Source organism: Pseudoalteromonas sp. S1727 (assembly GCF_005886375.1).
GTDB classification, from domain to species: Bacteria; Pseudomonadota; Gammaproteobacteria; order Enterobacterales; family Alteromonadaceae; genus Pseudoalteromonas; species Pseudoalteromonas haloplanktis.
In genome coordinates this window covers 1-45,913 of sequence record NZ_PNDT01000035.1, presented here as the reverse complement: position 1 = coordinate 45,913, position 45,913 = coordinate 1, and the positions used below count along the sequence as shown (strand labels likewise).

Sequence of the window (45,913 nt, the reverse complement as noted above, 5' to 3'; positions counted from 1 at the left end):
TTTATAACGCAGTTAGCGCTTTATTTAACCCGCTAGAAAGGGTAGATAGTTAAGTTAATCGGTAAACGTACTCGAAATACAAAGCACTCATAGTTGCGGCTAAAGTGGCTGTGATTATCTAGGCCGTAGACTCGCATTTTTACCTGACTTTGTTATATACTACTGCGCGTAGATAAAAAGGTTTATCTATGGTTACTTACATCATTGCCAATTGTAGTACTTAATTGATTTCCAAATGAATACAATTATGTACTGTAATTGGTACTTTGATGATGACTTATAAAATACATTTAAGGATTATTTTAAGTGCAAGCAATTATTAAAGAATTTCAACTAGGTCAACACACCGTTACCCTAGAAACAGGTGCAATTGCTCGTCAAGCAGACGGCGCAGTACTAGCAAGCATTGGCGACACATCAGTATTAGTAACAGTTGTTGGTAAGCGTGAAGCACAACCAGGCCAAGACTTTTTCCCATTAACAGTTAACTACCAAGAGCGTATGTACGCTGCGGGTCGCATTCCTGGTGGCTTTTTAAAGCGCGAAGGTCGTCCTAACGATGGCGAAACACTGATTGCACGTCTTATTGACCGTCCAATTCGTCCACTTTTCCCAAATGGTTTCGTAAATGAAGTACAAGTTATTGCGACTGTTGTTTCTGTAAACCCTGAAATCCAACCTGATATGGTTGCGATGATTGGTACTTCAGCAGCACTTGCTATCTCTGGTATCCCTTTCAGTGGCCCAATCGGTGCAGCGCGTGTAGGTTACATCAATGGTGAATATGTACTTAACCCAACACTAAAAGAGCTTGAAGAAAGCCAACTTGATTTAGTTGTTGCAGGTACTGATAACGCAGTACTTATGGTTGAGTCAGAAGCAGACGTACTTGCAGAAGACGTGATGCTAGGTGCGGTTGTATATGGTCATGAGCAATCTCAAGCTATTATCAACGCAATCAATGAATTCAAAGCAGAAGCAGGCAAGCCTACTTGGGATTGGACTGCTCCTGAGAAAAATGTAGCTCTTGAAGATAAAGTAGCTCAACTTGCATCAGAAAAAGTAGGCGAAGCTTACCGCATTACTGATAAAGTGGCACGTAAAGAAGCATTAACGGCAGCGAAAGACGCGGTTGTTGAAGCACTTACAGCTGAACTTGCAGAAGACGAAACGCTTGATAAGCAAGAAGTAGGTAAAGTATTCGGTTCACTTGAGAAGAAAATTGTACGTGGCCGCATTACAGCGGGCGAGAAGCGTATCGATGGTCGTGAACCAGACATGATCCGTGCATTAGATGTAATGACAGGCGTATTACCGCGTACTCACGGCTCAGCAATCTTTACACGTGGTGAAACACAAGCGCTTGTTACTGCAACACTTGGTACAGAACGTGATTCACAGTTAATCGACGATTTAACTGGCACACATAAAAATCACTTTATGCTTAACTACAATTTCCCTCCGTTCTGCGTAGGTGAAACAGGTTTTGTAGGTTCTCCTAAGCGTCGTGAAATCGGTCACGGTAACTTAGCTAAGCGTGGTATCCAAGCTGTAATGCCAACACTAACTGAGTTCCCTTACTCAATCCGTGTTGTATCTGAAATCACTGAATCAAATGGTTCATCTTCAATGGCATCTGTTTGTGGTACTTCTTTAGCACTTATGAACGCCGGTGTGCCAATTAAAGCGTCTGTTGCGGGTATCGCGATGGGTCTAGTTAAAGAAGACGAGAAGTTCGTTGTTCTTTCTGACATCTTAGGCGATGAAGATCACTTAGGTGATATGGACTTTAAAGTAGCGGGTACATCAAACGGTATCACGGCACTACAAATGGATATCAAGATTGAAGGTATCACGCAAGAAATCATGCAAATTGCACTTAAGCAAGCAAAAGCTGCCCGTTTACATATTCTAGGTGTAATGGACGAAGCAATTGCTGCGCCTTCTGAAGAGCTATCTCAGTTTGCTCCTCGCATTTATACTATGAAGATCCCACCGAAGAAAATCGCAGAAGTTATCGGTAAAGGCGGCGCAACAATTCGTCAACTTACTGAAGAAACAGGCACTACGATTGAAATCGAAGATGATGGTACAATCAAAATTGCAGCAACTGATGGTATGAGTGCACAAGATGCAATCACACGTATTGAGCAGTTAACGGCTGAGCTTGAAGTAGGCACTATCTACACAGGTAAGGTTGTACGTATCGTAGATTTTGGTGCGTTTGTTAATATCTTGCCAGGTAAAGATGGTCTAGTACATATTTCACAAATTAGCACTGAGCGTGTTAATACCGTGACAGATCATTTATCTGAAGGTCAAGAAGTGAAAGTTAAAGTACTTGAAGTAGACCGTCAGGGTCGCGTACGTTTAAGTATCAAAGAAGCAATGGAATCAGCAGCACCAGCAGCTGACGCACCAACAGACGCTTAATTGTTGATATTTAATTCAGTTAATTACTGGATAACATAAAAAGGGGCTGTATAGCCTCTTTTTTTATGCTTTAATGAAACCTCTGTGGATAGCACTTGTCTTATCTGTTTGCTACTTATCTTGGTATAAAGGATTTTAATGATACTTAAACACATAGCCTTGGCATCGTTAGTTATTTTGTCTTTAAGCGCCTGTCAATCTACTTCGCAAGCACAACCAACAGCAATTGTGAATGTGCCTTTTACTGCACCATTACCTTCTGATTTTCGTAGTGAAATTGCAATAGCGCGTTATTCTGAGTTGTTGAACCGTGCCGATTTAGCGCCAGATCAACAAGCAAAACTGTATTATGATCGTGGTGTCTTATTTGATAGCTTAGGAATGTCAACCTTGGCACGGATTGATTTTAATCGTGCAGTGCAATTGAAGCCAGATCTAGCTGAAGTGTATAATTTTTTAGGTATTCATCACACGTTGATGCAGCAATATGAAAAAGCTTATGAGTTTTTTGATTCAGCCTTAGAGCTGAATGAGCAACACGAATATGCTTATTTAAATCGGGGGATAGCACTTTACTATGGTGATAGGCCAAACCTTGCAGCGGCTGATCTTGAAGAGTTTCTAGCTCGCTCTCCGAGTGATCCATACCGAGTATTGTGGCTCTACTTAGCGCAAGCCGATGCTGATCCTGTGCAAGCGTTATCTGCTTTAAAAGCCAATGCGCAAGGCCTTGACGATAGCCAATGGGCATATGGGTTAATCTCTTTGTATATGGGTGATTTGAGTGAGGGGACTTTTTTAGCTAGCATTAGTGAAGGTGTATCAACTGAGCAAGAGTATGCACAACGCCTATGTGAAGCGTATTTTTATCTTGCAAAAATGTACCAAGCAAAAGGCCTAGATTACCAAGCGGCTGACTTTTTTCGTTTAGCGCTTGCGACTAATGTTCATGAGTTTGTGGAATATAAATATGCTCGCTTAGAGCTTGAGTTAATGGCTGGTGAAAACGCCAGTTAAATACTTTGTTAGCGTTGCTGTTATACTGACAGTTGGTTGCTTATCAAGCTCAGTAAATCAGCATCGCGATGTTGCTTTTTGGCATGCCCAACATTCCCCAAAGTCTATTTTACTCAATTATTATGGTTTTATTGCCGATTTTAATGCGCAATTAAATAACTTACCTGATCCTCATTTATACCAGCTAGCCTTAAATCAAGTGGTTGATGCTCAGTTTGCATGGGCATTACGATTGTTAAACAATGAAGAAGCTGACGCAGCAATGCCGTTTTGGCGTGCCAGTGTTGATCAGCAAGGTATTGAACAACGCCGCCAGCTCAGTGCTTCGTTATTTCGCTTTGAGCGTTGGGAAGATTTAGAATATTTAAACGAACAACAACTTTTACCTGCTGGCGATGTGGCTGAGCATTTAAAATTGCATCGCAGTGCGTCACCGCGACGAATAGAGCAAGGTTTTGCTAATGATGAAGGGTTTTTGTTGGATTTTTCACAACTTCAAGCAATGCCTCAGTGTCAGTATAATGTACTGATGATGACAGATCACCGTCTAGGGCTGCGTCAACTGAATGCACTATCACAACGGTATCGGCAACACCCGCAGCCTAGAGCCGCAAGTTTTTGTTTTAGTAAACCCATTTATTTAGGAAATACAATAGATTGCCAGCAGCAGCCTGACGCCGCTGCTCGCTGTAATTGGCACCCTTTCATTGCGGATAAAACATGGCCAGCAGGCTTTGACTTTATTGTAATGATGACCGCGACAGGCTTTGGTAATGTGCAAGGGGGAATAATGCACTTAAACTCAACGAGCCACTACGGATTATTTTTGCATGAGTTGATGCACTTTAATGGCTTTGAAGATGAATACGTGTTGCCAGCAGCAAAACAAGCATGGTTGTGTGATCAGCGAGGCTTAGTTGCACCTAATTTGTTTATTGCCAATGGTGTGGCTCCGCCCAAGGGCTGGACTTTAAGTGCTAGTTGTCAAAGGGGAAGTAAAGCTTATAAACCCAGTGCTGACTGGTCAATTATGCAATATCAAATATTGCCACTTTCTGAACAATATCAACAGTTATGGTTGCAAAAGATCAATGAGCCGCATTATCAGCCGGTGCGCTTTGCTGACTATTTTCAACAAATGGAACCTGCTATGGACTTTATCACCAAAATGACAAATAAAAATATTGCTGAGTAAAGTTGTGAATAATATGAAATCAGCGTTAAATTAGTACAAAATAGCAGCAGGTAGGAGGGCTAACTATAGACAAAATCGTCCCTGATCAGTATAACTATAACCACTATATGTGTTTTTTAAAGCTAAAATTAAACCATCTCAATGACCAGTACTAAACTAAAACTAACTAGCAGTGTATTGATACTCTTATGACTTCAAAAGGTTTCTCATTATGACTTTGCTCTGGATACCCTTGTTATCCTTAATTGGCAGTGTTATTTCTTCCTGCACCGGAAAACTGACTCGTAATCAATCTACGAGCTTAACTATGCTGGCACCGTTGTGTGCGTTAGCAATCACTATTTATCATGCGCCTACGATTTTAGCGGGTGAAACGCTCCGTTTTACTGCACAATGGATACCGGCATTAGGAATAGACATTGCTTTACGCTTAGATGGCTTAAGCTTATTGTTTATTTTTATGATCTTAGGGATCGGCTTACTGGTTATCTTTTATACTCGTTACTATTTGAGTACGAAAGACTCAATGGCAAAACTCTATAGTTATTTGATGCTATTTATGACAGCAATGCTTGGTATTGTGATGTCGAATAACGTTATTCAATTATGGTTTTTCTGGGAACTCACCAGTATTAGTTCTTTCTTACTTATTAGCTATTGGTGGCATAAATCTGAAGCCCGTAAAGGTGCTCGTATGGCACTGGCAGTTACTGGTGCTGGCGGCTTAGCGTTACTCGGTGGTTTGTTATTGATCGGAGACATTGTTGGTAGTTACAATCTTGATGTGATTTTAGCAAGTCGTGCGCTGATCCAATCACACGAACTGTTTGAAGTCGCTTTAGTGCTGATGTTATTAGGTGCCTTTACTAAGTCAGCGCAGTTCCCATTTCATTTTTGGTTACCACATGCTATGGCTGCGCCAACACCGGTTAGTGCTTATTTACATTCAGCAACTATGGTCAAAGCGGGAATATTTTTACTGGCGCGTTTCCACCCTGCGCTAGCAGGAAATGATACTTGGTTTATTTTAGTCGCCATGACAGGTTTAACCACCTTATTAGTTGGCGCATACATCGCATTATTTAAGCATGATTTAAAAGGCTTGTTAGCGTATTCAACCATTAGTCACCTCGGTTTGATCACTTTATTACTTGGTTTGGATACCGAACTTGCTACCGTCGCTGCGATTTTCCATATTATTAACCATGCCACATTCAAAGCCTCTTTATTTATGGCGACCGGTATTATTGATCATGAAACCGGCACGCGTGATATGCGAAAACTCAATGGTATGTGGCGTTTTATGCCTTACACGGCAACCCTTGCAATGGTTGCTGCGGCCGCTATGGCAGGGGTGCCATTGCTAAATGGTTTCTTATCAAAAGAAATGTTTTTTGCTGAAACCTTGCACCAACAAGTGCTTGGCTCAATGTCATGGTTGATCCCCGTATTAGCGACTCTGGCAGCGGCTTTTTCAGTGGCTTATTCAGCACGCTTTATCCATGATGTCTTCTTTAATGGTGACCCAATTGATTTACCGAAAACACCCCACGAGCCGCCGCGTTATATGCGTGTGCCAATCGAAATCTTAGTGGTGTTATGTTTGCTCGTTGGTATGTTCCCTAATTTTGTTGTCGATGGCATCTTATCTGCGGCATCGTTGGCTGTATTAGGGGATGCAACGCCTGAGTTTAAATTGTCAATTTGGCATGGCTTTAACTTACCTCTACTAATGAGCTTTTTAGCAACGTGTTGTGGTGTGTTTATTTACATTCAACGTAAGCACTTGTTTCAATTTCAAGCATCATTACCAACATTGAATGCTAAAAAGACCTTTGAAAGAGTGCTTTATATTGTTATCAAATGGAGCCAAGAGAAGATCCGCAGTACGGAAAATGGTTCATTACAGCGTTACATCGTCATTATGCTCGGTGTTGTTTTATTATGTGCAGGTTGGCCGCTATTTGAAATGGGGGCGCTGGCGGGAACAGCACCTCGCACGCCTATTGACTTCCATAATGGTATTGGCGCGGGCTTATTAATAATAGGTGCGATTAGCACTGTAATTTGGCATCGCTCTCGTATGGTATCGCTATTGATGATATCAATTGTGGGCTTAATGGTGTCGGTTGCCTTTACTCGCTTTTCTGCGCCTGACTTGGCATTAACACAATTAACTGTGGAAGTTGTGACGGTAATATTGCTAATGCTGGCATTGTTTTTCTTACCGCAACGTACACCAAAAGAGTCGAGCTCTTTACGCATTTTACGTGATTTAGGTATTGCCTCAGCAGTGGGAGTGGTCGTTGCGAGTATTTGTTATGCGCTGCTTACCCGTCCGCTTGAATCTATTTCCGACTTCTTTGTTGCTAACGCCAAAACAGGTGGGGGGGGTACCAATGTGGTTAACGTTATCTTGGTTGATTTTAGGGGCTTCGACACGCTAGGAGAGATCACCGTATTAGGTATCGCTGCATTAGGTATATATAAGTTACTTGCTAATTTACCACTGTTCATGCCTGCAAGTGATAGTGAAGGGCGTCCGTGGGCTCGTGAACGCTATCCAATACTACTTTCAAGTATCTCGCAAAGCTTATTACCATTAGCCTTACTGGTATCGGCTTATATATTCTTACGCGGACATAACTTGCCTGGAGGTGGTTTCATTGCGGGCTTAGTAACGTCAATTGCGTTTATTTTACAGTATATGGCCCGTGGCTCGGTGTGGATCACCTCTCGTTTTGATGTCAACTATCGCAAGATTATTGCCTCAGGTATCGCTATTGCCATGTTTACAGGTTTAGGCAGTTGGGCATTTGGCAGACCGTTCTTAACAACATGGTTTGATTACTTTGATATTCCATTCGTGGGTAAAACGGAGCTTGCCAGTGCCATCGTATTTGATTTGGGCGTGTACTTAACCGTAGTTGGTGCAACCTTAATGATTTTAGCAAGTCTTGGTAAGCTCACTGCTGATGCAGCTAAAGAAGAGGTCAATATTTAATGGAACTGTTATACGCATCGTGCGTTGGTGTATTAGTGACGTGTGGTATTTATTTACTTCTAAGGGCGCGTACTTTCCCTGTCGTATTGGGATTGACGATGATTTCCTATGCAGTAAATTTATTTTTATTTTCAGCAGGACGGCTCACAATTAATAAGGCTGTAGTGCTTGGTACTGGTGCTGATTATGCTGATCCTCTACCACAAGCGTTAGTATTAACGGCAATCGTGATTGGCTTTGCAATGACGGCATTCGTGGTGATTTTAGCTATTCGAGGTCGTGCGGATTTGGGTAATGATCATGTCGATGGTCACCTTGTGAAAACCAATAGCAAGGAGCACAAATGATTCAGCACTTGGCTTCATTACCCATCCTAATTCCAATGCTAGCAGGGATATTGTTGCTATTACCGCCATGCGGTAAAAGTATTCCTATTCGCCGTGTCGTGTCGACTGTGATGTCGATTATTACTGCCTGTATCAGTGCGGTGTTACTGGTTCATGTATATAGCTCAGGTCCCATGGTCTATGCTATTGGTGATTGGCAAGCCCCGTACGGTATTGTTTTAGTTGCTGATTTGTTGTCAGTATTACTGGTTGCTTTAACGTCATTTTTAGCTTTGGTTGTAGTGCTTTATAGTAGTGTTGGCGATGATGAGAAAGGCAGCTTTTTTCACCCGTTAGTGCATTTTTTAGTGCTAGGTGTAAATGGTGCATTTTTAACGGGCGATTTATTTAACCTGTTTGTATTCTTTGAAGTGCTATTAATCGCTTCATATTCGTTATTGATGCATGCAGGAGATAAACATAAAACCCGTGCCGCCTTACAATACGTAATATTAAATTTGATTGGCTCAAGTGTATTTTTGATTGCGCTGGGTATTCTATATGGCGTATTAGGCACCTTGAATATTGCTGATATGGCACTCAAAGTATCGCAGCTACAAGGTGATGACGTATACCTTGCGAAAATAGGCGGCTTATTACTTTTGGTTGTCTTTGCTCTAAAAGGCGCACTATTACCTTTGCATCTGTGGTTACCAAATACCTATGCCAGTGCTATGCCGGTGGTCGCAGCTCTGTTTGCGATTATGACAAAAGTAGGTGTGTACGCCATGCTACGAGTGTATACGGTTATATTTGGTGAGCAAGCAGGCTTATTGAATCATATGGCACAGCCTTGGCTGTGGGGCTTAGCAATAGCCACAATTATAATTGGTGCTATAGGTGTACTTGCGGCACAAGATTTACGTAAGCTAACCGCGAATCTAGTTGTGGTGTCAGTGGGTACTTTAGTTGCCTTAGTAGCGATTCAGCATGTGAGTGCAACGGCTGCCTTGTTATACTACTTAGTTCATTCAACCATTATATGTGCGGCGTTATTCTTATTAGCAGATCTCATTGCTCACCAGCGTGGCAAAGTGGCGGATCGTTTAGCTCCTGGGCGTGGGGTTGCACAACCTATCTTACTAGGTAGCTGCTTTATTGTTGCCGCTTTAGCTGTGGTTGGCATGCCGCCGCTCTCAGGGTTTGTTGGTAAAATTTGGATTTTAAAAATTACCCTTGATAGTGAGCGTGCACTGATTTTTTGGCCAGTGTATTTGATTGCCAGCTTTGCATTATTGGTTGCGCTTTCTCGGGCAGGTACTAGTTTATTTTGGGAGCGTAAGCACCAAGGTCGTGATCACCTTGAAGAAGAGCACGCTAAACCAATGCAAGTTATTGCTGTAATTGGTTTATTAGCATGTTCGCCATTAATGGTTATTTTTGCGGGGCCAATTTCCGAATATATGATAGCGGCTGCGACCCAACTACATGATATATCGGCTGGTATAAATACTGTTCTTAAGGGAGGCTTATAATGCGTTTAGAATCCCGTTTTCGTTGGTTACCTACACCATTTCGTAGTTTATTACTCTTTGTTGTGTGGTTACTTTTAAATAACAGTGTATCGCCAGGTCATATTATTTTGGCCGTACTGTTTGCCTTTTTTATCCCTGTGATCACCTTTCCATTTCGTGAGCCACAGCCGCTGATCATTAAACCGGGGTTAGCAGTTAAACAGTTTTTAATAGTGTTGTTTGATATTATTACGGCAAACTTACAAGTTGCACTGCTAATTTTAGGACCGGTTAAAAAGCTGCGTCCGGCATTTGTGAAGGTTCCACTCGATCTAACTCACGCAATGCCGATCACTATTTTGGCGAGTACAGTATCATTGACACCAGGTACAGTGAGTGCTGAAGTTTACCCTATACCAGAGTCATTACCGCCAGGTGAAGAGCCAACAGAGCGCTACTTATTAATTCATGTATTAGATTTAGATGATGAACAAGCATTGATCAATACCATCAAACAGCGCTATGAAGCCCCACTCAAGGAGATCTTTCAATGTTAGAAACGGTTTTTTTAATCGTCTTTGCTATGATTGGCCTATCACTGTTGCTTAATCTGTGGCGTTTAGTGGTTGGTCCTTCGGTGCCCGATAGAATTCTAGCGCTTGATACTATGTATATAAATACCATTGCATTGATCATTTTGTACGGTATGAGCATGGGGACAGGGCTGTATTTTGAAGCCGCGTTGTTAATTGCAATGCTTGGTTTTGTTAGCACCGTAGCGGTATGTAAATATTTGCTACGTGGCGATATCATCGAATAAGGGAGTACATATGTACAGTGAATGGCTAGTGTCTATTTTATTACTTATTGGTGGTGCTTTTATCTTAATTGGTTCGATTGGGTTAATTAAGATGCCTGATTTTTTTATGCGTTTGCATGGACCAACCAAAGCCACCACCTTAGGAATGGCTGGCGTGCTGATTGCCGCTATGGTGTTTTTTAGTAATGCACAAGATGGTATTAGTGTGAAAGAGCTATTGATCACCATCTTCTTGCTAATTACTGCCCCGATCAGCGGCTATATGCTGATAAAGTCAGCTATTCATCATAAACTAAAAGCCAAAGACGGCACTAAAGGCTTAGATAACGTTGAAGATGACTGATCAGCATTAAGTATGTTTAAGTTGATAGGCCCGTTAAGTTTACGCTAGCGGGCTTTTTATTGACCGTTATTATTTGTACACTCAAGCACATCATGAATTGCCATCACTAATAAATGCTAAAACGTAAAAAACTCATTATCGCGTACCTATTGATTATGTTGCCGCTGCTAGACAGCTTATTTATACCCCCCGCTTTTGGTCTGCAATGGCACAATGCAAAAACCATGTACTTGTTTAGCGCCTATTTGATACCCGTTAAATTATTGCTGGTGACTATTGGCGGTTTTTTATTAGTAAAGCAAGATCTGCAACATCAACAACAAGCTAGATCGTGGTATCACAAACTGCTTGATAGCCTAATTTTTATAGTGGCAGGTGTGCAGTTTATCGTGTTGGCGATTATAAGTGCTTTATATCTGGTGCTTGGCACCCAAGCGAACAACTATCAACAACAGGACAATATCAGTGTATATACCTCTGATATTGGCGCATTCGGTAAGGCTACCCATTATTTCTCATATCAGTGCACAGATGAATATGGCTTTTATACTTTAAACCCTATAGTGACTCTCGATTGGTTAGGGCATTTTAGTTTTAGCGTAAAAGGTAATACGTTAGTGATTAAGCATAATGATTATGCTGGTAAAGGCGATCAAATTAAGCGGGTGGACTTAACAGGGTATAGTTGTGAGAATTAAATTCCTACGTTATGTAGTTATTGAATGCAGCTGCCTCACGGCCAGCTGCAAACGTGGTTAGTTAAGTTAGTCTTTATCAGTATCTAACATGTCATCGTGTTTTGCCATGTCCCATGGAAGTTCACCTGGGCTGTTATCTAAAAAGTGCAGGTAGTTTTCAAACTGATCAAGTATATCTTTAACAATATCATCTTCATTAAAGCCATAAATGTCGTAGGATAAACCCCCACGACGTAAAAATACCTCAGCTCGATAGTAAAGTTGAGGATCATCATTAGTGGGTTTTAGCTCTGCGTAGGCGAAACTAGGAGTCGCATGCTCTGTGAGTCTAATATCGTACACAAAGTCAACATGGTTATGCCTTAATACAGTTAGAAATGCGCGGCCCATGACATCGTCAAACTCAACTACAGCTTGCCATTGACGAGTTTTTAATTCCGCTTGTACTGATTTCATTGCGTTGATGACAACCTGGCCTATAAATTCATGCACAGCACTTTTCTCAGGGTATGTAACCATTGCAGCTAAGCGTCGTTTCCAGTGCGAAAGCTCGGTGTTTTTATTAGTCAAAGTATGTGCTTGTAAGCTGTTATCTCTGTGTCCTTCAATTCGTAATGCACGCCAAAGGCCTACGGTTGCTAGTAACATAATTACCGCAAAGGGCAGCGCACTGGCGATTGTCATGGTTTGCAATGCACTTAACCCCCCTGCAATTAATAGCACTGCCGCAACAGTTCCCTCTAGTACAGCCCAAAAAACACGTTGCCAAGCTGGTGTATCGACACTACCACCAGAAGCTAATGAATCTATAACAAGCGAACCTGAATCAGAAGACGTGACAAAGAACGTAATGATTAAAATGACGGTTAACAGCGAGATAAAGAATGACCAAGGCAGCGCTTCATAGAGTTGAAAGAGCGCGACGGCATGATTTTCCTGCACATCAGCAATGAGGGTATCAAAGCCTTCATTCATGATGAGATTTAATGCAGTATCACCAAAAACAGAGAACCATAAGAAAGTAAAGATCGTCGGCACTAGCATAACCCCAACCACAAACTGTCTAATGGTGCGACCGCGGCTAATTTTAGCAATGAACATGCCGACAAACGGCGCCCAAGCGATAGTCCAGCCGAAGATAAATAAGGTCCAATTTCCTATCCAATCGCTACGGCTATAAGCTTGTAAATTGAAAGTACGCTCCACAATACCACTTAAGTAACTTCCGGTGTTTTGCAAAAAAGACTCTAAAATATGAATACTTGAACCGACAAAAAAGACAAACGTCATTAAAGTGATCGCTAACACCATATTTAAAATAGACAGACGCTTTACCCCCTTATCCATACCAGCCACAACAGATAGTGTTGCTGCGGCTGTTATTAGTGCAATCGCAATAATTTGTACTGTGGTACTTATCGGGATGCTGGGCCAAAGATAATGTAAGCCTGCATTAATTTGTGTGACTGATAGGCCAAGTGTGGTTGCTATACCAAATAGGGTTCCTAAAATCGCAAATACATCCACCGTATGACCTATAGGGCCGTGAATTTTATCTCCAATTAATGGGTATAAAGCAGAGCGGATAGATAAAGGTAGACCATGGCGAAAAGCAAAATAAGCCAATACTAAACCTACAATGCCGTAGATTGCCCAGATATGAAAACCCCAATGAAAAAATGCTATTTGCATGGCTTGCTTAGCCGCATCGACGGTTTCTGCTGCGCCACTGGGAGGGGAAGCATAGTGTAACACCGGCTCAGCTACCCCAAAGTAGAGTAATGCGACACCGTAACCGGCTGAGAAAAGCATGGCAAACCATTCAGGAAAGCTATATTGGGGCTGTGCGTGATCTGGGCCAAGTTTTATATTGCCCCAACTTGATGCGGCAACAGAGACTATAAATACCAAAAAAATAGCGACAGATAGCATATAAAACCAACCAAAGGTTTCAGTTATCCAAGATAAAGTAACACTAAATGCTTCACCAGCAAGTTCAGGGTTACTAATAGTACCGAGCACTAAACACAAAATGATTAACACTGCAGGTAAGAATACAGGCAGCAAAAGAGTTGAGCGAAAGGTCTTTTTCATCATATATTGATCCTTAATATTGAGAGCTAACTTTAAAGCATGCTTACTTACCTTATTACATCTAACGAGTGCTGGCTAATTTAGCCGCTTGTTTTCTTTACCCAAATTAGATAAAACTACATAGCTTAGTTGCTCCACTGGGTATAAAAAACTGCGCACAATATAATTGTAGATACCTAAATGCTAAAAATTAACCGGATTTAAAAACAATGGAAAAGTTGATAGATCAACATGGAGAAGCGCAGTTTGGGATTTTTCCACAAAGCGTTAGCGATATTAACTATTTGGATTTTGATCTTCGCAACAGTATGGGAAAACCTAAAGGGTCTTTAGCGAAAAAACTTCATTTTAATCAATTTCAATTTATTAGTTTTACCTGTGACACACTTATTATTGGCTTGGCTATCGTTGACTTGAAAATTGCTAGTAACTGTTTTGTGTATCTATTTGAGCCTGATACTGGGAAGTTTGAGGAGTTTAGTTTTACCAATTTACTTGCCTTCAACACCGCTATTGATACCAAACCAAACACTGGCAGTGCGCATTTTTATAAGGGCGCAAATAGTGTCGTTATCAGCTGTGAACACAGTCATCAGCGTAAAGTAACGGTTAATTTAAAAGCCGGTTTGAAAATCCACGCCGTCATTAATGAATCAGTAAATTACAATCCTCTTGCAGTGTGCGTACGAGCAGGATTTACCGGTTTTCATTTTACCCAAAAAGCCGCTGCACTGCCTTGTTCGGGGATTGTAAAATGGCAGGGGAAGAAAATGGATCTTGAGCAAATAAAAGCACAGGTAAGCGTAGATTGGAGCGCAGGCTTTATGCGCCGAGAAACTTATTGGAATTGGGCAAGTTTAGCATGTATTTTAGATGATGGCCGTCGTCTAGGTTTAAACCTTGCTGCAGGAGTGGTAGAAACAGGTTTTACCGAAAATGCGCTGTGGCTCGATGGCAATTTAACTAAAATAGATATGGTTGATTTTAAGTTTCAGCGTTATGTCGATAAGAATGATTGTACACAATGGCAACTTCGTTCAAACGACGGCATTATAAATCTCACCTTTGAACCTGCAGGTAAACGCCAAGATAAAACTAACTTATTCATCATCGCCAGCAATTTCACGCAACACTTCGGCCGCTTTTATGGCCAAATAGCGCTCGAAAATGAAGTTATCACACTCGACGGAGAGTGGGGACTTACCGAAGATCATTATGCGAAATGGTAGAGAGGAGTATTTTTAGCAGTCAGCCGTCAGCCGTCAGTTAAGTGATCTGACTGGGAAAAGTAAACATTTGGTTTTAACTCATTAATTAGTATTGAGTGAAAATAAAATAGCTGGGAGTGATGTCCTCAAACCCAGCTATTAACTCAAATCAGCTGATCGCTGACGGCTGAAAGCTTACAGCTCTTATTCGTCTATTGAGCGTAGTAGGGCGTTAATCCCCACTTTTTCGCGGGTTTGTTGATCAACTTTTTTCACGATAATAGCTGCGTATAGGCTGTGAGTACCGTCTTTTGATGGAAGTGCGCCAGGTACAACTACGGCACCTGCTGGTACACGGCCGTAGTGGATTTCGCCGGTTTCGCGGTCGTAGATACGCGTGCTTTGGCTGATGTAAACGCCCATTGAGATCACAGCGCCTTCTTCAACTACCACGCCTTCGACGATTTCAGAACGTGCACCAATAAAGCAATTGTCTTCAATGATAGTAGGGTTAGCTTGTAATGGCTCTAAAACGCCCCCTATGCCCACACCGCCAGATAAGTGAACATTCTTACCGATTTGTGCACATGAGCCTACAGTGGCCCAGGTATCAACCATGGTGCCGTCATCAACGTAGGCGCCAATGTTTACATACGATGGCATCAATACAACGTTTTTACCTACGAAGCTACCTTTACGGGCTACTGCATTTGGTACTACACGCATACCGCCTTGTTGGAATTGTTCCGGCGTGTAATCGCTAAATTTAAGCGGTACTTTATCGTAAAACTGGTTTACGCCATCGTTCATTGGTTGATTATCACGAATGCGAAACGACAATAACACGGCTTTCTTAAGCCACTGGTGGACTACCCATTCACCACTGATTTTTTCAGCAACACGCGCAGCACCGCTATCAAGTAGTTCAAGTACATCAATAATGGCTTGTTTTACGTCGCTTGATACTGTGCTTGGGCTAATGCTATCGCGATTATCCCAGGCGTTTTCAATCGTTGTTTTTAAATCTGACATAAGGTCCTCTTATTCGGTTTCTGCGTTGAGTTTTCTACGCAATGCTTGGTGAATTTTGGCTTGTTCTTCGTCTGTAAGTGCTTGGTATTCGTTATTTGATACCACGAAGAAATCTTCTGCACGCTCACCCACTGTGGTGATCCGTGCTGCGTGTATATGTAATAAATGCGCTTGGAATACTTCGGCTATCTTAGTTAATAGACCTGGAATATCCACCGCTTGAATTTCGATTAAACTGCGATCTTTACGCGGGTGTGGGCGTAAAATGATCTTAGGCTTAATATTAAAGTCTTTAAAACGCTGAGAGCGATTCTTTTTAAAGCGAATCTTCTTTTTCGGATCAGCAAGAGCTTGATCAAGACCCCGTTTGATTGATTGTGCTTGAGCACTGGCAATTGGATCGCCACTGACTTCAAGTACCACAAAACTAAACAATACATAGCCGTCACGTGTGGTGAGCACTTGGGCGTGTTGAATTTGCGCTTTTTTAGAGCCAATAACACTCACTAAGCGAGCAAATAAACCACCAGAGTAAGGACTATAAACAAAAATTTGTGTGCCGCCGTGCATGGCTGTATCAGATACTGCAACACTTGCTTGACTTAAATCGTCACAGTTGAGTAAGTGTTCAGTGTGCCATGATAATTGTTGCTCGCTAAAGGCAGTAAAGTAATTAGCTTTAAAGCGGCTCCAAATTAAATCAATCTGATTTTCATCATAACCATTATTGATAAGGCGTTGCTTGGCTTGGTGCTTTTTGTCTCTAATTTGGTCGCGCTGATCCATTGGGTTTTCAAGCCCTAACCGCAAAGCGCGCTGGGTGTGTAGATACAGCTCACGCAGTAGGGTGTTTTTCCAATCATTCCACAAGTTGTCGTTGGTGGCACGTATGTCGGCAACCGTCAAACAGTATAGGTAATCAAGCTGACGCTCTGTTTTGACTCGTGTGGCAAAGTCTTTAATCACATCAGGGTCGTTAATATCTTTACGCTGTGCAGTCACAGACATAAGTAAATGATTACTAACCAACCAAGCAATTAGTTTTCCATCAGAAGCCGAAAAGCGATGCAACTTAGCAAAGGCAATCGCATCCACTGACCCTAATTCTGAGTGATCGCCACCGCGACCTTTGGCAATATCGTGGAAAATACCAGCCAAATAAAGTAATTCGGGCTTATCCATACGGGTGACAATTTCACAACAAATAGGAAATTCTGCGATGTTGTCTTTACCAAAATACTGATAAATATTATTGATCAGTTTATGGGTGTGCTCATCCACGGTATAGGCATGAAAAAGGTCAAACTGCATTTGTCCAAAAATATTACGCCACTGCGGTAAATACGCTGCTAACATGCCATGCTTGTGCATAAGTGTAAATGCACGGCCCATGCCGTTAGGGTGTTTTACTAGTCGTAAAAACGCTTCTCGACAGGCTGCATAATCTTGTAAATCACCAAGAAGGCGACGACGCACTTGGCGAATGGTTCGAATAGTACTTGGGTAAATATGGGTGATTTCAGGGTTGTCAGCAATGTGTTCAAACAGCACAAATAATTGATCACGGCGAAAAAATACCGACGGATTTTTTACTCGGATCTGATGGCCAACACGCTCAAAATTGCGGTCAAGTTCAATAACCGCTTGTTCGTTACTTTCAGGCAAAATACTTTGCTCAAAATACGACAGCAGCATTTGGTTCAGCTCACGGACACGGCTCATAATTCTGAACAAACGCTTCATCATGCGTTCGACAGACGCTTTACCATCACTGCCAAAACCAAGGATATCGGCAGCTAATGGCTGGTGATCAAATAGCAAACGGTTTTCAGAACGCCCTGCGGCTAAATGGAGTGCAAAGCGAATATTCCAAAGGTTTTCTAAACACTCTGAAAGCTCTTGGTACTCTTCATGAGTTAAATAGCCGTGACTAATTAGCTCTTGCAGTGTTTCGGCTCTAAAGTGCTTTTTAGCAACCCAAATAATGGTTTGTAAATCGCGCAAACCACCTGGGTTTTCTTTAATATTGGGTTCGAGATTGTATGCTGTGCCGTGGCATTTTTTATGGCGTAATTGTTGCTCGTTAACTTTTGCCAAAAAGAATTCATCTGACTGCCAAATTGGAGTGGCGAGAATATGAGCTTTGAGTTTTTCATATTCGATGTGATTACCAAATAGTAAGCGGCTTTCAAGTAAACTAGTGGCAAAAGTGACATCGTCACGTTTTTGTTCGATAGCTTGCTCTATGGTGCGAACACTGTGACCAATCTCCAGATTAAGATCCCAGAGCATAGTGACAAACTGGCCGATTTTTTCACACACCTCATCGCTCGGTTGTTCTGTTACTAATAATAAAAAGTCAATATCAGAATAAGGATGCAGTTCTCCACGGCCATAACCGCCAACAGCGATCAAGGCTAAATCTGGTTCATGAGCTAAGTCAAAAACATGAAATAGTTTGATCAGCAGGCGGTCAATAAACTCAGCCCGGGCATTAATCAAATTACCGACGGGTTGCTTTGAAAACTCATTTTGTAACCATTTATAAAAATAATTAGAACAGTCGCGGTAATCAGTGAGTTGCTCAGCATCGCTAAGCAACTTTTTTACTTTATTGGGTAATGCCACGTGGGCTGGCTCCTAATGTTCGATGATCCTGTCTATTGTATCATCTGATCGGAGCGTTAAAATTTCAACACCATTTTCAGTAACAAGTAGTGTGTGTTCCCACTGCGCTGACAAAGAGCGGTCTTTTGTAACGACAGTCCAGTCATCTTTGAGCAGTTTACATTGGCGTTTACCGGCATTAACCATCGGCTCAATTGTTAAACACATACCTGCTTTGAGTGTTTCACCAGTACCAGCACGACCATAATGCATTACTTGCGGCTCTTCATGGAACTCTGCGCCAATGCCGTGACCACAATATTCACGAACAATTGAGTAATTAAAGCTTTCTGCATACTTTTGAATGGCTTCACCAATATCACCCAAACGTACACCTGGTTTTACCATTTTTATTGCTAAATAAAGGCTCTCCTGGGTCACTTCAGCAAGGCGTTTACCTTGAATGTTTGGGGTGCCAACATGAAACATTTTTGAGGTGTCGCCATGATAGCCATCTTTGATCACAGTGATATCAATATTGACGCTGTCGCCATTTTTTAAGGGTTTGTCGTTTGGAATACCGTGACAAATAACATGGTTTACAGACGTACAAATTGATTTTGGAAAGCCATGATAATTTAAAGGGGCAGGGATTGCTTTTTGTACATCAACAATATAATTATGACAAATTGTATTTAACTCATCAGTGGTTACACCCGGCACGACATGTGGCTCTATCATTTCGAGTACTTCTGCCGCTAAGCGCCCGGCAATACGCATTTTCTCTATTTCTTCAGGGGTCTTGATCACAGCGCTCATGGAGGCTCCATTATCGAGTTTTATTGCATTTATCGCCGCACAATTTTTGCGCGCGACGTTGAATATTTGTTTTTAATATGGTATAAAGCGCGCCGTCTTTTTACAAATAAATTCTTAAATGATTTTTTGTACTTAAGGCAAACACAATTTTATTTTAACACACACACGTATCGTCACATACACTTGGGTGCATTTGAAGTTTCATTTAACTTCAGTGTTGGTGCTATGGGATATGTGGAGGCCTAACCCTAAACTAAACAGAGGAAATACAAAATGGCAAACGTTTCAATGCGCGATATGCTTCAAGCTGGTGTTCACTTCGGTCACCAAGCACGTTACTGGAACCCTAAGATGAAGCCTTTCATCTTCGGTGCACGTAACCGTGTTCATATCATCAACCTTGAGCAAACAGTACCAATGTTCAACAACGCACTTAAGTTTTTAACTGGTGCTGCGTCAAACAAAGGTAAAGTTCTTTTCGTTGGTACTAAGCGTGCAGCAAGCGAAGCAGTTAAAGATGCAGCGATCGCAAGTGATCAGTATTACGTAAATCACCGTTGGTTAGGTGGTATGTTGACTAACTGGAAAACAGTTCGTCAATCAATCAAGCGTCTTAAAGACCTTGAAATCCAAAGCCAAGACGGTACTTTCGAGAAGTTAACTAAGAAAGAAACGTTAATGCTTAACCGCGAAATGGAAAAGCTTGAGAAGAGCCTTGGCGGTATCAAAAACATGGGTGGTCTTCCTGACGCACTTTTCGTTATCGATGCAGACCACGAGCACATCGCTATCCGTGAAGCTAACAACCTAGGTATCCCAGTTGTAGCGATCGTTGATACTAACTCTAACCCAGACGGTGTTGATTTCATCGTACCTGGTAACGATGATGCGATCCGTGCTATCCAGCTTTACACTGGCGCAGTTGCAGCAGCAATCACTGAAGGTCGTGAGAGCAATCTTGTTGCTCAAGCTGAGAAAGACGACTTCGTAGAAGCTGAGTAATTAGCTGTCATCAAGTCTTCACCTAAATTTAGGTGAAGACTTGCTATTCTTGTAGAGCGGGTAACCCGCTTATCTAAAACCTGTATTCAGATTTGAGGATTTACTAATGGCTGTAACTACTGCCCTAGTTAAAGAATTACGCGAGCGCACAGGCGCTGGCATGATGGATTGTAAAAAAGCGTTAACTGAGACTGATGGTGACATCGAGTTAGCGATTGAAAATATGCGTAAGAGCGGTGCTGCAAAGGCTGCTAAAAAAGCAGGTAACATCGCTGCTGAAGGTACTATCATCATCAAGCAAAACGCGGGTGTTGCAGTACTAGTAGAAGTTAACTGTCAAACTGACTTCGTAGCAAAAGATGCAAGCTTCTTAGCATTTGCTAACAAAGTTGCTGACGCTGCTATTGCTGAAACGATTGCTATCGAAGACTTACAAGCTAAGTTTGAAGACGATCGTGTTGAGCTAGTAACTAAGATTGGTGAAAACATCAATGTACGTCGTCTACAGTACATCGCTGGCGAAACGCTAGTTGAGTACCGTCACGGTGAGCGTATTGGTGTTGTTGTTGCGGGTGTTGCTGATGAAGAAACACTTAAGCACATCGCAATGCACGTTGCTGCTTCAAACCCAGAATACCTAACGCCTGCTGATGTACCTGCTGATGTTGTTGAAAAAGAAAAGCAAGTACAAATCGATATCGCGATGAACGAAGGCAAGCCAGCTGAAATCGCTGAGAAAATGGTTGTTGGTCGCATGAAGAAATTCACTGGTGAGGTTTCTCTTACTGGTCAAGCTTTCATCATGGAACCTAAAAAATCTGTTGGCGAAATTCTTAAAGAGAAAAACGCAACAGTTACTGGCTTCGTACGTGTAGAAGTTGGTGAAGGTATCGAAAAGAAAACAGAAGATTTTGCTGCTGAAGTAGCTGCGCAGATTGCTGCCGCTAAAGGTCAATAAAATCGATTTCCTTTGACTAAAAAGTAAGTTAGATGAAATTTATCTGTTATTTGCTTTTGCGTCATCGCTGAAAATTCTTTAAAATAACCGCGCTCATTATGTGAAAATCATAAGCGCGGTTATTTTTTATCCTTTTTTTATAAAGTTGGCCCAAATATATGACTATCAATCGTAAACCTATTTTTAGACGCGTTCTTCTCAAATTAAGCGGTGAAGCACTAATGGGAGACGAAGGCTTCGGCATCGACCCAAAAGTATTAGACCGCATGGCGCAAGAAATTAAAGAGCTTGTAGAACTCGACGTAGAAGTGGGTTTAGTTATCGGTGGCGGTAACTTCTTACGTGGCGGCTCACTTGCCGAAGCTGGCATGAATCGTGTGGTTGGCGACCACATGGGTATGTTAGCAACAGTAATGAACGGGCTTGCTATGCGCGATGCACTACACCGTGCATTTGTAAACTGCCGCTTGATGTCAGCTATCCCACTAAATGGTGTATGTGATGCGTACAACTGGGCCGAAGCAATTAGTTTATTAAAAACGGGTCGTGTTGTTATTTTTGCAGCCGGTACGGGTAACCCATTCTTTACTACGGATTCAGCAGCGTGTTTACGTGGTATCGAAATTGAAGCGGATACCGTGATCAAAGCAACCAAAGTTGATGGTGTTTACAGTGATGATCCGGTGAAAAATCCGGAGGCGACACTTTACCGTCACTTGAGCTACAATGAAATCATTGAAAAAGAATTAAAAGTAATGGATCTTGCGGCATTCACATTGGCGCGCGATCATAATATGCCATTGAGCGTATTTAATATGAATAAATCAGGCGCATTAAAGCGTGTAATTATGGGCGAAGAAGAAGGCACGCTTATTTCTTCACAAGCCTCAGATGAAGTTATTAACTAGATTAGGATTGAACCGTGATAAACGATATTCAAAAAGATGCTGCAGAACGCATGCAGAAAAGTGTAACGGCACTTAGCAGTCAATTATCTAAAATCCGTACTGGCCGTGCTCATCCGGCAATATTAGATGGTATTATGGTGCCGTACTACGGTGCACCAACGCCATTAAATCAAGTTGCCAATGTAACAATTGAAGACTCTCGTACGTTAGCATTAAGTGTATTTGATAAGTCGCTAGCACAAGCGGTAGAAAAAGCGATTATGGCGTCTGATCTTGGTTTAAACCCAATGTCAGCAGGTTCAGTGATCCGCGTTCCACTTCCTCCGCTAACTGAAGAGCGCCGTAAAAACTTAATTAAAATCGTTCGTGGTGAAGTTGAAAGTGGCCGTGTTGCAATCCGTAATATTCGCCGTGATGCCAATGGCGATGTGAAAAGCTTATTGAAAGATAAAGAAATTTCTGAAGATGAAGCGCGTCAATCTGATGATGCAATTCAAAAGCTTACAGATAAGTTCATTAAAGAGATGGATACTCAACTAGCGGCGAAAGAAGCCGAGTTGATGGAAATATAAGCAGTTAAATAACCTGAACTTGGGTTAAGAAATATATTAGTTTTGAAACGTCGTCTAGGGTATACTAGGCGGCGTTTTTTTATGGAATACTCGATATTTATGGTTCTTAACGCTGATAAAATTTCCCAGCAATGTTTACCCAAGCATGTCGCTATAATCATGGATGGCAATGGTCGTTGGGCACAAGCCAAAAATAGGCCGCGTGTATACGGTCATAAAAAAGGCGTGGATGCGGTTCGCCACTCTGTGCAGTTTTGTACTAAATTGAAGATTGAGTCATTGACTCTGTTTGCGTTTAGTAGTGAGAACTGGCATCGCCCCGAAGATGAAGTAAGCACCTTGATGGAGTTGTTTTTGTATGTGCTTAGTAAAGAAGTCAAAAAGCTTCACAAGAACAATGTAAAGTTAACCATCATTGGTGATTTATCTCGTTTTTCAGAAGCTTTACGAAGCAAGGTCGATGCTGCACATGAGTTAACGGCAAATAATACGGGCTTACAACTTAATGTGGCTGCAAATTATGGTGGTCGATGGGATATGACCAATGCTGCAAAGCAGGTAGCCAAAAAAGTTGCAGCTGGGGCAATAAACCCTGATGATATTACAGAGCAAGTCTTAGCTGCACATATGAGTATGCAGGACCAAGCTGAACCTGATTTATTAATACGCACAGGTGGCGATTTACGTATAAGCAACTTTTTATTATGGCAAGCCGCTTATGCTGAACTTTACTTTACCGATACGCTTTGGCCTGACTTCAATGAAGCTGCTTTTGCTGATGCTATCGCTTGTTACGTTGCCAGAGAGCGACGATTTGGTTGTACGGGCGAACAAATAAAACAATTACTCGCCGAAACCTAATTAAAAGGGTAACACTTTGCTAAAACAACGAATTTTAACCTCTTTAGTGCTAGCTCCTTTGGCATTGATACTGGTTTTTTATACTCCACTGACACTGTTTAGTTATATTGCCGGCGCGATTGTTTTATTAGGCGCATGGGAGTGGTCTGCATTTATGGGGCTATGCGATAAAGTTAAACGTTTTTCGTTTGTGCTATTTATTGGCTTATTACTGGTGCTGCTTAATTGGCACTGGCCCATTGATGAGTTGTGGACTGATGGGCAGCTGGTTGGGGATGCAAATTATATCTTCACATTGTCATTTTCATGGTGGATTGTCGCGACATATCTAGTGTGGCGCTATCCTGCAATGGCTAAAGCATGGAATGAAGGCATTATGATGCGTGCTATTGCGGGTATTCTTACCTTAGTCCCATTGTGGCTTGCGCTAAATACACTACGTAGTGCTAATTATGAGCAGTCGACTCATTTTGGTTCAATGCTCATTTTGGTGGTTTTAGGGATTGTTTGGAGTGCAGATATTGGCGCGTATTTTACTGGTAAAAACTTTGGTAAACATAAATTAATGCCTAAAGTAAGCCCCAATAAAACGATTGAAGGCCTTGCTGGTGGCGTTGTTGCAGCCGTTATTTTTGTCTTAGCATTTTGTCACTTCACTGATGTTGATATGTCTGTGTGGCCAATCTACGCCATTATGACTATGTTTATCGCCTTATTTTCTGCCATTGGTGACTTACTTGAAAGTATGTTTAAACGCGAGGCCGGCCTTAAAGACAGTGGCTCATGTTTACCGGGTCATGGGGGGATTTTAGACCGCCTTGATAGTCTAACTGCTGCCGCACCTATTTTTGTTTTATGTTATGCATGGACATTGAGTCTATGAGTTGTAAACAACAACTAGTGATATTAGGTGCAACCGGTTCAATCGGGCTAAGCACCTTAGATGTTGTAGCGCGCAATAAAGAACAATTTTCGGTATTTGCGCTTACCGCAGGTGGTAATAGCGAGCTAATGGCGCAATTATGTATTACTCACCAACCTCGTTTTGTCGTCATGGCAGACGATAGCGCTGCGGGTAAATTAAGTCAGTTGTTATCTGGCAGTGGCTGTAAAACAGTAGTACGCAGCGGCGTTGCTGCAATGAGTGAACTAGCTGCACATCCAGATGTTGATGCGGTAATGTCCGCGATTGTCGGTGCAGCAGGACTGATACCCACACTGAGTGCGATAGAGGCCGGAAAAAAAGTATTATTGGCCAATAAAGAATCGCTTGTTATGTCAGGGCAGTTGTTTATTGATAAAGTTAAGCAACACAAAGCCACATTATTACCCATTGATAGCGAACATAATGCCATTTTTCAGTGCCTGCCAAGTGCGCTACAAGGCTCTAAAGGCAATGCTCAACTTCATGAACACGGCGTAAGTAAAATTTTACTTACTGGCTCTGGCGGGCCATTTTTAACCCATGATATTGATACCTTAAAAGATGTGACGGTGGCGCAAGCGGTTGCGCATCCTAATTGGTCAATGGGGCAAAAAATTTCGGTTGATTCAGCCACTATGATGAATAAAGGCTTGGAGTTTATAGAAGCCAAGTGGCTGTTTAACTGTGCAGCGAAAGATATTGATGTGGTGATCCACCCGCAAAGTATTATCCACTCTATGGTGCAGTACCAAGATGGCTCAGTCCTTGCGCAAATGGGCAATCCTGATATGCGTACGCCCATTGCCCATGCATTGGCTTATCCAGCTCGTATTGATGCCGGTGTTACACCACTTGATTTCTCCCAACTTGCTGATTTTACCTTTACCAAACCTGATTTTGCTCGTTATCCTAATTTGCAACTAGCAATAGCGGCTTGCGAAACTGGGCAGGGGGCGACCACCACCGTTAATGCAGCAAATGAAATTGCTGTGAATGCATTTTTACAAGGGCAAATCGGCTTTACCGATATCTACCGTGTTAATTCGCAAACACTCGAAAATACGGTTGATGTAGATGTACACACGCTTGATGAAATTCTTGAGTGTGATCGTTTAGCTCGACTTCAAGCAGCGCAAATTATTGCAAAGGTGATCCGCTAATATGTTCGATTTTTTGTGGAATTTAGGCTCTTTTATTTTAGCCTTAGGTATTTTAGTCACTGTGCATGAATATGGGCACTTTTGGGTTGCTCGCAAAGCGGGCGTCAAAGTGTTACGTTTCTCAATTGGTTTTGGTAAGCCATTGATAAAGTGGCACGATAAGCACGACACCGAATATGTCATTGCTGCAATTCCCTTAGGTGGCTACGTGAAGATGCTGGATGAACGTGTTGATGACGTGCCCGCTGAGCAGCGTCATTTATCGTTTAATGCTAAGTCGGTTCAAGCACGTATTGCTATAGTCGCTGCAGGACCAATGGCAAATTTTATTTTTGCTATTTTTGCTTTAGCAGTCATGTACATGGTGGGTGTGCAATCAGTTAAACCCGTTGTTGGTTCGATCACACAAGGTAGTCGTGCAGAGCAAGCGGGTATTATGCCGAGTCAACAGATTGTAAAAATTGGCGACGATACTATCGCGACGTGGCAAGATGCTACATTTGCATTAATGGCAAGTTTAGGTGAAAAAAGCGTCGCTGTTACTGTACGCGATGAACAGTTTCAAGAACAGCTGAAAACGATCAATATTGATGGTTGGAAGTTGGATAAGCAAGATGTACCACCATTAGCATCTTTGGGTATAGTGCCGTATCGCCCGCAGGCGACATTAACCGTAGCAACCATTTCCGCAAACTCTGCTGCCGCCGCCGCTAATTTACAGGCGGGGGATGAAATTATCGCTGTAGATGGCGAAACAATGACCGATTGGAACCAGTTAGTTAAGGTTATTCAGCAATCCGCTAACAAATCATTACAATTTAGTGTAAAAAGACAAGATACTATAAAAAGTATAAACGTTACGCCACAAGGGCAACGTAATAATAATGGTCAGTTACAAGGCTTTTTAGGTGTCGCGCCTGTGGTTGAAAAGTGGCCAGAAGGTTACATTGAAACTAGACATTATGGCCCACTCGATAGTATGGTGCTGGGCGTAAGTGAAACATGGCGTTTGATTAGCCTTAGTTTTGACATGATTGGTAATTTAATTACTGGTCAAGTGTCAGTGAAAAATTTAAGTGGTCCAGTAGGTATCGCTGTCGGTGCGGGAACCAGCGTAAGCTATGGCTTAGTGGCATTTTTAAGCTTCTTAGCATTGATCAGTGTAAACTTAGGCGTATTTAATTTATTGCCGTTGCCAGTACTTGATGGCGGGCACTTAATGTATTACATAATTGAACTTTTTCGTAGAAAGCCGGTCTCTGAAAAGACACAAGAATTTGGTTTTAAAGTGGGTGCCTTGTTACTCATTTTTCTTACATGTTTCGCTTTGTTCAATGATGTATCGCGATTATAGCAATTGCGACAGTCTCGAATTAAAAACACGATTGTAAAACACCGCTAAAGTATATTTTTAAGGTGTTGAGCGGTAATACCGTTGTAAAGGATAAAGATAATAAAATGGCTATAAAAAAACATTTGGCAGTAACAAGTTTATTAGGCGCTAGCTTTGCAGCCCTAGGCCAAAACTCCTTTATTGTTGACGATTTAAAAGTTGAAGGCTTACAGCGCGTAGCGTTGGGAGCAGCATTAACACACATTCCTATTAATGTGGGTGACAGTGTTGATGACTATACAATTTCAAAAACGATTAAGTCTTTGTATAACTCAGGCCACTTTGACGATATCAAAGCACTACGTGATGGTAACAATGTTATTTTTAGAGTAACAGAGCGCCCAACTATTAGTGTTATTGAGTTTGAAGGTAATAAAGACATCAAAGATGAGCAGCTAACCCAGTCGCTTGATCAACAAGATATTCGCCAAGGTGAACCGCTGGACAAAACGGTGGTTGATAATATTGAGAAAGGCTTAATAGAGTTTTTCCATAGTATTGGTAAATATAACGCTAAGATTGATGTCAGCATTACTAAGTTGCCGCGTAACCGTGTTAAGTTAAAACTTGAATTTGATGAAGGCGATGCAGCGTCAATTCGCCAAATTAACTTAGTTGGTAACGAGTTGTTCAGCAACGAAGATTTACTCGCATTGGCAGAATCGCAACAAGACTTACCTTGGTGGCAGTTTATGGGCAGCGATCGCTACCAGAAACAAACAATTGAGGGCGATCTTGAAAAAATCCGTAGCTTCTATTTAGACCGTGGCTATTTACGTTTTAATATTGATTCAACACAAGTGTCAGTGAGCCCTGAGCGTGAATCAGTTTACGTGACGGCTAATATTACTGAAGGCGTAAAGTATAAAGTTAAAGGCTTCGATTTTATCGGTGACTTACTGGGCCGTGAAGAGCTAATCAAAAGTGTTATTCCACTGCGTGCCGGTGAACTTTACAATGGTTCAGTAGTAACTTCGTCTGAAGAATTTATCAAAAGCTACCTAGCGCGTTTTGGTTATGCCAACGCAGAAGTGCGCACCATTCCTGAGATCGATGATGAAAACAAAGAAGTACAGTTAACCTTATCGGTAAATCCAGGTCAGCGCGTTTACGTTCGTCGTATTATTGTCGGTGGTAACCAAAATACCGCAGATGAAGTATTGCGTCGTGAAATGACGCAGCTTGAAGGTGCGTGGCTTTCAAACCAAAACCTAGAGCGTTCAAAATTACAAATTCAACGTCTACCCTATATGGAAAGCGTTGATTTTAATGTGGTGCCAGTGCCGGGTGTTGACGACCAAGTAGATGTTGATTTTACGGTTAAAGAGCAGTCAGCGGGTAGCTTTAATGCCGGTCTTGCATATGGTTCATACTTAGGTCTGCAATTTAATATTGGTGTGACTGAATCTAACTTCTTAGGTACAGGTAACCAAATTGGTTTCAACATCAATACGTCACGCGGTTCTGAACGAGTGAGTTTATCGTACACTGACCCTTACTTTACGCCAGATGGTGTATCGCAAGGTAGTAGTATCTTCTACAGTAACTACGATGCGAGTAAATTCAGCCTAATCGACTATAAATCGAAGAGTTATGGTATTGGTACTAACATCGGTTTCCCAATTGATGCGGTAAACCGAGTTAACTTTGGTGTGCGTTGGATCCAAGAAGAGCTGTCAGAAATTGCTGAATACGAGCAAACACGTGTAATGCGAGAGACCTTCTTAGATCCGAATAATCCAGATGCTGGTTTCGACTTTACCAAGTATGAGCTAAGTGTGGGGTGGTCTCGTGTTACGGTCAACCGTGGTTTATTCCCTACAGCAGGTTCGCGCCAAACACTGAACTTAACAGGTACAACCCCTAATTCAGATTTAACTTACTTTAAAGTTAATTATGATTCACGTTTTTACTGGCCGATCAGCGATAATCATCGTTGGGTGTTCTCAACACGTGCCGCACTTGGTTACGGTAATGGTTACGGCACAACCAATGGTTATGACCAAACCTTACCATTCCAAGAGTATTTCCGTATAACAGAAATGGAACTACGTGGTTTTGACCGTAATACGATATTACCGCGAGCTATTTCTCGTACACCACAATTAATTCCGGGCACCCCATTGCCAGATGGTACCTTGACTGGCAGTATAGGCGGCGCGCCTGAGTTTGATGTGCTTACACCACAGGGGCGTATTGGTGGTAATGCTAAGGCTGTTGCGGGTATGGAATTAATCGTACCAACACCATTCTTAGATGAAGATAACACCAGTTCGGTACGTACTAGCTTCTTTGTTGATGCTGCAAACGTATGGGACACAGAATTTAACGTTGACCGTTATCAAAATTTAGGGCCGGATGAACGTGCTAAGCTTGAGGATTATTCAGATCCAATGCGCTTTAGGGTTTCGACCGGTTTATCATTGCAGTGGATCTCACCTATGGGTCCTATGCTGATCAGTTTTGCGTATCCATTGCAACAAGAAGAAGATGACGATACGAAGACCATCAGCTTTAACATTAGTAATACATTCTAAAGGAGTTTTTTGTGAAAAAATCATTTAAATCATCGGCAATTGCCATTTTAGCGACACTTATGATGGGTACTTCTGCGAGTGCGTTTGCACATAAAGTCGGTATTGTAGACATGCAAGAAATCTACAAGCAGATCCCACAAATGGCAAAGGTTGAGCAAACTCTACAAGCTGAGTTTGCAGAGCGTCGCCAGGAGCTTGAAAAACTACAAGGCGACATTCGCTTTGAAGCAGAAAAGTTTAAACGTGAAGCGACAACTATGAGCCAAGCGCAAAAAGATGCGCTACGTGAAAAAGTAGAAGGCATGCAAAAAAATCTTGCTGAAAAAGGTCGTCCTTTAGAGCAAGAAATTAAAGTTCGTCAAAACCAAGAGCTTGCTAAAATACAAGGTATTATCATCAAAGCGATCGAAGATATTGCCAAAGATGGTAAATACGATGAAGTTAAAGTAAAAGATACCACTATCTACTTTAATCCGAAAACAGTTGTTGATTTATCAAGCAAAGTTGTTGATAAAGTAAGTAAGCAATAGAACTGAGCTATGCATAATTATACGCTTTCGCAGATTGCGGAACTTCTAAGCGCCGAGCTTGACGGTGATGGCGCTTTAGAAATCTCAAAAATAGCTACACTTGCAAATGCCCGCTCTGGGCATATTGCATTTTTAGCGAATAAGAAATATCGCTCACAATTAGCAGAAACACAGGCCAGTGCTGTGATCCTATCTGCTGCTGATGCACAGTATTACCAAGGGAATAAACTGATAGTTGCTAACCCGTATGTTTGTTATGCAAAACTAGCTCAGTTACTCGATACTACACCACGCTCGGCATCAGTAGGGGTTCACCCCAGTGCAGTTATTCACCCGCAAGCAACAGTGGCAGATACAGCGGCAATTGCGGCCAATGCTGTCATTTCAGCTGGTGCAGTGATTGGTGAGCATGTGCAAATTGGCGCGAATTGCTTTGTTGGTGAAAATACTAAAATTGGCAACGGCACAAAATTATGGGCAAATGTCAGTATTTATCACAACATAGAGGTTGGGTGTGATTGTTTATTCCAATCAGCGGCCATTGTTGGTAGCGATGGTTTTGGTTACGCTAATGATAAAGGCCAGTGGATAAAAATTCCTCAACTGGGTCGAGTTATTATTGGTGATAAAGTAGAGATTGGAGCGGGGACTACGGTTGACCGTGGTGCGATTGACGACACGATTATTCATAGTAATGTGATTATCGATAATCAATGTCAAATAGCTCACAATGTAGAAATTGGCTCAGGTACTGCTATTGCAGGCTGTACCGTGATAGCTGGTAGTACCACTATTGGTAAAAACTGCCAAATTGCGGGGCTTGTAGGCATAAATGGTCACATAGATATCTGTGATGGTGTTATACTTACGGGTATGAGTATGGTAACTAAAGCGATTTCAGAACCCGGTGTTTACTCATCAGGGTTGCCACATTCTTCCAATAAAGAGTGGCGTCGTAACATAGCTCATTTACGTAATTTGCCAGAGATGAAAGTTCGCCTTAAAGCGCTAGAGACTCTGACTAAGTCATTAAACGTTGATAATTGATAAGGATGCTATTTTGGCAAACGAATTAAATAGCCTAGATATACAAGAAATTTTAAGCTTACTTCCGCATCGTTACCCGATGCTATTGGTTGATCGCGTACTTGATTACACACCGGGTGAATCATTGCATGCGATTAAGAATGTAACTTTTAATGAACCGATTTTTACTGGCCACTTTCCAAACCAGCCTATTTTTCCAGGTGTATTAATTTTAGAAGCTATGGCGCAGGCAACCGGTTTACTGGGCTTTAAAACCGTTGAAAACCGCAGTGAAAACGAATTATATTTGTTTGCTGCAATTGATAATGCACGTTTTAAACAACCTGTTACGCCAGGTGATACTATGCATTTACACGTCCAGTTTTTAAAAGAACGTCGTAATATTTGGAAGTTTGCTGCAGAAGCAAAAGTCGATGGCAAAGTAGTGTGTAGTGCCGAAATTATGTGTGCGAGAAGAGAGCTTTAATTGTGATCCATGCTACAGCAATAATCGAACCAGGCGCAAAATTAGGTAATAATGTCTCAGTGGGCCCTTATAGCTACATTGGCAACGATGTTGTTATTGGTGATAACTGCATTATTGAATCTCACGTTGTGGTCAAAGGGCCATCAACAATTGGTTCTGGCAATCATATATTTCAATTTGCGTCAGTAGGCGAAGCGTGCCAAGACAAAAAATACAATAATGAACCAACCACACTTATCATTGGTGATAATAACGTCATTCGTGAGTGTGCCACAATTCACCGTGGTACGATTCAAGACCAAGGAGTGACTAAAATTGGTAGCAATAACTTGTTTATGGCTTACACGCATGTTGCACATGATGCTGTGATTGGCGATAACGTGATTTTTGCTAACAATGCCTCTGTAGCAGGTCACGTACACATTGGCGACTGGGTTATTTTGGCTGGTAACTCAGGCATTCATCAATTTTGTAAAGTGGGAGCACATGCTTTTGTTGGTATGTACTCTGGCGTTAATAAAGATGTGCCACCATTTGTTACAACGATTGGTACGCCAGCGGGCCCTGTTGCAATCAACACCGAAGGCATGAAGCGTCGTGGTTTTGAAAGCGATGAGGTTATGGCGACGCGTCGTGCTTACAAAACACTGTACCGTAAGAGTTTAGGTGTCGAAGACGCAATTGCAGCTTTAAGTGAAGATGCTGCTAAGTACCCCGCTGTACAAATGATGATTGATTTTGTTAAAAATTCTGAACGCGGCATTATTCGTTAATCCGTTTATGCTGTGAACAAAAGCCACCAGTTATTAAGTTAACTTGGTGGCTTTTTTGTATTCACTGTTTTGTATTTACGAGAATTCAGTTGCAGCTCAGTTGATACCTGCTAATTTTATGCATTCTAAAGGAGCGTTGAATTTTGATTAAACCATTTCTAATTAGTTTATCACTGGCTATTTTAGCGGGTTGTAGTAGCTCGCCTGCCAATTACTCAGTAACAAACGCAAAGGTGATTGAGCAGGGGCAAGCCAGCTTTTATGCAGATAAATACCATGGCCGATTGACTGCCAATGGTGAAAAGTTTGATCAACATGCCATGACCGCAGCGCATAAACAACTTCCGTTTAATAGCAAAGTGAAAGTTACTAACACAGCGAATAACCGTTCGGTGGTGGTCAGAGTGAATGATCGTGGTCCTTTTATTCGCGGCCGTATCATTGACTTATCAAAGCATGCGTTTGCAAAGCTCGCAGAGCCGAATTTAGGGGTTATTAACGTTACTATTGAGGTAATTGATTAAAACCGTGTGATTAAGTTCACGTAATCAGTGTGCTCTGTTACTAGCTGTTGATGCGTTGCAATCGCTTTTACAGCTCCTTGCTCTAACCAAATCACTTTGTCCATGTTGGCAAGCAAAGCAGGATCATGGGTTATGCTGATCACAGTGCAATGCTCCATGCTGGTTAATATTGCATCCATAACCAGATGTTTAGATTGATTGTCGAGCCCCTCAGTTGGCTCATCAAGTACTAGAATTGCTGGTGTACGTAGCAGTGCTTGCGCTAACGCTAAGCGTCTTGATTGTCCTCGTGACAAGCTTCTTCCAGCTGTCCCTAGGCGAGTATTTAAGCCTAGCTTTAACTCATGTAACCAATCTGTAAGTTGTGCTTGTTGGCAAACTTCATACATTTGCGCTTCGCTTGCATCGGGGGCAGCATAACGCAAATTCTCAGCAATAGTGCCATCAAAAAGATGGTGCTGTTGTGCAACGATACTAATAAGTTCGCAGCGGTTTTGCTGACTAATCGTGTTTATCGCGATGTTTTTGTCTGGTGAGAGCAGGTTTATTGCCCCATTTTGCTGCGGCCACAAACCACTGAGTAAATTAACCAGTGTACTTTTACCACTACCACTTTGGCCTACAATGGCGACTTTCTGCAATGGTAAAATTGTAAAGTTGATATTGCTAAGCGCATAATTATCAGCGTGATAGTTATAGCTTAGTTGTTTAAATTCAAGCCCTAATGGTTGTACTGCCACTAGCTCGTGAGTGGTGTTGGTGGTCGAGGGCAGTTTATCCTCCAAAGCAAAAATACGCTGTGCAGCACTCAGTGCGACGGGTAACTGGATGAAAGCATTAGGCAGTGTCAACACGGTTTCAAAACTAGCGAGTACAAATAAGCTGAGCATAGCTAATTCAACATTCACCATAGAGCCGTCATACACCAATGGAGTAATTATCACAATCGCGCCCAGCATACTCAGTTGCACGATTAGTAGAGATAAGCCATTACTATGCGCTTCTGCATTGTGGCGGGTAAATAATTGCTGATTATAGCGTTCACTGGCCCTACGACACTGCGCAACTTGTTGCTCCGTGGCTTGGTAAATAGCCAGCTCTCTTAGGCCACTTAAAGTGTCAGATAACTGGGCACGTAAAGTTGCTGAGTATTTAGTTTCAAGTTCGGCAGTTTGCTGTAGTTGCTTACTTAACATTATCGGCAGTGCAACGCCTACTAACAGCAATGAAATAAAACATAACAGGGCGACATTGGCGTTATAAATACTCATAAATAGAAGTACAATGGGCACGCTTACAAGTGCAACTATCATGGGCAGAAGTACGTTCAAATAAAATTTATCGAGGGCTTCTACGTCATTTTGCATGCGGTTAAAAAGATCGGCGCTGCGACTCATTGCTAAATCAACATTATTTAATTTGCTCAACGTGCTGAAGACATTGATGCGGATCTCACTCAATAATAAAAAAGTAGCGTTGTGGGTTACTAAACGCTCGCCATAACGTGACGCTGTTCTAACAATCGCTAAAAAGCGGATCACACCAGCGGGAGTGAAGTAGTTCATGTGCACACCGGCTAAACCTGCTGCAGCCATCGCAGCTAAAAACCAGCCGGAAATAGCCAGTAAGCCAACATTAGCCAAGACCGTTAGTGTTGCTAAAAAGGCACCCAACAACATAGCGCTAAGGTGCGGTTTGCACAATTTAAGTAGGCGAATAAAGTTAGTCATTACGATGGCTCCTAGCATTGACTAAGTTGAACAAGCCACCTTGCTGCTGCATTAAGGAAACAAAACGACCTTGTTCAATCACTGTGCCTTTTTGCATAACCAATATTTTCTTCGCATGCTTAATCGTATTTAAGCGATGAGCAATCACAATGACTAAGTGAGTTTTGGCATATTCATTAATTGCATGTTGTACTTGTTGTTCTGTTTGGCTATCTAAGTGCGCAGTTGGTTCATCAAGAACTAAAATAGGTGCTTGTTTTAAAAATGCACGGGCTAAAGCAATGCGCTGCTTTTGCCCTCCCGACAGTCCTTCACCTTGTTCACCAATATGAGTATCAAAGCCATTAGGTAATGCATTGATAAACTCGAGTGCACCGGCTTGCTTGGCCGCAGCGGCTAATTGCGCCGCAGTAGCATCTGGCTTTGCTAGTAATAAATTGGCCTTGATGGTGGTGAATAATAAGGTTGGCTGTTGTGGGATCCAGGCAATATGTTGCTGCCAGTGGAGAATGTCAGGCTGAGTTAATTGTTGTTGGTTAACTACGATTGCACTGATCACTTGTGGATTAAAGCCCAGCAAACAATCAAGTAGAGTACTTTTCCCTGCGCCACTTTGACCAACAATGGCATATAAACCCGTGCCTGCAAAAGTGAGGTTAATATCGTTAATTCCTTCATGGCTATTTGGGTAATGAAAGTTTAAATTGTTGATCTGCAGCTGTTCAAGGCACTCGAGTTTCAAAGGAGAATGGTCCGAGATCGTTGCGTTGGTGTTCTCTGCTATTGGTTCATTTAATATTTTTAGCATATCAGCTGCTGCACTGATCCCTTCTAACTTGGCGTGGTAGTGACTGCCTAACTGGCGCAGCGGTAAATAAAACTCAGGGGCAAGTAATAACACCACGAAACCAGTAGCAAAGTCCAAGGTGCCAAAAAACAACCGAAAACCGATGATCACTGCCACCAGTGCTACGCTGATAGTGGCAAAAAACTCCAATGCAAAAGATGATAGAAATGCAATTTTTAACACGCTTAGAGTTGCGTGGCGAAAATCGTCAGATATCTTGGCTATTTGTTTTAATTCGCGTTTGGTGGCATCAAATAATTTAAGTTGGGTAAGACCTTGCAAGCGATCAAAAAAGTAATTACCCAGTACAGCCAGCTTTTGCCAACGTTGTTGGTTAAGTTGTTCAGCTTGGTGACCGACTAAAATCATAAAAAACGGAATAAGCGGTGCAGTAAATAAAAAGATCAAACCGGCTTTCCAATCGGTTGGAAAAATCACCATTAAAATAGCTAAAGGGATCAGGGCGCTGTAAGCCACACTAGGCAAATAGTTTGCGTAATAATCGTGCAAGGCTTCAACACCGTTATGTAACGTATTTAAGGTTGCGCCATGACCGTGTTGTTCAATGTAACTTGGCCTAAGTAGAGTGAGCTTCTCTAATAACGTATGGCGCATTGCGGTTTTAATTTTTAGCGCGGCTTTAGCGCTGGTACGTTGCGAAAGCCCAAGTAGCATAGCGCGTGCTAAGATCAGTGCAGCTAATGGCCAAAGTAAAGGGGTGATGGTTGCTAATTCCGCCTGTTGAAACATAACTAAATGAATTGAGCGAGCCACCAAGTAAGCGCTGGCGATCATCAGTACCGCATTAAAAGTACCTAATGCGATACTCATTTTTAATAGATTACCGGCGTGATTTGAATAATTTTTTAAAAACGCGCGCAACGTAGTTTGTTGCGCGCGATTTGGTCGGGGGTTAGTTGTCATTTTGGCGATTAAGCCTATCGTGTAATTCTTGTTCGTCGTCAGCGATACTGTCTTTGTTTTGACCAAATTCATACCACATTACGTTGATTACACCTAACGTACAGGCTAATAGAACACCGAGTATCCAAGCAAAATACCACATAAGTTAAATCTCCTTAGTAACTGCCATGGCTATTATTTTCAATTTCTTTAACCGTCACTTTGCGCCACATTTTTACATAGCACCATGTGGTGTAGCATAAAATAAGAGGTACAAAAATAACAACCGCAATAAACATGACATTCAAGGTCATATGACTCGATACCGCGTCCCATATCGTTAAGCTAATATCAGGGTAGTTACTTGACGGCATGATGAACGGGAACAATGACATACCAGCGGTTAAAATGACGCCAGCAAGCATTAAGCTAGTACAAATGAGTGCTAAAGCGGCTTTATTCGCTTTTGACAATAGCCATGCAGCTGCTGCCATCACAAAAGCAATGACAGGGAATGCAATACTTAAAGGAGTCGTTTGGTAGTTATTTAACCATGCTCCTGTTGCTGTAGTGACTGTTTTATCAAGTGGATTAGCAAAGCCTTGTTTATCGCCCATAGAGACGATTTGATAACCATCAATATTAGCCACCCAAAACCCAGCAATAGCAAAGAGGACAATAAATACCAATAGCGCATAGCGGCCATATTGCGCCGAACGTCTTGCTACATCGCTATCAGTGCGTAGTTGTAACCACATACCGCCATGCGCAAGTAGCATTGATATACTGATCAAGCCGGCTAATAAAGCAAAGGGATTTAATAGCGCAAAGAAAGAACCTTGGTAGCTCGTTCTCAGGTACTCATCAATGCTAAACGGAACGCCTAAAAACAGATTACCAAATGCAACACCGAATACGAGCGCGGGAATGGCACTGCCGGCAAATAAGCCCCAGTCCCAATTGTTACGCCAGCGCAATGAGTCAATTTTGCTGCGGTAGTCAAAGCCTAACGGTCTAAAAAATAGTGCAAATAACACTAACATCATGGCGAAGTAAAAGCCCGAAAATGCTGCTGCATACACCATCGGCCAGGCTGCAAATAAAGCACCACCAGCGGTAATAAACCATACTTGGTTACCATCCCAGTGAGGGCCAACCGTGTTGATCACCACACGGCGCTCGCTGTCGGTTTTCCCCACCAGTTTGATAAGCATGGCAACGCCCATGTCCATGCCGTCGGTGATAGCAAAGCCAATCAGTAGTACACCGATGATCACCCACCAAAGTAACTTTAACGTTTCATAATCGAAAATCATGATTTTGCTCCTTGCTCGTCAGTTAGTTGGTTGCGATTTGTGTGCTCATCATGTTCAAAGTGATATTTACCAGTGTGCAATGAACTAGGGCCTAGTTTCACAAAGCGCAGCATCAGCCAGCCTTCAATAATGGCAAGGCCGGTATAAAAGACGATAAAGCCCGTTAAGCTTATCAATATATCATTGACAGTCAGTGATGATGTGGCCAAAAAGGTCGGCAGTATTTCTGAAATAGCCCAAGGCTGACGGCCATATTCTGCAACTATCCAACCAAACTCAATGGCTATCCATGGTAGAGGAATACTGAACACTGTGGCCCATAACAACCAGCGCTTTTGTTCAATAACACGGTGTGCATTGTAGTAAAAAGCGAGCACAAAGACGATTAACATGATCATCCCACAGCCTACCATAATTCTGAATGACCAAAACATCGGACCAACTTTAGGGAATGAATCTTTTACGGCTTTTTGGATCTGCTCCTCAGTGGCATCAACCACATTCGGCGTGTACCGTTTTAGTAATAACCCGTAGCCTAAATCAGCTTTTAGCTCATCAAACTTAGCAATGTTTTCTGCAGACTCATCACCTGAGCGCAGTTTTTCGAGGTACTTATACGCTATCATACCGTTGCGTATACGCACTTCGTGTTGTTTTTCTAAATCATTAATACCGGTAACTTGCTCATCTAACGAGCGAGTTGCAATAATGCCGAGCGCATAAGGAATTTTAACCGCTGCGTGGGTCACTTGTTCATCGGAGTCAGGAATACCTACTAACGTAAACGCAGCTGGGGCTTCTTCGGTATGCCACTCCGCTTCTATGGTTGCCAGTTTTACTTTTTGCACCTCGCCTACTTCATAACCCGATTCATCACCGAGTAAAATAACGCACAAGATTGACGCTAAACCAAAACCAGAGGCAACCGAGAATGAACGTTTAGCGAAGGCAAGATCGCGGCCCTTTAAAATATACCAACTACTGATCCCTAGTACAAACATGGATGCCGCAACATAACCTGCAGACACGGTGTGTATAAATTTAACTTGCGCAACGGGGTTAAATACCAGCTCAGCGAAATTGGTCATTTCCATGCGCATAGTTTGATAGTTAAACTCGGCGCCAACTGGGTTTTGCATCCAACCATTGGCAATTAATATCCACAGTGCCGACATATTAGTACCAATCGCCATTAAGAAAGTGCCCGCAAGATGTTGGCGTTTACTTAAGCGCTCCCAGCCTAAAAAGAACATACCGACAAAGGTTGATTCTAAAAAGAACGCCATTAACCCTTCAATAGCCAGAGGGGCACCAAACACATCGCCCACATAATGAGAATAATAAGACCAATTAGTACCAAATTCGAATTCCATGGTCAGGCCGGTCGCGACACCAATGGCAAAGTTGATCCCAAATAGTTTACCCCAAAACTTGGTCATATCGCGGTAGATCTCTCGGCCGGTCATAACATAGACCGACTCCATGATCACCAAAATCCAAGTCATTCCTAGGGTCAGTGGTACAAATAAAAAGTGAAACAGGGCGGTGACAGCAAACTGTAATCGCGATAGATCCACAAAGGTTTCATCTATCATTTTTTATAGCTCCTTGTATGTGCGGGCAAGTCACAAAACAAATAAAGTAAGCAAACGTTAACTTTCGATCTTTCAGTAATTATTGAAAGTTCGAACAGTATTCACTTTTGGTTAATTATTGTCAATCACAAAATGGGTAAATCCACACCCCTTTATGAGTATTGTGACGTTGTTGAGTTAGCTTCATTAAGTGAAACACAGAGTTTAAGTATTTGCCAATTTATGTTTGAAAAACATACAAATAGTTTCATTTGTGTTGTTATGGGTACGTGCACGAATGTTTCTAAAATTTATTCAAGCTGTGTCATTTAATCGTATTAAAAAACACGCTAGACTAGGGCGTATGACCGTCTCTTTGACTTGTGAATAAAAAGTACCCATGAATAAACATAAACAACCACTGCGTATAGCAATTGTAGTTGGAGAATTTTCCGGCGATATATTAGGCGAAGGCCTAATTAAGGCGTTAAAAAAACGCTACCCAGATGCCATTTTCGAAGGTATCGCGGGGCCAAAAATGCAGGCGCAAGGTTGTCATAGCTTATTCGAGATGGAAGAGTTGGCCGTCATGGGACTCGTTGAAGTATTAGGGCGATTGCCGCGGTTATTAAAAATTCGCAAACAATTAGTACAGCACTTTATTGATAACCCACCAGATGTTTTTATTGGCATTGACGCGCCTGATTTTAACTTGCGGGTTGAAAAACCGCTTAAAGATGCGGGCATTAAAACGATTCAGTATGTCAGTCCTTCAGTATGGGCATGGCGCGAAAAGCGTATTCATAAAATTAGCGCCGCTACTAATATGGTGCTGGCGTTATTACCGTTCGAAAAAGCATTTTATGATAAACACAATGTACCGTGTACGTTTGTAGGCCACACACTCGCAGATGATATTGCCCTTGAGCATGATGACAGTGCTGCGCGTGAGCAGCTCGGTTTACAACAAGATGATAAAGTACTGGCGTTATTACCAGGAAGCCGTGGCTCGGAAGTTGGTTTGTTGAGTGAAACTTACCTTAAAACGGCCGCAGGCTTACAGGCTAAAAATCCAGATTTAAAAATTGTTGTGCCGCTTGTTAACGCGCAACGAAAAGCACAATTTTCAACTATTTTGGCAGCCACTGCGCCGCAATTGAATATTCAATTATTAGATGGTCAATCAAATCTTGCTATGCAAGCGGCTGATGTGATTTTAATCGCATCGGGCACCGCGACGCTTGAAGGCATGCTGTATAAAAAACCTATGGTGGTTGGTTATAAAATAAAAGCCTTGAGTTATTGGATTTTTAAAAGCTTATTCACCTTTAATATCAAATACTTTTCGTTGCCAAACTTATTAGCTGACGAAGAATTAGTGCCTGAGTTTATGCAGCATGATTGCAGTGTTGAAAACCTAACCAATGCTTTAGAACCGATGCTAAATAGTGATAATAAAGAATTAAAAGCACGCTTTTTAGCGATTCATCAACAAATACGCTTAAATGCCAGTGAGCAAGCGGCTACGGCTGTTGCGGAGATTATAAATGCAAATTGAACGCCCTAATGTTGAGCTTATCGCAGGTGTTGACGAAGTTGGCCGTGGCCCATTAGTCGGTGATGTTGTGACTGCTGCGGTGATACTTGATCCGGCAAACCCAATAGTAGGTCTTACCGATTCAAAAAAACTGACCGATAAAAAACGCCAAGCATTGGCGATTGAAATTAAAGAGAAAGCGCTGAGTTGGTCTATTGGTCGTTGTAGCCCCACTGAAATTGATGAGCTAAATATTCTCCACGCCACTATGCTGGCAATGACGCGTGCCGTTGAAGGGTTAAGTATCACGCCTGAGTTTGTATACGTTGATGGTAACCGCCTACCTTCACTCGCAATGCCAGCACACGCTGTAGTTAAAGGCGATAGTTTAGTGGCCGAAATTTCAGCGGCCTCTATTATCGCGAAAGTGGCGCGTGATGATGAAATGATAGAATTAGATAAGCGCTATCCGCATTATGGTTTTGCAGGGCACAAAGGTTACCCCACCAAAGCGCATTTTGCCGCTCTTGAGCAATATGGCGCAATTGCTGAACATCGTAAAAGTTTTAAACCAGTACAACGTGTACTGGCAATGCAGGAGAAGTAATGGCAGCGCCAGATTTTGTCCACCTGCGGGTTCATTCTGATTTCTCAATGGTCGATGGTTTAGCAAAAACTAAACCGATAGTAGCGAAAGCGCAAGAGCTGCAATTGCCCGCATTGGCTATCACCGATCAAATGAATTTATGTGGCTTAGTACGGTTTTATGATACTGCTCATAATGCTGGTATTAAACCCATTGTTGGCGCTGATTTTTGGCTACACAGTCCGGAATTTCCGGAAGGGCCGTGCCGTTTAGTTATTTTAGCCAAAGACAACACCGGTTATAAAAATCTTACGCTATTAATTTCCAAAGCGTATCAGCGAGGGCATTTATTTCACCGCCCAGTGATTGACCGAGATTGGTTAATAGAGCACAAAGAAGGCCTTATTTTACTCTCTGGTGCAAAAGATGGCGATTTAGGTAAAGCCTTATTAAAAGGCAACCCTGCGATTGTTGAATCGGTGGTTAGTTTTTATAAACAACATTTTAGCGATAACTATTACATTGAGTTGATCCGTACAAAGCGCGCGCAAGAAGAAGATTATTTACACTTAGCGGTTGAACTTGCAACCGTTGAGCAGCTCCCCGTGGTGGCAACCAATGAGGTCGTATTTTTAAAACCAGAAAACTTTGAAGCACACGAAATTCGTGTAGCAATTTTTGATGGTTATACCCTCGATGATAAACGCAGACCAAAACGCTTCTCTGAAGAACAATACTTAAAAACCCCAGAGCAAATGACAGAGTTGTTTAGTGATATTCCAGAAGCGCTGCAAAACAGTGTTGAAATCGCTAAACGTTGTAATGTTACTGTACAGCTTGGGACTTACTTCTTACCCGATTACCCAACAGGCTCATTAAAAATTGAAGACTTTTTAGTTAAAGTATCTAAAGATGGCCTTGAAGAGCGTTTGCAGTTCTTATTCCCAGATGAAGCTGAGCGCGTCGAAAAACGTGTTGAGTATGATGAGCGTTTGCAAGTTGAACTTGATGTAATCAACCAAATGGGATTTCCAGGTTACTTCTTGATCGTAATGGAGTTCATCCAATGGAGTAAAGATAACAATATTCCAGTGGGACCAGGACGGGGATCTGGTGCGGGGTCATTGGTGGCTTACGCATTAAAAATCACGGACCTTGATCCACTTGAGTTTGACTTACTTTTCGAACGGTTTTTGAACCCTGAGCGTGTCTCAATGCCGGATTTCGACGTCGATTTCTGTATGGACCGGCGTGATGAAGTAATCGATCACGTATCGGCGTTATATGGACGGGACGCGGTATCACAGATCATCACCTTTGGTACTATGGCGGCTAAAGCGGTAATACGTGATGTTGGCCGAGTACTTGGTCACCCGTATGGATTTGTTGACCGTATTTCAAAATTAATTCCAGGCGATCCTGGTATGACACTTGCCAAAGCGTTTGATGTCGAGCCTCGTTTGCAAGAAGCGTATGACGGTGACTCAGAGGTTAAAGATCTGATTGATATGTGTCGCATCCTTGAAGGTTGTACACGTAATGCTGGTAAGCATGCGGGGGGGGTTGTTATATCGCCCACCACAATCACTGATTTTGCTGCGCTGTACTGTGATGACGAAGGTAAGTTCCCGGTCACCCAGTTTGATAAAAATGACGTAGAAACCGCCGGTCTTGTTAAGTTTGACTTTTTAGGTCTGCGTACTTTGACCATTTTACAGTGGGCCGTTGATATGACCAACGAGCGCCTTGTGCGCGAAGGTAAAAAGCCTGTTGATATCAATGCAATCCCATTAGATGATCAAAAGAGTATAGAGTTATTACTACGCGCTGAAACCACAGCAGTATTCCAGTTAGAGTCACGAGGCATGAAGGATCTGATCCGACGTCTTAAACCGGACTGCTTTGAAGATATGATTGCACTTGTTGCCTTGTTCCGTCCAGGACCACTGCAATCGGGCATGGTAGATAACTTTATCGACCGAAAACTTGGCCGTGAAGAAATCTCTTACCCTGACGCTCAGTACCAGCATGAAAGTTTAAAACCTATTTTAGAGCCTACTTACGGCATTATCTTGTATCAAGAGCAAGTAATGCAGATTGCACAGGTATTAGCCGGTTATACGCTCGGTGGTGCTGATATGCTGCGTCGTGCTATGGGTAAGAAAAAGCCCGAAGAGATGGCCAAGCAGCGGTCAACGTTTGAGGATGGCGCACGAAATAACGGGATTGATGGCGAACTGGCAATTAAAATCTTCGACTTGGTAGAGAAGTTCGCAGGTTACGGTTTTAACAAATCTCACTCGGCAGCCTATGCGTTAGTGTCATATCAAACCTTGTGGATGAAAACTCATTATCCGGCTGAATTTATGGCGGCGGTAATGTCTGCGGATATGGATAACACCGAAAAAATCGTCACCCTAGTCGATGAATGTGAGAACATGAAACTCACATTATTACCGCCAGACGTTAACGCTGGTGCTTACAAGTTTACAGTTAACCTAAAAGGTGAAATTGTTTACGGCATTGGTGCTATCAAAGGGGTGGGTGAAGCGCCTGTTGATGCCATTTTAGAGGCGCGTCAAGCTGGTGGCCCGTTTAAAGACTTATTTGATTTTTGTGCGCGTGTTGATTTAAAGCGTATCAACAAGCGTGTAACCGAGAAACTGATTTATGCAGGTGCGCTTGATCAACTCGGGCCAGAGAAAACGCAACCCGCTCGTGCTACATTATTGGCAAGTTTAAAAGACGCCATGCGTGCAGCAGATCAACATCATAAAGCAGAGTCGTTAGGGCAAACCGATTTATTTGGTTTGCTTGCAACTGAGCCAGATGAGGTTGAACAAGCCTTTATTAAAGCCACCCCACTGACTGATAATCAATGGCTTGACGGCGAAAAAGAAACCTTAGGTTTATACCTAACTGGGCACCCGATAAATCAGTATCGTAAAGAGCTGAGATATTACACCAGTGGCAAATTAGTGGATTTACAGCCAACTAATCGCGATGTGCAGTCGACGGCTGCAGGCCTTGTGATTGCAGCAAGAGTGCTCGTAAACAAAAAAGGAAATCGTTGGGGACTTGTAACTTTAGATGACAAGAGTGCCCGTATTGATGTACGCTTATTCCCAGAACAGTTTGAAATGTACCAAGATATGCTGCAAATCAACAATATCTTGGTAATATCTGGACAGGTCAGCTTTGATAACTTCTCTGGTGGTATTACAATGACCGCCAGAGACATATGCACCATAGCGCAAGCGCGAGAAAAACGGATTAAAGCGATTAAAATGACGCTGAATATGGTGCAAATCGAAGCGAACTTCTTCGAAAATTTACAAAAAGTACTCGAACCTTATAAGTTTGGTACTTGTCCGATTAAGGTTTACTACCAGCGTCCAGATGCGCTGGCACAGTTAACTCTCGGGACAGAATGGTGTGTTACGCCTAGTGATGACTTAATTCATAAGTTATCGTTAATGGCGGCGCAAGATGTAGAACTAGAATTTAACTAATTAGGTAGTTTAGAGCATGAGCCTCAATTATCTTGATTTTGAGCTTCCAATCGCAGAGTTAGAAGCAAAAATTGAAGAGTTACAAAATATAAGCCGCGCTGGCGATTTAGATCTTGAATTAGAAGAGGAAGTCAGCCGATTAAAAGAGAAAAGTGCCAAAATGAAAGAGGAGATATTCTCTAAGTTAGGTGCTTGGCAGGTTTCTCAGTTAGCCCGTCATCCGTTGCGTCCTTATACTCGAGATTATATCGAGCGTATTTTTACGGAATTTGATGAGTTTGCTGGCGATCGTACTTTTGCTAATGATCCCGCTATTTTAGGTGGTATCGCACGTTTTGAAGGCCAACCTGTGATGGTTATTGGTCAACAAAAAGGCCGTGATACCGCTGAAAAAATCAAACGCAACTTTGGTATGCCAAAGCCAGAAGGTTACCGTAAAGCATTACGCTTGATGGAAATGGCTGAGCGCTTTAAAATGCCAATCATGACCTTTATTGACACGCCGGGTGCATACCCAGGTGTTGGTGCTGAAGAGCGCGGTCAGTCTGAAGCAATCGCACGTAACCTTAAAGTGATGGCAGCATTAAAAGTGCCAACAATTTGTACGGTTATTGGTGAAGGCGGTTCAGGTGGTGCATTAGCAATTGGTGTTGGCGATCGCGTTAACATGTTGCAATACAGTACTTACTCGGTAATTTCACCAGAAGGCTGTGCCTCAATTTTGTGGAAAAGCGCTGATAAAGCGCCACTTGCTGCAGAAGCGATGGGTGTAACCGCAGAACGAGTGAAAGAACTTGATTTGATCAACAGTCTAGTTGAAGAGCCATTAGGTGGCGCGCACCGTAACTACGACGGTATGGCACGTAATCTTAAAAATCAGCTTAAACGTGACTTAGCAGATCTACAAGCCTTATCACTTGATGAGATGCTTGAACAACGTTATAAACGTTTAATGTCATTTGGTTATTGTTAATATAGCTAATTGATGGAAAAAAGCCGCTTTTGCGGCTTTTTTGTTTTAAAATGTTTATCAGCTATCAGCTATCAGCTATCAGCTATCAGCTATCAGCTATCAGCTATCAGCTATCAGCTATTCGGCTTAATCTAATCAACCATCTATTTATCGTTTATTAATTCATGCT

38 protein-coding genes are annotated in these 45,913 nt (G+C 42.2%); 29 read left to right on the top strand and 9 right to left on the bottom strand.

What is annotated here, in order from left to right:
• Nucleotides 1–306: 306 nt before the first annotated feature.
• The 10 genes from pnp (at nucleotide 307) to CWB85_RS10305 (ending at nucleotide 11,350) form a co-directional block, all read left to right on the top strand.
• The gene (pnp, locus tag CWB85_RS10350; protein WP_138554812.1) at nucleotides 307–2,433 is read left to right on the top strand and encodes a polyribonucleotide nucleotidyltransferase; all 2,127 of its coding nucleotides are present in this window, start codon (nucleotides 307–309) and stop codon (nucleotides 2,431–2,433) included.
• A 138-nt stretch (nucleotides 2,434–2,571) separates the two neighbouring features.
• Nucleotides 2,572–3,450 (top strand): lipoprotein NlpI, encoded by an 879-nt coding sequence (gene nlpI / locus CWB85_RS10345; RefSeq protein WP_138554811.1) that lies wholly within the window; start codon nucleotides 2,572–2,574, stop codon nucleotides 3,448–3,450.
• Complete coding sequence (locus CWB85_RS10340) at nucleotides 3,434–4,645, top strand: hypothetical protein (RefSeq protein ID WP_138554810.1); 1,212 nt, start codon at nucleotides 3,434–3,436, stop codon at nucleotides 4,643–4,645. Before nlpI ends, CWB85_RS10340 begins: the two co-directional genes overlap by 17 nt.
• A 211-nt stretch (nucleotides 4,646–4,856) precedes the next feature.
• A complete protein-coding gene (locus CWB85_RS10335; protein ID WP_138554809.1) occupies nucleotides 4,857–7,649 on the top strand; it encodes a monovalent cation/H+ antiporter subunit A in 2,793 nt (930 codons plus the stop codon).
• Nucleotides 7,649–7,996 (top strand): Na+/H+ antiporter subunit C, encoded by a 348-nt coding sequence (locus tag CWB85_RS10330; protein WP_016707654.1) that lies wholly within the window; start codon nucleotides 7,649–7,651, stop codon nucleotides 7,994–7,996. The genes CWB85_RS10335 and CWB85_RS10330 overlap by 1 nt, the downstream gene beginning before the upstream one ends.
• Nucleotides 7,993–9,510: a monovalent cation/H+ antiporter subunit D gene (locus tag CWB85_RS10325; protein ID WP_016707653.1), complete on the top strand. Its 1,518-nt coding sequence runs from the start codon at nucleotides 7,993–7,995 to the stop codon at nucleotides 9,508–9,510. Before CWB85_RS10330 ends, CWB85_RS10325 begins: the two co-directional genes overlap by 4 nt.
• Nucleotides 9,510–10,046, top strand: coding sequence for a Na+/H+ antiporter subunit E (locus tag CWB85_RS10320; RefSeq protein ID WP_016707652.1), 537 nt, complete (start codon nucleotides 9,510–9,512; stop codon nucleotides 10,044–10,046). The genes CWB85_RS10325 and CWB85_RS10320 overlap by 1 nt, the downstream gene beginning before the upstream one ends.
• Complete coding sequence (locus tag CWB85_RS10315; protein ID WP_016707651.1) at nucleotides 10,040–10,309, top strand: K+/H+ antiporter subunit F; 270 nt, start codon at nucleotides 10,040–10,042, stop codon at nucleotides 10,307–10,309. Before CWB85_RS10320 ends, CWB85_RS10315 begins: the two co-directional genes overlap by 7 nt.
• A gap of 10 nt (nucleotides 10,310–10,319) precedes the next feature.
• A complete protein-coding gene (locus tag CWB85_RS10310) occupies nucleotides 10,320–10,652 on the top strand; it encodes a Na+/H+ antiporter subunit G (protein WP_016707650.1) in 333 nt (110 codons plus the stop codon).
• A gap of 113 nt (nucleotides 10,653–10,765) precedes the next feature.
• Entirely contained in the window at nucleotides 10,766–11,350 is a 585-nt protein-coding gene (locus CWB85_RS10305) for a hypothetical protein (protein WP_138554808.1), read from the top strand.
• A gap of 66 nt (nucleotides 11,351–11,416) precedes the next feature.
• On the opposite strand, the gene CWB85_RS10300 is transcribed toward CWB85_RS10305, so the two are convergent.
• A complete protein-coding gene (locus CWB85_RS10300) occupies nucleotides 11,417–13,447 on the bottom strand; it encodes a BCCT family transporter (protein WP_138554807.1) in 2,031 nt (676 codons plus the stop codon).
• Between the two features lie 206 nt (nucleotides 13,448–13,653).
• Here CWB85_RS10300 and CWB85_RS10295 point away from each other — a divergent pair, with 206 nt between their 5' ends.
• Nucleotides 13,654–14,673, top strand: coding sequence for a DUF2804 domain-containing protein (locus CWB85_RS10295; protein ID WP_138554806.1), 1,020 nt, complete (start codon nucleotides 13,654–13,656; stop codon nucleotides 14,671–14,673).
• Nucleotides 14,674–14,856: 183 nt separating this feature from the next.
• On the opposite strand, the gene dapD is transcribed toward CWB85_RS10295, so the two are convergent.
• The 3 genes from dapD to map are packed head-to-tail and all read right to left on the bottom strand — an operon-like array spanning nucleotide 14,857 to nucleotide 19,110.
• Entirely contained in the window at nucleotides 14,857–15,684 is an 828-nt protein-coding gene (dapD, locus tag CWB85_RS10290) for a 2,3,4,5-tetrahydropyridine-2,6-dicarboxylate N-succinyltransferase (protein WP_138554805.1), read from the bottom strand.
• Between the two features lie 9 nt (nucleotides 15,685–15,693).
• Nucleotides 15,694–18,312: a [protein-PII] uridylyltransferase gene (glnD, locus tag CWB85_RS10285; protein WP_016707645.1), complete on the bottom strand. Its 2,619-nt coding sequence runs from the start codon at nucleotides 18,310–18,312 to the stop codon at nucleotides 15,694–15,696.
• A gap of 12 nt (nucleotides 18,313–18,324) precedes the next feature.
• Nucleotides 18,325–19,110 carry a type I methionyl aminopeptidase gene (gene map, locus CWB85_RS10280; protein ID WP_016707644.1) on the bottom strand — a complete coding sequence of 262 codons (786 nt, stop codon included), beginning with the start codon at nucleotides 19,108–19,110 and terminating at the stop codon, nucleotides 18,325–18,327.
• A 273-nt stretch (nucleotides 19,111–19,383) separates the two neighbouring features.
• On the opposite strand from map, the gene rpsB reads away from it, so the two are divergent.
• The 14 genes from rpsB (at nucleotide 19,384) to CWB85_RS10205 (ending at nucleotide 32,766) form a co-directional block, all read left to right on the top strand.
• On the top strand, nucleotides 19,384–20,112 hold the full coding sequence (gene rpsB / locus CWB85_RS10275; protein ID WP_016707643.1) for a 30S ribosomal protein S2: 729 nt from the start codon (nucleotides 19,384–19,386) through the stop codon (nucleotides 20,110–20,112).
• 106 nt (nucleotides 20,113–20,218) lie between these two features.
• Nucleotides 20,219–21,070 (top strand): translation elongation factor Ts, encoded by an 852-nt coding sequence (tsf, locus tag CWB85_RS10270; protein ID WP_016707642.1) that lies wholly within the window; start codon nucleotides 20,219–20,221, stop codon nucleotides 21,068–21,070.
• 158 nt (nucleotides 21,071–21,228) lie between these two features.
• Nucleotides 21,229–21,978, top strand: a complete 750-nt coding sequence (gene pyrH / locus CWB85_RS10260) for a UMP kinase (protein WP_016707641.1) — start codon at nucleotides 21,229–21,231, stop codon at nucleotides 21,976–21,978.
• A gap of 50 nt (nucleotides 21,979–22,028) precedes the next feature.
• A complete protein-coding gene (gene frr / locus CWB85_RS10255) occupies nucleotides 22,029–22,550 on the top strand; it encodes a ribosome recycling factor (protein ID WP_374954830.1) in 522 nt (173 codons plus the stop codon).
• An 81-nt stretch (nucleotides 22,551–22,631) separates the two neighbouring features.
• A complete protein-coding gene (gene uppS / locus CWB85_RS10250; protein ID WP_016707639.1) occupies nucleotides 22,632–23,411 on the top strand; it encodes an undecaprenyl pyrophosphate synthase in 780 nt (259 codons plus the stop codon).
• 16 nt (nucleotides 23,412–23,427) lie between these two features.
• Nucleotides 23,428–24,294: a phosphatidate cytidylyltransferase gene (locus tag CWB85_RS10245; RefSeq protein WP_016707638.1), complete on the top strand. Its 867-nt coding sequence runs from the start codon at nucleotides 23,428–23,430 to the stop codon at nucleotides 24,292–24,294.
• Nucleotides 24,291–25,496: a 1-deoxy-D-xylulose-5-phosphate reductoisomerase gene (gene ispC, locus CWB85_RS10240; protein WP_016707637.1), complete on the top strand. Its 1,206-nt coding sequence runs from the start codon at nucleotides 24,291–24,293 to the stop codon at nucleotides 25,494–25,496. The genes CWB85_RS10245 and ispC overlap by 4 nt, the downstream gene beginning before the upstream one ends.
• A 1-nt stretch (nucleotide 25,497) precedes the next feature.
• Nucleotides 25,498–26,850 carry a sigma E protease regulator RseP gene (rseP, locus tag CWB85_RS10235; RefSeq protein ID WP_138554804.1) on the top strand — a complete coding sequence of 451 codons (1,353 nt, stop codon included), beginning with the start codon at nucleotides 25,498–25,500 and terminating at the stop codon, nucleotides 26,848–26,850.
• A gap of 104 nt (nucleotides 26,851–26,954) precedes the next feature.
• Nucleotides 26,955–29,426, top strand: a complete 2,472-nt coding sequence (gene bamA / locus CWB85_RS10230; RefSeq protein WP_016707635.1) for an outer membrane protein assembly factor BamA — start codon at nucleotides 26,955–26,957, stop codon at nucleotides 29,424–29,426.
• A gap of 11 nt (nucleotides 29,427–29,437) precedes the next feature.
• Nucleotides 29,438–29,956, top strand: a complete 519-nt coding sequence (locus CWB85_RS10225) for an OmpH/Skp family outer membrane protein (RefSeq protein ID WP_016707634.1) — start codon at nucleotides 29,438–29,440, stop codon at nucleotides 29,954–29,956.
• Between the two features lie 9 nt (nucleotides 29,957–29,965).
• On the top strand, nucleotides 29,966–31,003 hold the full coding sequence (lpxD, locus tag CWB85_RS10220) for a UDP-3-O-(3-hydroxymyristoyl)glucosamine N-acyltransferase (RefSeq protein WP_138554803.1): 1,038 nt from the start codon (nucleotides 29,966–29,968) through the stop codon (nucleotides 31,001–31,003).
• 13 nt (nucleotides 31,004–31,016) lie between these two features.
• Entirely contained in the window at nucleotides 31,017–31,469 is a 453-nt protein-coding gene (fabZ, locus tag CWB85_RS10215; protein ID WP_016707632.1) for a 3-hydroxyacyl-ACP dehydratase FabZ, read from the top strand.
• 2 nt (nucleotides 31,470–31,471) lie between these two features.
• Nucleotides 31,472–32,242, top strand: a complete 771-nt coding sequence (gene lpxA, locus CWB85_RS10210; RefSeq protein ID WP_016707631.1) for an acyl-ACP--UDP-N-acetylglucosamine O-acyltransferase — start codon at nucleotides 31,472–31,474, stop codon at nucleotides 32,240–32,242.
• Between the two features lie 140 nt (nucleotides 32,243–32,382).
• Nucleotides 32,383–32,766: a septal ring lytic transglycosylase RlpA family protein gene (locus CWB85_RS10205; RefSeq protein ID WP_374954829.1), complete on the top strand. Its 384-nt coding sequence runs from the start codon at nucleotides 32,383–32,385 to the stop codon at nucleotides 32,764–32,766.
• Here CWB85_RS10205 and cydC read toward each other — a convergent pair.
• The 5 genes from cydC to CWB85_RS10180 are packed head-to-tail and all read right to left on the bottom strand — an operon-like array spanning nucleotide 32,763 to nucleotide 39,157.
• On the bottom strand, nucleotides 32,763–34,496 hold the full coding sequence (gene cydC, locus CWB85_RS10200; RefSeq protein WP_138554802.1) for a thiol reductant ABC exporter subunit CydC: 1,734 nt from the start codon (nucleotides 34,494–34,496) through the stop codon (nucleotides 32,763–32,765). The two genes, CWB85_RS10205 and cydC, sit on opposite strands and share 4 nt — an antisense overlap.
• Nucleotides 34,489–36,267: a thiol reductant ABC exporter subunit CydD gene (gene cydD / locus CWB85_RS10195; RefSeq protein ID WP_138554801.1), complete on the bottom strand. Its 1,779-nt coding sequence runs from the start codon at nucleotides 36,265–36,267 to the stop codon at nucleotides 34,489–34,491. The genes cydC and cydD overlap by 8 nt, the downstream gene beginning before the upstream one ends.
• Complete coding sequence (gene cydX, locus CWB85_RS10190; protein ID WP_016707627.1) at nucleotides 36,257–36,409, bottom strand: cytochrome bd-I oxidase subunit CydX; 153 nt, start codon at nucleotides 36,407–36,409, stop codon at nucleotides 36,257–36,259. The genes cydD and cydX overlap by 11 nt, the downstream gene beginning before the upstream one ends.
• 13 nt (nucleotides 36,410–36,422) lie before the next feature.
• Nucleotides 36,423–37,562, bottom strand: a complete 1,140-nt coding sequence (gene cydB / locus CWB85_RS10185; protein WP_016707626.1) for a cytochrome d ubiquinol oxidase subunit II — start codon at nucleotides 37,560–37,562, stop codon at nucleotides 36,423–36,425.
• Nucleotides 37,559–39,157: a cytochrome ubiquinol oxidase subunit I gene (locus tag CWB85_RS10180; RefSeq protein WP_016707625.1), complete on the bottom strand. Its 1,599-nt coding sequence runs from the start codon at nucleotides 39,155–39,157 to the stop codon at nucleotides 37,559–37,561. The genes cydB and CWB85_RS10180 overlap by 4 nt, the downstream gene beginning before the upstream one ends.
• Before the next feature lie 379 nt (nucleotides 39,158–39,536).
• On the opposite strand from CWB85_RS10180, the gene lpxB reads away from it, so the two are divergent.
• Genes lpxB through accA form a run of 4 tightly spaced genes read left to right on the top strand, consistent with a single transcriptional unit; the run spans nucleotide 39,537 to nucleotide 45,744 of the window.
• Complete coding sequence (lpxB, locus tag CWB85_RS10175; protein ID WP_138554800.1) at nucleotides 39,537–40,694, top strand: lipid-A-disaccharide synthase; 1,158 nt, start codon at nucleotides 39,537–39,539, stop codon at nucleotides 40,692–40,694.
• Complete coding sequence (gene rnhB / locus CWB85_RS10170) at nucleotides 40,684–41,280, top strand: ribonuclease HII (RefSeq protein WP_016707623.1); 597 nt, start codon at nucleotides 40,684–40,686, stop codon at nucleotides 41,278–41,280. The genes lpxB and rnhB overlap by 11 nt, the downstream gene beginning before the upstream one ends.
• Nucleotides 41,280–44,771: a DNA polymerase III subunit alpha gene (gene dnaE / locus CWB85_RS10165; protein WP_138554799.1), complete on the top strand. Its 3,492-nt coding sequence runs from the start codon at nucleotides 41,280–41,282 to the stop codon at nucleotides 44,769–44,771. The genes rnhB and dnaE overlap by 1 nt, the downstream gene beginning before the upstream one ends.
• A 16-nt stretch (nucleotides 44,772–44,787) precedes the next feature.
• Nucleotides 44,788–45,744, top strand: coding sequence for an acetyl-CoA carboxylase carboxyl transferase subunit alpha (accA, locus tag CWB85_RS10160; RefSeq protein ID WP_016707621.1), 957 nt, complete (start codon nucleotides 44,788–44,790; stop codon nucleotides 45,742–45,744).
• Nucleotides 45,745–45,913 lie beyond the last annotated feature (169 nt).

Bases quoted from the DNA above. Each gene is read 5' to 3' on its own strand.
- CWB85_RS10300 (WP_138554807.1), bottom strand. From the start codon at position 13,447: ATGATGAAAAAGACCTTTCGCTCAACTCTTTTGCTGCCTGTATTCTTA.
- cydC (WP_138554802.1), bottom strand. From the start codon at position 34,496: ATGACTAACTTTATTCGCCTACTTAAATTGTGCAAACCGCACCTTAGC.
- dapD (WP_138554805.1), bottom strand. From the start codon at position 15,684: ATGTCAGATTTAAAAACAACGATTGAAAACGCCTGGGATAATCGCGAT.
- CWB85_RS10335 (WP_138554809.1), top strand. From the start codon at position 4,857: ATGACTTTGCTCTGGATACCCTTGTTATCCTTAATTGGCAGTGTTATT.
- lpxD (WP_138554803.1), top strand. From the start codon at position 29,966: ATGCATAATTATACGCTTTCGCAGATTGCGGAACTTCTAAGCGCCGAG.
- CWB85_RS10315 (WP_016707651.1), top strand. From the start codon at position 10,040: ATGTTAGAAACGGTTTTTTTAATCGTCTTTGCTATGATTGGCCTATCA.
- pyrH (WP_016707641.1), top strand. From the start codon at position 21,229: ATGACTATCAATCGTAAACCTATTTTTAGACGCGTTCTTCTCAAATTA.
- bamA (WP_016707635.1), top strand. From the start codon at position 26,955: ATGGCTATAAAAAAACATTTGGCAGTAACAAGTTTATTAGGCGCTAGC.
- cydB (WP_016707626.1), bottom strand. From the start codon at position 37,562: ATGATTTTCGATTATGAAACGTTAAAGTTACTTTGGTGGGTGATCATC.
- accA (WP_016707621.1), top strand. From the start codon at position 44,788: ATGAGCCTCAATTATCTTGATTTTGAGCTTCCAATCGCAGAGTTAGAA.
- lpxB (WP_138554800.1), top strand. From the start codon at position 39,537: ATGAATAAACATAAACAACCACTGCGTATAGCAATTGTAGTTGGAGAA.
- cydX (WP_016707627.1), bottom strand. From the start codon at position 36,409: ATGTGGTATTTTGCTTGGATACTCGGTGTTCTATTAGCCTGTACGTTA.
- rpsB (WP_016707643.1), top strand. From the start codon at position 19,384: ATGGCAAACGTTTCAATGCGCGATATGCTTCAAGCTGGTGTTCACTTC.
- nlpI (WP_138554811.1), top strand. From the start codon at position 2,572: ATGATACTTAAACACATAGCCTTGGCATCGTTAGTTATTTTGTCTTTA.
- CWB85_RS10320 (WP_016707652.1), top strand. From the start codon at position 9,510: ATGCGTTTAGAATCCCGTTTTCGTTGGTTACCTACACCATTTCGTAGT.
- ispC (WP_016707637.1), top strand. From the start codon at position 24,291: ATGAGTTGTAAACAACAACTAGTGATATTAGGTGCAACCGGTTCAATC.
- CWB85_RS10325 (WP_016707653.1), top strand. From the start codon at position 7,993: ATGATTCAGCACTTGGCTTCATTACCCATCCTAATTCCAATGCTAGCA.
- CWB85_RS10305 (WP_138554808.1), top strand. From the start codon at position 10,766: ATGCTAAAACGTAAAAAACTCATTATCGCGTACCTATTGATTATGTTG.
- map (WP_016707644.1), bottom strand. From the start codon at position 19,110: ATGAGCGCTGTGATCAAGACCCCTGAAGAAATAGAGAAAATGCGTATT.
- CWB85_RS10295 (WP_138554806.1), top strand. From the start codon at position 13,654: ATGGAAAAGTTGATAGATCAACATGGAGAAGCGCAGTTTGGGATTTTT.
- tsf (WP_016707642.1), top strand. From the start codon at position 20,219: ATGGCTGTAACTACTGCCCTAGTTAAAGAATTACGCGAGCGCACAGGC.
- cydD (WP_138554801.1), bottom strand. From the start codon at position 36,267: ATGACAACTAACCCCCGACCAAATCGCGCGCAACAAACTACGTTGCGC.
- rnhB (WP_016707623.1), top strand. From the start codon at position 40,684: ATGCAAATTGAACGCCCTAATGTTGAGCTTATCGCAGGTGTTGACGAA.
- CWB85_RS10310 (WP_016707650.1), top strand. From the start codon at position 10,320: ATGTACAGTGAATGGCTAGTGTCTATTTTATTACTTATTGGTGGTGCT.
- CWB85_RS10180 (WP_016707625.1), bottom strand. From the start codon at position 39,157: ATGATAGATGAAACCTTTGTGGATCTATCGCGATTACAGTTTGCTGTC.
- uppS (WP_016707639.1), top strand. From the start codon at position 22,632: ATGGAATACTCGATATTTATGGTTCTTAACGCTGATAAAATTTCCCAG.
- CWB85_RS10330 (WP_016707654.1), top strand. From the start codon at position 7,649: ATGGAACTGTTATACGCATCGTGCGTTGGTGTATTAGTGACGTGTGGT.
- rseP (WP_138554804.1), top strand. From the start codon at position 25,498: ATGTTCGATTTTTTGTGGAATTTAGGCTCTTTTATTTTAGCCTTAGGT.
- frr (WP_374954830.1), top strand. From the start codon at position 22,029: ATGCAGAAAAGTGTAACGGCACTTAGCAGTCAATTATCTAAAATCCGT.
- dnaE (WP_138554799.1), top strand. From the start codon at position 41,280: ATGGCAGCGCCAGATTTTGTCCACCTGCGGGTTCATTCTGATTTCTCA.